This window comes from Streptococcus sp. DFI.7.26 (assembly GCF_022240605.1).
GTDB lineage: Bacteria > Bacillota > Bacilli > Lactobacillales > Streptococcaceae > Streptococcus > Streptococcus xiaochunlingii.
In genome coordinates, this window is record NZ_JAKOGN010000001.1 from 346,029 (window position 1) to 402,714 (window position 56,686).

The window sequence follows — 56,686 nt, forward strand, 5'->3', positions numbered from 1 at the left end:
GAGATTAACCTCATCAAGGAGAACAAGCCCAAGTACAATATCATGCTCAAGGATGATAAGTCTTATCCCTTCATCAAGATTACCAATGAGCGCTATCCGCGTCTGATTATCACGCGCCAGGTCAAAAAGGATGGTGGTCTCTATTTCGGTCCCTATCCAGACGTAGGGGCAGCCAATGAGATTAAGCGACTTTTGGATCGGATTTTTCCTTTTCGAAAGTGTACCAATCCGCCTTCTAAGGTCTGCTTTTACTACCATCTAGGGCAGTGTATGGCCCACACGGTCTGCCATAAGGATGAGGCCTATTTCAAGGGCATGGCTCAGGAGGTTTCTGATTTCCTCAAGGGGCAGGATGACAAGATTATCGATGAGCTCAAGGTCAAGATGACTACGGCAGCGCAAAACATGGAATTTGAGCGGGCGGCCGAGTATCGGGATCTGATCCAGGCCATCGGAACCCTGCGGACCAAACAGCGGGTCATGGCCAAGGATTTGCAGAACCGGGATGTCTTTGGCTACTATGTGGACAAGGGCTGGATGTGTGTGCAGGTCTTCTTTGTCCGTCAGGGCAAGCTGATCGAGCGGGATGTCAATCTCTTCCCTTACTACAATGATCCGGACGAGGATTTCTTGACCTATGTGGGTCAATTTTACCAGGAGAAATCTCACCTGATCCCCAATGAACTCCTGATCCCTCATGATATTGATGAGGAAGCGGTCAAGGCCCTTGTGGATACCAAGGTCCTCAAGCCCCAGCGTGGGGAGAAGAAGCAGTTGGTCAATCTGGCCATCAAAAATGCACGTGTCAGTCTGGAGCAGAAGTTCAATCTCCTTGAAAAATCCATGGAAAAGACCCAAGGTGCTATTGAAAATCTTGGAAAACTCCTGCAAATCCCAACTCCTGTGCGGATTGAGTCTTTTGATAACTCCAACATCATGGGGACCAGTCCGGTCTCTGCTATGGTAGTCTTTGTCAATGGAAAGCCAAGCAAAAAAGACTATCGCAAGTACAAGATCAAGACTGTCGTCGGGCCAGATGACTATGCCAGCATGCGGGAGGTCATCCGTAGACGCTACAGCCGAGTCATGAGGGATGGCCTGACGCCACCAGATCTAATCGTCATCGATGGGGGTCAGGGGCAAGTCAATATTGCTAAGCAAGTCATCCAAGAGGAGTTAGGACTGGACATTCCTATTGCAGGACTTCAGAAGAATGACAAGCACCAAACCCATGAATTGCTCTTTGGTGATCCTCTCCAAGTCATCGAACTCTCTCGGACTTCGCAGGAATTTTTCCTCCTGCAACGGATCCAGGATGAAGTTCACCGTTTCGCTATCACCTTCCACCGCCAACTACGATCCAAGAATTCCTTCTCCTCCCAGTTGGACGGTATCGACGGTTTAGGCCCAAAACGCAAGCAGTTGCTGATGAAGCACTTCAAGTCACTGACCAAAATCAAAGAAGCTACTGTGGATGAGATTGTCACAGTCGGGATCCCACGAGCAGTGGCGGAGGCAGTGCAAGAAAAGCTCCATCAAGGAAAGCAAGCAGAAGCAAGTCCCTTGATGGAAGTGGCGGAGCCTTCCCAAGGATTTGAGTAATTGCACCATCCATTTTCATGGATGGTTTTCACTTTTTGTACTCATTTTTGTTATACTAAATGCACACAGATTTTTCAATCCATAAAGGAGTAGTTATGAACCATCGAATCGCTATTTTATCTGATATCCACGGAGATACGACAGCTCTTGAGGCAGTGATTGCGGATGCGCATGCTCAAGGAGCGACAGAATATTGGCTTTTAGGGGACATTTTGCTACCGGGGCCTGGAAGAGATGACCTTTTTGAGTTGCTGGATGCGATTCCGATCACAGCGGCTGTTCGAGGAAATTGGGACGATTGTCTCTTAGAAGCTTTAGATGGCGAGTACGGTCTTGAGGATCCGCAGGAGATCCAGCTTCTTCGTCTCACTCAGTATGTCATGGAAGGACTGGAACCTAAACGGATCGATTGGCTTCGCTCCCTTCCTTTGGTAGAGAAAAAGGAGGTCAACGGCATTCGTTTTTCACTGACCCACAACTTGCCAGAAAAGAATTATGGTGGGGACTTGCGTCCAGCTAATGCGACGGAGAACTTTGACCAACTGCTGGATGACCAGACAGATATGGCCATCTACGGTCATGTCCACAAGCAGTTGCTTCGCTATGGCAGTCAGGGCCAGCAGATTCTTAATCCAGGAACTATTGGCATGCCTTATTTTGACTGGATGCCCCTACAAAACCATAGAGCCCAATATGCGCTGATCGATGTTGAAGAAGATGGGGTGACCAACCTGCACTTTTGTAAGGTAGCTTATGACTATGAAGCAGAGCTCCAAGATGCCAAGGACAAGGGACTCCCTTTTATTGAGATGTATGAAGAATTGAGACGAGAGGATAACTATCGGGGTCATAACAATGAGCTCCTCGCAAGGTTGAATAAGCAGTATGGTTATGACCAAGACGTCAAGTACTTCTATGATTTTCTTTCCTAAATGATCAATGAAAAAACTCTGCAAGCTCTTTCATTTTGTGTTAAAATAGAGGTAATAGAATTAGAAAAGGAAGTTAACTATGAAATTCCTAGAACTCAACAAAAAACGTCATGCGATCAAGCATTTTACAGACCAGCCGGTCGATCCAAAGGATGTACGGACAGCTATTGAAATTGCGACCTTGGCTCCAAGTGCGCACAATAGCCAACCATGGAAATTCGTGGTCGTTCGTCAGAAAAATGCAGAATTGGCAAAAGTAGCTTATGGTGGGAACTATGACCAAGTCATGGAAGCACCTGTGACGATTGCTCTCTTTACGGATACCGATTTGCAACGTCGGGCTCGGAAGATTGCGCGTGTCGGTGGGGTCAAGAACTTCACAGAGGAGCAGTTGCAATACTTCATGCAGAACCTTCCTGCAGAATATGCTCGCTACAATGAACAACAGATTAGCGATTACTTGGCATTGAATGCTGGATTGGTCGCAATGAACTTGGTATTGGCCTTGACGGACCAAGGGATCAGCTCAAACATCATCCTTGGCTTTGACAAATCAAAAGTCAATGAAGTCCTGGAAATCGAAGAGCGTTTCCGTCCAGAACTCTTGATTACTGTCGGCTATGCTGCTGAGAAGGTAGAACCTAGCTACCGCTTGCCAGTAGACGAAATCATTGAAAAACGCTAATAGAAACTGAAAGAACCGGATGGTCTCGTCTCTACGATACAAGTCCGGTTTTCTAGAATCCTTTGGTAGACTGGTGGACAGTCGCTGATGGGATTTTGGAGGATTCAATTTAAATCGAAATAACGGAGGAATGCATGACAACAATTGACTTTAAAGCAGAAGTAGAAAAACGTCGCGAAGAAATGATGGCTGACCTTTTCAGCCTCTTAGAAATCAACTCAGAACGGGATGACAGCCAAGCAGATGCGACTCACCCTTATGGACCTGGACCAGTCAAAGCTCTTGAGAAATTCTTGGAAATTGCTGAGCGTGATGGCTACGAAACAACCAACGTGGATAACTATGCTGGACACTTCACCTTTGGACAAGGGGAAGAAGAGCTAGGAATCTTTGCCCACATGGACGTGGTACCTGCTGGTAGTGGCTGGAACACAGACCCTTACAAACCTGAGATTATCGATGGCAAGCTCTATGCGCGTGGTTCATCTGATGACAAGGGGCCTACAGTAGCTTGTTACTACGGTTTGAAGATTATTAAGGATCTGGGATTACCTGTATCTAAGCGCGTGCGCTTCGTAGTCGGTACAGATGAAGAGTCTGGTTGGGGCGATATGGACTACTATTTCAAACACGTCGGCCTTCCTGATCCAGACTTTGGTTTCTCTCCAGATGCGGAATTCCCAATCATCAACGGGGAAAAAGGAAACATTACCGAGTATCTCCACTTCGGTGGTCAAAACACAGGTCAAGCGCATCTTCATAGCTTCACCGGTGGCCTTCGTGAAAACATGGTACCTGAGTCAGCAACTGCAGTCGTTTCTGGGCAATTGCCAGATTTAGTGGATCTCCTTGATGCCTTTGCCAATGAACACCAACTTCGTTATGAAGTGTCTACAGTAGATGCAGACCAGTACAAGCTCACTATTATCGGGAAATCTGCCCACGGATCTACTCCAGAAGCTGGAATCAATGGAGCGACCTACTTGGCTCTCTTCTTGAACCAGTTTGACTTCGGTGGAGATGCAAAAGCATACTTGCAGGTGTCAGCTTCTCTTCTTCATGAAGACTTTGCTGGTGAGAAGCTTGGCATTGCCCATATAGATGAGAAGATGGGGGCTCTCAGCATGAATGCGGGTGTCTTCAACTTCGATGAAAACAGCTCAGATAACACCATCGCCTTGAACATTCGTTACCCTAAAGGAACAGATCCAGAAACCATCAAAGCTGGACTTGAAAAAGTAGAAGGAGTGGCATCTGTCAGCTTGTCTGCCCACGGCCACACCCCTCACTATGTTCCTATGGAAGATGAATTGGTCTCAACGCTTTTGCGTGTCTATGAAAAACAAACCGGACTGAAAGGTCATGAGCAAGTAATCGGTGGCGGAACCTTTGGTCGTCTATTAAAACGCGGGGTTGCCTTCGGTGCCATGTTCCCAGACTATGTGAACACAATGCACCAAGCCAATGAATTTGCGGATGTAGAAGATCTCTACCGTGCAGCTGCAATCTACGCAGAAGCCATCTACGAACTCATCAAATAAGACGCTACTCAGTCGGCACTTGCTGGCTGAGTTTTTGCTTAGAGGAGGAGAAATGGAGCAACTAGAGCGGATCAAAGAGGCCATCATTGCTGATCCACAAAACAAAGACTATACGGATAAAGGGATTGAGCCCTTATTTGCGGCACCAAAAACTGCTCGGATCAATATTATTGGACAAGCGCCTGGGCTCAAGACCCAAGAAGCAGGTCTCTATTGGAAGGACAAGAGTGGAGACCGTCTAAGGGAGTGGTTAGGAGTCGATGAAGAAACCTTCTATCATTCGGGTCTATTTGCGGTCATTCCCATGGATTTTTATTTCCCAGGGCATGGCAAGTCAGGGGACTTGCCACCTCGCAAGGGCTTTGCGGAAAAGTGGCACCCTCAACTCCTCAAGGAGTGTCCGGATATTGAGCTGACTCTCTTGATCGGCCAGTACGCCCAAGCCTACTATCTCCATGAGAAGGTTAGTGGCAAGGTGACAGAGCGGGTGCGTCGTTACAAGGACTACCTGCCCGACTATTTCCCTCTGGTCCATCCATCGCCTCGCAATCAGATCTGGATGGCCAAGAATCCTTGGTTTGAGGCAGAAGTGGTGCCCGCTCTCCAGGCTCGAGTCCAGCAGATTTTAGCAAAGCACACAAAATAATAGTTAGTGAGTATCATAAAAGGAGATATTCTATGGATGCATATCAAAAAGTCAAAGACAAATTGGACCAACTAGGGATTAATTTTGATGTGGTGGAACACCCGCCAGTGCTAACTACTGAGCAGGCCGACTCCTATATTGAAGGTCTAGAAGGGGTCCGGACCAAGTCCATGTTTTTGACCAACAAAAAGAAAACCCAGTACTATCTGCTCATCATGGATGACCAGAAACTCTTGGATATGGATGACTTCAAAGAGCAAGTAGGAGCTAATCGGATCCGTATGGCTTCAGTTGAATCTCTAGCAGAAAAAATGCAATTACCAGCTGGGACAGTATCCCCATTTGGCTTGTTAAACAATGAAGAGAAAGATATTCTCGTCTATTTTGATCAGGATATTGTGTCAGAAGAAATCATGACCTTCCATCCTAATACCAATGAAAAGACCATCTTTATCAAAACCCAAGACCTATTCCGCTTTTTAGAGTCCATTGACTTTAACTATGAAATACTAACCTTGCCATAGTGGCATCAAAAAGGAGAAATCATGAAAGAAATTCCATTTAATGACTTTTTAACAAAGTACCAATCAGGAGAAATTACCGTCGTCGATGTCCGTGAACAGGAGGAATATGATGCTCTTCATCTGGACGGAGTGACCTTACTTCCCTTATCAGTGTTGGCAGAACGCTATTCAGAGCTGAATAAAGTCCAAGCCTATTATGTCATCTGCAAGTCTGGTCGGCGCTCGGCCCGTGCCTGTCAATTTTTGGAAGAAGCGGGCTATGACGTGACCAACGTCCAAGGTGGCATGGATGCATTGGAATAGCTGGGATATCCTAGCTTGTGAATTCGGGTAGAACATTGAATTCTAGTGGAAATTTTTATATAATATATCTGTATTTTGTTTTATAAGGAGATTATTTTATGATCAAACAGGATTGGCTTGATTACTTTGAAGCTGTGAACGGTCGTTCAGCAACTGAAGCAGAGATCGCTCAAGCATTGGCTGCAGGTGAGTTCCAAGAAGAACAGGTAGCCCAAGAAGCTTCACAATTTGTAGGTGCTCCAGTAGCTCCAGACCAAGTAAACGCTGGATTTGTTGCTGCTCCAGCTGCACCAGAAGAAGTGACTTCTCAATTTGCTGCTGCCCCAGAAGCACCACAATTCGCTGCTGCTCCAGCAGCACCAGTGCAAGAAGCACCACAATACACTGCTGCGCCAGAAGCACCAGTACAAGAGGCACCACAATTCGCTGCTGCACCAGAAGCACCAGTGCAAGAGGCACCACAATACACTGCTGCCCCAGAAGCACCAGTACAAGAAGCACCACAGTTCAATGCTGCTCCAGAAGCACCAGTGCAAGAGGCACCACAGTTCAATGCTGCCCCAGAAGCACCAGTCTTTGGTGCTCAACCAAATAGCTTCCAACAAGCGCCTCAACAACAGCCACAACCAGGGTTTGGTCAACCAGCTCCAGGTCAAGGTTTCCAACAAGCACCTTATCCAGGGCAACCTCAACCAGGTCAAGCCTATTATGCACAACCTGCTCAACCAAATGCTTTTGGTCAAGCGATGAAAGGATTCTGGTCATGGATTGTATCTGCTTTGGCTCGCCCAACAGTAGAAAATCAACCGAAAATCTTGAACGGTATCCTTCATTATGTCTTAACAGCATTTATCCTTAGCCTCTCACTTTTCTTCGTGGCGAGTGCCTTCCCATACGCTCAAGTAGGATTTACTGCTTACTTGTTGATCGTCATTGTAACTTTCTTTACAATTTACGCCACTCAATTAACTGGTTTCTTGGTTCGTAACCTTGTCTTGCAAGATAAAGAATACACCTACAAACGTTCATTTGATGAGTTTGCTCGTTTGTCTATCTATGCCTTGCCTGCATCCCTCATTGTCTTGATCCTTTCTCTAGTGAAGTACTTTGAAGGATTTAGCTTCCTTCTATCTTTGATCTTCGTTCTCTATTTCTTGGGCTTGCTTTATACCGTTTACCAAGGTTTGAACAGAACAAAATTCAAGGCTGACAAATTCTTGTTACTCCTTGCTTCTACAGCAGTCATTCTTGTCATTTTCACAATCGTTGGCATCATTGACAGACGCATTTTAGAACAAGTATCCTTCTATATCGCTTCCTTCTTCTAATTGGATAGGGAGACTGTCATAAAATTCTTGTTCATACACATATCGGATAAAAAATATTTTAGGTTTTAGGAGAACATACCGATGAACAAAAAATGGGTAGAATTATTTGAAAAAGTGATCGGTCGCAAACCTACTCCTGAAGAATTCATTGCCGGAAGAGATTCCGGCTTTGATTTTAAGGCAATTAAATCAATTGCTGGAGTAGCTATCGACCAAGTGGCTTCAGAAGTGCCAGTGCAAGGAGAGCAGGAACCAGTAGAAGAGCCTGTAAATCCTCTTCAACAGCCATGGGAAGAGCATTTCGTTGCCCTCTATGGACGTGCACCGCTTCCAGAAGAGATCGAATCAGCTCGTAGTCAGAACTTTGAAATCGTGGAAGGACCTGCTCCGGCGATTAACTTTGATGAGACCAATCAAACAACACAGGTCTTCGCACCAGTGGAAAGCCCTTCAGAGGCCCCAGAAAGCCTGTCCCAACCAGTTGCAGTCGTAGCGGCAGCAGAAGTACCAGAGCAAGAAGAAGCTGTCAAGAAAGGCAAGAAAAAGAAAGAAAAGAAAGTCAAAAAAGAGAAAAAGGGCAAGAAAAAGAAAGTCTTCTTCTTCAGTATTTTGACTTTGTTGGTCTTGACCTTGTCTGGTCTAGGCTATTACTTCTCATCAACTACAGGCCCACAGGTGACAGTGGACAAATTAGTCACAGCCATTGAACAAAAAGATTACCGGGAAGTGGCTAGCATCCTTTCAAATGATAAGGATAAGTGGACCAAGGAAGAAGCTCAAGGCTTGCTAGACTATATGACTGCTCAGAAGATTGATGTGATTTACGAATTAGATCATATCGCCCAGTCTTCAAAAACAGGGATCGTCAAGGATAAAAATCAGAATCTACTGATTGGAATCGAGAAGGCGGATAAGAAATTCGGTATCTTCCAAGAATACCGCATCGAGACCTATCCACTTGAAGTCACAGCGACTACGAATCTGGATGATGCCAAGCTTAAGACCAGTGATAAAGAGTCGACAGTGCTCAAAAAGAACCAAACGACCAAACTTGGTAAGGTTCACTTTGCACCACGAGATATGCAACTAGACGGTAAGACCGAAGTTGGAAAGATCTCTAGTGAGGTCAAGCTAGATCCAGCTCAAGCTTCGAAGAATAAGCTGGACTTGACCTTCAATTCTGAGAAACGTCTTCTTGAAATTGAATTCCCAGAGGAAGTCAGCAATCCAACGGATATCAAGGTGGCCGTGAATGGCAAGGAAGTCGGCACAAGTACCCTATTTGAAGTCGATGTCGTAGCCCATCAAGAAATCGAGGTCCATGCAGTCTTTAGTGTCAACAATGAGAGCTATACAACTGAAAAGGCCAAGGTTACGATCGGTGAAACTCCGGATGATGATGAAGTCATCACTTTGAAGCTTTCTAAGGATGTAGCCAAACGATTAAAAGATGTAGAAACAGTTCGTAAAGCCAAGGAAGAAGAAGCCAAGAAGGCAGAAGAGAAGAAAACTGCTATCACCTCCTTCCTCCAAGACTACCGGACAGAAATCTTCTCATCTGTTTCAAGCAGATCCAACACCTACTCCAAGTACTATGACACTTCAAGTGATGCCTATAAGGAAATGGTGGAGTGGACAACAGGTGGCGGAGTCAAGAAGGCTGAAATTGACTACTATACACCAGGTGTTTTCAATGTTCTCAGCGTTACCGAAGAGAATGGAATGGTGATAGTGAAAACCCATGAAGAATATACTGTGCACTATGTGACCAGCCGAAAAGATAGCCAGAGTAGCAAGGACAAGACCTACACCCTGAAACCTGTAGGGGATACTTACGTGATTACGGCTATTGCGGTCACAGCTGGTAATTAGGAGGTTTATGATGAAATTAAGCATGACAAAATGGACTCTTGCTGGCCTGGTTCTGTTGAGCCTAGGTGCTTGTGGCCAACAGAAGGAGTCAAAGAGCTCATCTCAAAAAGAGCCTGCTTCCAGTAAGCAAGTCGCTCAGTCGTCAGCCAGCAAAGAAACCAGTGCTTCTGAAGCAACTTCATCTGACGATAACAAAAAGTCAACGAAGAAGGCAGGCGAAGTAACGGTGGACCAAGGTGTTTCCTTTAATGGCTCTTATTACAGTGTCCAAGGAAAGTCTGGAGATATCGTCATTGCTAACAAGCACTACCCCTTAGCTGCAGACTACAATCCAGGTGAGGATCCAACGGCTGTTGCGGCCTTGCACGAGTTGATCACGGCCATGCAGGCTGAAGGGTATGCTATCAGCGATCAGTACAGTGGTTTCCGTAGTTATGAGACCCAAGTAGATCTCTACCAAAGCTATGTCAATCAAGACGGTGCCGCTGCAGCAGATCGCTACTCAGCTCGTCCTGGCTATAGCGAGCACCAGACAGGTCTAGCATTTGACCTCATCGATACCAGTGGCAATCTCGTTCAAGAACAAGGCGCAAGCAAATGGTTGCTCAAGAACGCTGCCAAGTATGGCTTTATCGTCCGTTATCAAGAAGGAAAAGAAGCGAGCACGGGCTACATGCCGGAAAGCTGGCACCTTCGCTATATCGGAGAAGACGCAAAAGATGTCGCAGCATCAGGAAAAAGCTTAGAAGAATACTTCAACTTTACCGGTGGCGACTACGAATAACAAGAAAACCGCTCTTTCAGGAACCTGAAGGAGCGGTGTTTTTATGTTGGGCAGAACAAGAAAAAACCACTGCCAAGTGGAAGTGGTTTTGATGGGTTTCTTATTTGAGACCGTATTTTTTGTTGAAACGATCCACACGTCCATCTGCTTGAGTGAACTTTTGACGTCCAGTGTAGAATGGGTGTGAGTCTGATGAAATTTCAACACGGATCAATGGGTAAGTTTCACCTTCGAATTCAACAGTCTCGCTAGAGTACTTAGTTGAACCACTAAGGAACTTGTAACCAGTAGTAGTGTCCATGAAGACAACAGGGCGATATTCTGGATGGATATCTTTTTTCATTTTGCAATATTTCCTTTCTGCCATGGTCTCTTTCCGAGCCATAGATTGTTACTAAGCTAGTGTATCAAAAACAAAAGAGTTTGGCAAGGATTTTTACCAAATTTTTCGCATTTTATAAAGAAAAAAAGTGGGAGAAGCTCATCCTATTAGGCAAGCTTTTCCCACTCTGACCAACACCCCTAGTAAGGAAATGTTGGACATGCATGATTAATAGAAATCTATTTATTCTTGACCAGGTTCAGTAGTTGGCTGTTCTGGTTGTTGAGGTTGCTGTTGCTCTTGTGGTTGCCAAGCTTGTTGAGGTGCTTGTTGGAAACCTTGTTGAGGCTGTTGAGGTGCTTGTTGGAACCCTGGTTGAGGTTGTTGAGGCGCTTGTTGGAACCCTTGTCCTGGAGCAGGTTGACCAAACCCTTGTTGCGGTTGTTGCCATTGTTGTTGATTAGGTTGACCAAACCCTTGTTGAGGTGCTTGTTGGAACCCTTGTCCTGGGGCAGGTTGACCAAACCCTTGTTGCGGTTGTTGGAATCCTTGTCCTGGGGCAGGTTGACCAAACCCTTGTTGAGGTGCTTGTTGGAACCCTTGTCCTGGGGCAGGCTGACCAAATCCTTGTTGAGGTGCTTGTTGGAACCCTTGTCCTGGAGCAGGTTGACCAAATCCTTGTTGAGGCGCTTGTTGGAATCCTTGTCCTGGAGCAGGCTGACCAAACCCTTGTTGTGGTTGTTGCCATTGTTGCTGACCAGGTTGACCCGGTTGTTGTGGTGATTGGACAGATGATGCAACAGATTGGGCAAATCCTCTACTTGTTGATGCAAGTTCTTGGAATGTCCCTTTAGTGATTTTACCACCAGACATCGCAAGAAGTCCTGTGATCACAATAGCAATACTTGCAATGACTGCAATAATCAAACCAAAACCAATAGAAAAGCCATCACCGAATTCAGATGAAGCACCCAAAACTCTAAACATAGTGATGATCGTAATTAAGCTTTCAAGAATACCGATAGCAATGACACCAATGGAAAAATTCTTGTTCATTGGTGGAGCAATGTTTGGAAGACAAGCTAGAACGATGGCACCAATAGCTAGGACAACGATGACCCATCCAAATTCACCTCGAATTCCACTGAAAGAATAACTTCCAAAGGATCCACCATTAAGTGTACTCCATGGCAAAAAGGTAGAAATGGCAGTAAGAGCTGCTGCGACAATGATAAAAATACGATGTTTATGCATAAAACGTCTCCTTTTTTGTGATTATTATAGCATAAATAAGCTCAAACTGGAATGGAAATCTAAGAAATCGTTCACATTTTTCTAAATGTTATTAAAATTCATTCGTTTTTGTTTAAAATGAAAAAAAGCCAATCATCTCCACTAGAGATGACTGACCTGTGTATTTGATTCTTCATGAATATCTACTTTGCCTTAGCAACTTCTTGTAGTTCCCGATAGATTTGCTCGTTTTCTTCTAAGGAATATGAATTGGCACCACTGGCGAGTGGGTGGCCTCCACCATCGTGGCGTTTGGCAATCTCGTTGATCACCAGAGCTTTACTTCTCATACGGACGCGGTAGTGGCCATCAGCTTGCTCGACAAAAATAGCCCAGACGCTGACGTCTTCGATTCGACCAGGTGCTGAGACGATCGCAGCAGTCTCGGCATCTGTGATTTGGTAATGTTTGAGGAGCTCTTGGGTAAGGGTCACGCGACTTGCTCCATTTTCATCGATTTCGAGATTGTCATAGACATAGCCTTGAAGCTTGGCAATCTTAGAGCTCATGCTGTCCATCTGACGAGAAAGACCGGCAAAGTCAAAGTCAAAGCTACGAAGGTGGGCAACCATCTCGAAAGTCCGGCTTGTCGTCGAAGGGTAGAGGAAGCGTCCAGTATCTCCGACAATACCGGCATAGAGGAGACGGGCCGCTTCTGGACTGATCTCAAGCTGTTGTTCAAGAGCGAAGAGGGTGATGAGTTCACTCGTAGAGCTCGAGTCTGTATCTACCCAGAGGAGATCTCCGTAGGCATCGTCGTTTGGATGGTGGTCAATCTTGATCAGAAAATCGCCGCTTGTGTAGCGTTTGTCATCGATGCGAGGGGTGTTGGCAGTATCGCAGACAATGACCAGGGCACCTGCATAGTCTTCATCTGTGACAGTATCCATACTAGCCATCCAAGCAAGAGTTGGCTCATTAAAGCCGGTAGCTAAGACTCTTTTGTCTGGGAAGTTGGTCTGGATGATTTCTTTCAGGCCGACCTGGCTTCCAATCGCGTCCGGATCGGGATTCATATGACGGTGAAGGATAATGGTATCGTATTGGTTGATTTTCTCTAAAATGTCCTGTGTAATCTGCATATAGTACCTCATTTAGTTCTCATTCAATTTTAGCATAAGGCGGGCATTTGGAAAAGAAAAAGGTTGTCTAGCCTCAGGTGGACAATTTCCGAACAATGCTAGACTCCCAGTACTGGACTATGCAAAATGCGCGCGAAAGTGGTATAATGTCATAAGATTATTATTTGGAGGGAATTATGACATTAGCAAAGATTGTTTTTGCAAGTATGACAGGAAATACAGAAGAGATTGCTGATATCGTTGCAGATAAGTTTCGTGATCTTGGTGTCGAGGTAGAAGTCGACGAATGTACAACAGTAGACGCAGAGGACTTTCTTGAAGCTGATATTGCAGTCGTAGCGACCTATACCTACGGTGATGGTGAGCTTCCTGACGAAATCGTTGACTTTTATGAAGACTTAGCTGGTCTTGACTTGAACGGTAAGATCTACGGTGTCGTTGGTTCAGGTGATACCTTCTACGACGAGTTCTGTAAGGCGGTCGATGACTTTGATCGTGTCTTTGCAGCGACTGGTGCAGTTAAAGGTTCTGAGTGCGTCAAAGTGGATCTGTCAGCTGAAGACGAAGATATTGAAAAATTAGAAGCTTTTGTAGAAGAACTCGCAGCAAAAGTCGGCTAATCCATAGCTAAGAAAGGTGTTTGCATGTGGCAGGCACTTTTTTATGGCTGAAAACCTTCAATAGCTGGATAGGGCTAGTAAGATTGCCCGATTTTTGATAAAATGGGTAGCAAAAAGTGAGGAGGCCAGTATGGAATTAGAGAAGATTCGCCAAGAGATTGATAGTATTGATAAAGAATTGGTCCATTTATTGGAACACCGGATGCACTGTGTGGAAGATGTCATTCGCTACAAAGAAACCCATCAAAATCCTGTCTTGGACCGGGCTAGAGAAGATGAGGTCTTAGCCAATGTAGCAGGCTTGGTCCAGGAGCAACGCTATGAGGAAACCATCCTTGCCACTTATCGGGATTTGATGAAGCGCTCCAGAGGCTTCCAGGCTGATCAATTAGATGTGGACTAGGGTGCCTGTGATGACGATGATTAAAAGAACTTTAGTTTATACCCTAGATGCCCTCCTGATCGGAGCGGTTGTTGGGGTGATAGATACCCTCTTTGGGCGTGTCTTGATCGGGATTGGAGAAGTTCGCACGGATTACCTTCTCTATCTCTTACCCTTTCTGCCTCTAGCAGGTATCTTGATCACCTATCTCAATCGCACCTATGGTGGCAAGAGTCAAAAAGGGATGGAGCTCCTCTTTGAAGTGGGTGAGGGAAGGGAGAAAAACATTCCCAAGCGCTTGATCCCCTTGACCATCCTCTCTACCTGGATGACGCATCTCTTTGGTGGATCCGCTGGTCGAGAAGGAGTGGCGGTCCAGCTCGGTGGGACAGTGGCCCATGCTCTACGAAGAGAGGAACTTGGCCCAGACGCTTCACGGATCTATTTGGTCACTGGGATGGCTGCTGGCTTTGGTGGACTCTTTCAGACGCCCTTAGCTGCCATCTTCTTTGCCATGGAAGTCCTAGTGATAGGGAGACTAGAATGGCGTGCTCTCTATCCTGCGACCATCGCAGCCTTTGTCGCTAGTTGGACCTCTCATACCTTGGGGCTAGAGAAATTCACCCAGGTCATTTCAGATAAGCTCTCCCTATCGCCTCACGTAGTCTTGCAGTTGCTGGTCTTAGGAGTGATCTTTGGTCTGACAGGTAAGCTCTTTGCCTATCTCCTAGGTCGGTTTAAACAAAGCTTTGCCAAGGTCTTTGCCAATCCCTATGTGCGGATTGGAGTGGTCGGTCTCGGCCTCAGTATCCTCTTGTATCTGATTGGGACAGGTCGCTATACGGGACTGGGGACCAATCTGATCTCCCAAAGCTTTGAAGGAGCTGAAGGGAAGAGCTTGATCACTGGGGCAGACTGGATCCTCAAGCTCCTATTTACAGTGACGACCATTGCTACAGGCTATAAGGGAGGAGAAGTGACCCCGCTCTTTTCTATCGGGGCGAGTCTGGGTGTCTGGCTAGCTCCTTTCTTTGGACTTCCGATTTATCTAGTAGCAGCCTTAGGCTATGCGGCGGTCTTCGCAGGAGCAACGTCGACGACGATCGGCCCCATCCTGATCGGTTGTGAGGTCTTTGGTTTCCAGCATTGGCCAGCCTTTCTCTTGGTCTGTCTGGTGGCTACGCGTCTCTTTCCAGCCCTGTCTATCTATGGTGGACAAAAAGTTGCGAAAAAGTTGCAATAATCCTTTACAAAAGGACATTCTTTTGGTATTATAAACTTTGTGCGTAATGGAAGCACAAAAATACAGTTTATCCGCTGGGGGAGTAGCCCTCAAGATTGACGAAGATAGGAGAATAAAATGAATCCATTAATCCAAAGCTTGACTGAAGGTCAACTTCGTACTGATATCCCTGCATTCCGTCCTGGTGACACTGTTCGTGTACACGCGAAAGTTGTCGAAGGATCTCGTGAACGTATCCAGATCTTTGAAGGCGTTGTTATCGCTCGTAAAGGTCAAGGACACACTGAAATGTACACTGTTCGTAAAATCTCTAACGGTGTCGGTGTTGAACGTACATTCCCAGTACACACTCCACGTGTAGAAAAGATTGAAGTTGTACGTTACGGTAAAGTACGTCGTGCGAAATTGTACTACCTTCGTGCATTGCAAGGTAAAGCAGCTCGTATTAAAGAAATCCGTCGTTAAGACGAACAAGGAGGCGGGAGTGATCTCGCTTCTTTTTTTATAGGTCCCCTTAGTTCAATGGATATAACAACTCCCTCCTAAGGAGTAGTTGCTGGTTCGATTCCGGCAGGGGACAGAAGTAGAAAGAAAACACTGAAGATTCAGTGTTTTTTTGTTGGCTTATACAAGGATGGATCTTTGAGAAAGTGCTTGTATGGTATAATAGTGGAAGAAGAGAACAATTGATTTCACTTACTGAGCAAATGTGGGTTGCCTTGAGAGGGAAACTTTCAGAGGATGATGTATTGTCATTGAAATAGCTTATAAATTCGTAAACCATATGGGAATGTGGTAGCTAGACTGAAAGGAGTAGGTCATGGGGAAAATGAATCAGTCAGCCAAGATGGGAACACCAAAGAAAGCCTCCATTGGAGCCTTAGTTGTGGGGAAAAATCTCTCTGATTTTCTTGTGTACGGATCGACCATCTTCTGGATTTTCTTTCTGATGCCAGGGTTCTTCTTGCTGAGTTTTGTCTTCTTGTTTTTCACTGGTGAGTCCAATGCAAAAGGCTCAGACTTTCCAATTTTTCTCTACTATATCTTTATCATTCTCTTTTTCGCGCTGATTATGGGCTTGCTTTGGCTAGGATTCAAGTATCTGAAAGGGTTTGATAACTACCTAAGAAGTATCTTGATAAAAGATGTCAGTGATCAAGAGCTGTTGACCAAGTTGGAGATAGCAGATGAGGGTGAGCGGCTCAGAGCTTTGACCCAATGCTTAATCCATGAAAGCTACCAGCATCAAGTACGAGTAGGGAATGTCGATGTAAGGGAAGAAAAAAGCTGGGTCATGAAGAAGCAGTATCGAATGACAATCGTTACAGACTGGGGACCTTTTAAGAAGATCCCGCTCCAAGTCGTCCCAGTGGAGAAGGTGGAAAAAGCGATCCATCAGGACGATACCTTTGCAGAAATTAGCCAACCAAAATGGGAAGATTAGAAAATGATGAATTGTAGATTATTGCCTTTATGATTTCCATTTATTGTTTTTTTAAGGTTTTATTGTTACAATATCCATATAGACAAAAAGACTGGGCTTCCAGCCTTTTTAATTGTTTTTAAGAAAGGTTTTTTATGAAACGCAAATCGATTTTGTTTCTATTTTTATTTTTGCTCTCCATTGGTCTGGCCTATGAGACGCAGTCTATCACTGCTGGTTGGATGACTGGCAGTCAGTATGGGATCATTGGTGTCTCTGTCCTCTTGCTCTTATTTTATGCGATTCCTGCTGTTTGGGCTCTCTTTCATTTTGCCAAGAAGTGGAAGTTGTCCTGGATTCCGGTCCTCTTTTCTCTTTTAGGTGGGGGCTTTATCGCAGGTTGGCTGTCTAGTTTTGCCAATACCTATTTCCATGAGATGATTCAGGCAGTAGCGCCTAATAGTGATTTTTGGAACCAGTATGAGAGTGCCATCGCAGGGCCCCTCTTTGAGGAACCCTTCAAGTTGATTCCAATCTTCTTTGTTCTCTATTTATTCAATGTGCGTCGGATCAAATCCATCTTCCTTTTAGCGATTGCATCTGGTCTTGGTTTCCAGATTGTGGAGGACTTTGCTTATATCCGTCAAGATATGCCAGAAGGTTTCTCTTATGCAGTATCTGGTATCCTAGGTCGGATCATGAACGGGGTCGTATCTCACTGGGCCTACACAGCTCTTTTCATGGTGGGTCTCTACCTGATTCTTCAAGCGACAAAAGGTCGCAAGGAGTTGATGCTGACGGGTTGGTTCTATTTTATTTCTGGCTTTGGTCTTCACTTTGTCGGCAATTCACCATTTGGCCAAATCGAGACAGAACTCCCTCTCGCCATTCCATTCTTGACAGCAGTAGGACTCTTCTTGATCTACCAAGCCTACCTCACAGTCCAAAGTCTGGACCAAGGAAATTAAGAATAGAAAAATCGTATGTTTGCAACATACGATTTTTTTGGTGGTTATTTTCCAAGACAGAACTGGCTGAAGAGTTGGGTGATGAGCTCGTCTGGAGCAGCGTCTCCTGTGATCTCTCCAAGGATTTCCCAAGTACGGGTCAGGTCGACTTGAAGTAGATCTACTGGCATGCCCATAGCCAGGCCTTCGTTGACTGCTTGGAGGCTTTCAACGGCTTTCTCAATGAGAGAGATGTGGCGGGCATTGGAGAGATAAGTAGCATCTTGCTCGACAAGGCCAGCGTTTTCGAAGAAGAGGGCATTGATCCGGTCTTCGATCTGGTTGATATTCTGGTTTTTCAGAACAGAAATTTTGATATGATCAGCAGGAATCTCGCCCAACTCGATTTGTTGCGGGAGATCAACCTTGTTGAGGAGGATGATGCGGTTGCTGTCTTGAGAGATTTCAAGGAGCTGGCGATCTTGATCTGTCAAGGGTTCACTGGCATTGAGAACCAGGAGGACCAGGTCGGCTTCTTTAAGGGCTTTGCGAGAGCGCTCCACCCCGATGCGTTCGACGATGTCCTCGGTCTCGCGGATCCCAGCTGTGTCGACCAGCTTGAGAGGAACACCGTTGATGTTGACGTATTCCTCGATGACGTCACGGGTTGTCCCTTCGATATCGGTCACGATAGCTTTTTCCTCACGCAGGAGGTTGTTGAGAAGGCTGGACTTACCGACGTTTGGCCGGCCGATGATAGCAGTAGAGATCCCTTCGCGGAGGATCTTGCCTCGGCGAGCTGTCTTGAGGAGATTGGTCAAGAGGGCTTCAAACTCAGTCGTCTTCTCACGGATGATCTCGGTCGTTGCTTCCTCGACATCGTCGTACTCAGGATAGTCGATGTTGACTTCGACCTGGGCCAGAGTATTGAGGATTTCTTGGCGCGTGTTGTTGATGAGATCAGAGAGGGATCCGTCCAACTGTTTGACAGCGATGTTCATAGCTTTGTCAGTCTTAGCTCGGATAATATCCATGACCGCCTCAGCCTGGGTCAAATCGACACGACCATTGAGGAAGGCCCTCTTGGTAAATTCACCTGGCTCAGCTAATCGAGCACCTTCGCGGATCACCAATTGTAGGATTTCATTGGTCACAGCAATCCCACCGTGAGTGTTGATCTCGATGATATCTTCGCGAGTGAAGGTCTTAGGAGAGCGCATGGCTCCTACCATGACCTCATCCAGAATCTCATCCTTATCTGGATCCACGATATGGCCGTAGTTGAGGGTATGGCTAGCCACGCTGGACAAGTCTTTACCCTTGAAGATCTTTTGTGCGATTTTAAAGCTGTCTGTTCCACTCAAGCGGACGATTCCGATAGCTCCCTCACCGAGCGGAGTCGAGATCGCAGCGATAGTATCAAATTCTCTAGTAATCATGTATCTTCTCTTTTCCTGTGTATTCCCTTCTATTCTATCGTAAACTAGCAAGAGGGGCAAGATATTGCTTTTAGAAGGAGAAGTTGAAAAGGTTTTCAGTTAACTAGTGAAATCTGTCGTCCAATGTGCTATACTAAATATGAATAGAAATGGAGGTCTATGATGGTAAACCTAAAAGAACAGGTAGGGATTAAGGCGGCTGAGTTTGTTACTGACGGCATGATTGTCGGTCTTGGTACAGGGTCAACTGCTTATTATTTTGTGGCTGAATTGGGGCGTCGTATCAAGGAAGAAGGCTTGAAGATTACTGCTGTAACGACCTCAAGCGTGACCTATGAACAGGCAGAAGGCTTGGGAATTCCTCTCAAAGCCATTGACGATGTCGAAGTGGTGGACTTGACCGTAGATGGTGCGGATGAAGTAGACCCTGCTTTGAACGGGATCAAAGGTGGAGGCGGTGCCCTCTTGATGGAGAAAATCGTTGCGACCAACTCAAAAGACTGCATCTGGATTGTTGATGAGTCTAAACAAGTGGAGACGCTTGGTGCCTTTAAACTACCAGTAGAAGTGGTTCAATACGGAGCAGAGAATCTTTTCCGTCATTTTGAGAAGAAGAGTTATTCACCAGCTTATCGTGAGAAAGATGGCCAGCGCTTTGTGACCGACCAAGGCAACTTTATCATTGATTTGGATTTGAAAGTGATTCCAGATGCTGAAGCCTTAGCAGAAGAGTTGGACCGGACTGTCGGTGTTGTCGACCATGGTCTCTTCTTAGGAATGGTTTCTAAAGTCATCGTAGGGACACCAGAAGGTCCAAAAATCATTAGCAAATCACTTTAAAAAGGGCATTTTGTCCTTTTTTCTACGGATATGAAACTTATTTATAAAAAATTATATGAAAGCGTTACATTTTCAAAAATTTGTGTTATACTGTATTCAGTTTAAATTATAAAGGAGACATTCAAAATGCCAAAATATAATCGTATGCATTTAGTTGTATTGGATTCAGTAGGGATCGGAGCAGCTCCAGATGCTAATAACTTTGTCAATGCCGGTGTACCTGATGGCGCATCTGACACACTTGGACACATCTCAAAAGCAGTTGGTTTGAATGTACCAAACATGGCAAAGCTAGGTCTTGGAAATATTCCGCGTGAACAACCCTTAAAAACTGTACCTGCTGAGAGCAATCCAACTGGTTACGCAACGAAGTTAGAAGAAGTCTCTCTTGGAAAAGATACCATGACAGGTCACTGGGAAATCATGGGTCTTAATATTACAGAACCATTTGATACTTTCTGGAATGGATTCCCAGAAGAAATTATTACAAAGATTGAAGAATTCTCAGGTCGTAAGGTTATCCGCGAAGCTAACAAACCTTATTCTGGTACAGCTGTCATCGATGACTTCGGTCCACGTCAAATGGAAACAGGCGAGTTGATCATCTATACATCAGCTGACCCAGTTCTTCAAATCGCAGCTCACGAAGACATCATTCCTTTGGATGAACTCTACCGTATCTGTGAATACGCTCGTTCTATTACATTGGAACGTCCTGCTCTTCTTGGACGTATCATCGCCCGCCCTTATGTTGGAGAGCCAGGAAACTTCACACGTACGGCTAACCGTCGTGACTTGGCTGTTTCACCATTTGCGCCAACTGTTTTGGACAAATTGAATGAAGCTGGTATCAATACTTACTCAGTTGGTAAGATCAGCGATATCTTCAACGGCGCTGGTATCAACCACGATATGGGCCACAACAAATCAAACAGCCACGGGATTGACAACTTGATCAAAGCTATGAAATCAGAAGACTTCAAACATGGCTTTTCATTTACCAACTTGGTAGACTTCGATGCCCTATACGGACACCGTCGTGATCCACACGGTTACCGTGATTGCTTGCATGAGTTTGACGAGCGCTTGCCTGAAATTATCTCTGCCATGAAAGAAGATGATCTCTTGATGATCACGGCTGACCATGGAAATGACCCAACTTATGCTGGTACAGACCATACGCGTGAATACATCCCATTCTTGGCTTACAGTCCATCCTTCAAGGGTAGTGGCTTGATCCCAGTTGGACACTTTGCGGATATCTCAGCTACAGTTGCGGACAACTTCGGCGTTGAGAAAGCCATGATCGGTGAAAGCTTCTTAGATAAATTGGTCTAAGATGATGCGTTTTGCTTTACTCGTAAGAGGAATCAATGTTGGTGGCAAGAATAAGGTAGCCATGGCGGATCTGCGTCAGCAATTGACCGACCTAGGACTTGGCCAAGTGGAAACCTACATCAATAGTGGCAATATCTTCTTTACGACGGATCTTTCTCGATCTCAGTTAGTAGAGTGCCTGTCGACCTTCTTTGAGAACCATTATCCCTTTATTGAGCGTTTTTCTCTGCTGAGTCGAGAAGACTATGAAGCAGAATGTGCGAACTTGCCGAACTGGTGGACAGAAGAGATGGCTCGCAAGGATGTCCTCTTTTACACCGAGGGCTTAGATAGGGAATCCGTAGAAGAGAAGCTGCTGGCTTTAGAATTGGGAGAAGAAGTGCTCCACTTTGGCAAGGTAGCGCTTTTCTGGGGGAAATTCTCAGAAGAAAGCTATGCTAAAACGGCCTACCACAAACATCTGATGAAGATGCCTTTCTACCGCCAGATCACTATTCGCAACGCCAACACCTTTGACAAAATCGGTACATTACTTAAGAAATAATAGGAGGAACACAATGACATTATTAGCAAAAATCAATGAAACAGCAGCATTTTTGAAGGGCAAAGGAATCGAAGCTCCTGAGTTCGGTTTGATCCTTGGTTCAGGTCTTGGAGAATTGGCTGAAGAAATCGAAAATGCAGTCGTAGTAGACTACTCTGACATTCCAAACTGGGGTCAATCCACAGTAGTCGGACACGCTGGTAAATTGGTTTATGGTGATCTTGCTGGACGTAAGGTATTGGCCCTTCAAGGTCGTTTCCACTTCTACGAAGGAAACCCATTGGAAGTGGTGACTTTCCCAGTTCGTGTCATGAAAGTTTTGGGATGTGAAGGAGTGCTTGTCACCAACGCTGCAGGTGGTATTGGCTTCGGTCCTGGTACCTTGATGGCCATCACTGATCACATCAACATGACTGGTCAAAACCCATTGATTGGTGAAAACTTGGATGACTTTGGTCCACGTTTCCCTGATATGTCGAAAGCTTACACTCCAGAATACCGTGAGACTGCTCATCAAGTAGCGGACAAATTGGGTATTAAATTGGATGATGGAGTTTACATCGGTGTGACAGGTCCTACCTATGAAACTCCAGCTGAAATCCGTGCATATAAGACTCTTGGAGCAGATGCTGTCGGTATGTCAACTGTTCCAGAAGTTATCGTTGCTGCTCACTCTGGTTTGAAAGTTCTTGGTATTTCATGTATTACCAACTTTGCGGCTGGTTTCCAAGAAGAGCTCAACCACGAAGAAGTCGTAGAAGTGACAGAGCGCGTTAAGGGAGACTTCAAAGGTTTGCTAAAAGCGATTCTTGCTGAATTGTAAGATCCTTGAAAAGAATTGTGAGATCCCTTAAAACAATTCCCAATAAACGAAGACTAGTCCTAGCAGCTTGTCTGCTAGGGCTTGTTTCGGGTTTAGCTGGTATCCTGCTTCATTACCTTTTAGAGTTAGTGGAAGGATTGGCTTTTGGTCGTTCAGAGCACCAGTCTGGCTTCTTGACGGATGGAGTGGCGCCTTCACGGATTTGGCTCAGTCTGTTTCTTGTTGGTGCCAGCTCAGCCTTGGTCTGGTATCTCCTACAGCGAAAGGGAAATATTCTCTCTGTTAAGGGCCAGATGAAGGAGGAATCTTCCCATCATCGTCTTCATTTTTGGAAACAGTTGCTCCATTCCACCTGGCAAATTATTGCTGTAGGAGCTGGAGCACCAGTTGGAAAAGAAGGGGCACCACGGGAGATTGGGGCCTTGTTGGCAACTCCGCTTGGACGAGCACTAGACTTATCGTTTTAGGACCGCATCTTTCTGATTGCTTGTGGGGCTGGCGCAGGCTTGGCAGCGGTCTACCAAGTGCCCCTAACCAGTGTTTTTTTTATCTTTGAAACCTTGGGGCTGGTTTTTTCGATGAAACGCTTTGTCTTGGCCGGGATTACCACTTATGTGGCTGCTTATACGGCAGGTTGGGTCATTTCAGACAGAGCCCTCTATCAAGTGCCCGAAATAACTTGGTCACCTACAGTCTTATGGCAGATAGTTATCTTCATTGCCTTCCTGACTCCAGTCGCCTGGCTCTTTGCCCGTTTCACAAAGAAGGCCGCCAATCATCGAATCAAGGACAAACGAATTCTTATCACTTTGCCATTAGCATTTGTTTTCCTAGCTTGTCTAGCAAGCTTCCAGCCCCACCTGCTTGGAAATGGGCGGATGATGGCTCAGGAAATCCTCAATGGGGCCACATGGCAGACAATCTTTCTTCTATTAACCCTAAAAGCTCTAGTCGTTCTGCTTACCTTTTGGGCAGGTGCCTATGGAGGGACTCTGACGCCTTCCTTTGCACTGGGAATGGCAGGAGCAGCCCTCATCTCTTTGGTACTTGGTGTTGGAAATACTCCAGCTTTCTTTCTCCTAGGTTCGGTTTGCTTTTTGACAGTGACCTTAAAAGCTCCCTTATCTGCAACTGGCTTGGTCCTTGGGTTTACGGGACAAGGGTTAACAGCTCTACCCTATCTCTTGCTGACAGCTTTTCTAACTGTTGGTTTGTCCAAAGGATTGGATCGTCTGATGGGGAGAAAAATAAAGGAGTCTCCAGTAGATAAGATTCAGTAGTTTTTATGTAGGGGATTTACCCTACAAGCTAGATGAAACCTATCTTCTTATGGTATAATTTAAGTAAGCATATAAAGGAACCAGGGTTGTTGGGGCTGGAATAAACCCCACTTTTGATGCCTGGCCTCTATGATGAATTCGGAAAGCTAGAGTTTGTGTTGCGATTTGAACATGAGCAGAAAGCTTTCTAAAAAATACACACAGAAAGGTAGAGCATGTGTTCTGATTTGAACACGAGCGGAAAGCTTTTCAAAACACTCAATAAAAAAAGAAAGGATGGGTTAACCGTATTCTCTGAACTGAATACGGGCGGAGAACTGTGTAAAAAAGATAAACTGTCTAGCATCTGCGATGCGTCGTCAGTTTCCTATTTTTACTTTGTTCTCTGTCGCCCTTTATATCTTAATTATGTCTATCCATATTGCTGCTAAGCAAGGTGAAATTGCTGATAAAATTCTCCTTCCTGGAGATCCTCTTCGTGCGAAATTTATCGCGGAGAATTTCCTTGAGGATGCTGTTTGTTTCAACGAAGTTCGGAACATGTTTGGTTACACTGGTACCTACAAGGGTCATCGTGTATCTGTTATGGGTACTGGGATGGGGATGCCATCGATCTCTATCTATGCGCGTGAGTTGATCGTAGACTACGGTGTGAAGAAATTGATACGTGTGGGTACAGCTGGTTCTTTGAATGGCGATGTCCACGTCCGTGAATTGGTCTTGGCGCAAGCTGCCGCAACCAACTCAAACATCATCCGTAACGACTGGCCACAATACGATTTCCCACAAATCGCAAGCTTTGATTTGCTAGATAAGGCCTACCACATTGCCAAAGACCTTGGCATGACCACTCACGTTGGTAATGTCTTGTCTTCTGATGTCTTCTATTCAAACTACTTTGAAAAGAACTTGGAGCTTGGTAAATGGGGCGTGAAAGCTGTGGAAATGGAAGCAGCGGCTCTTTACTATCTTGCTGCCCAACACCATGTGGATGCCCTTGCTATCATGACTATTTCAGACAGTTTGGTCAATCCAGATGAGGATACGACTGCAGAAGAACGTCAAAATACTTTCACAGACATGATGAAAGTTGGTCTTGAAACCTTGATCGCAGACTAATGACAGAATACCTTCATGATGAGTGGCTCTACGACCTTCAGACCTACCAGTATAGTCGGGCCCTTCGTTCTGCTAAGAAGCAGAAGAGCTTGCCAGAGCTGGTCTTGACCTTATTGCAGTTAATGACCGAGCGTCGAGAGCTCAATATCCAACCAATCATGAATCAAAAGTTGAGAACCGAGTTGCTAGAAGTGACTGGTTTTCAGCTTTTTTGGCATGAGGACCCAGAAGAGGAACAGTTGGCGAACTATCTGTATGACTTAGAAGCCAAGCTTCGCAACGAGCAGATTATCGACTTCATTCGGGCGGTGAGTCCTGCTATCTATCGGATCTTTATGCGCTTGATTGAGATGCAAATCCCAGATATTGCAGACTATATCCACAACTCCAAGGAGTCCAGCTATGACCATTGGAAGTTTGACAAGATCCGGGCCTCTGAAAATCCAGCCTTGCAACAATTCCATAGCGAGAGTGCAGTCAATTCGTCTAGTTTGACAGAGTTGATCTTACTCTTGGACTTGACAGATTCCATCAAGGATGCGGCCAAGCAACTGCGGGAGTTGGAGAAATCTGTCCGCAATCCTCTGGCCCACTTGATCAAACCCTTTGATGAGGAAGAATTGCACCGGACGACTGGTTTCTCCTCCCAGCATTTTATGGAGCTCTTGGTGAGCTTGGCCCAGGAGACGGGGATTGTTTACCAGCGAGAACCTTTTTACTTCGACCAGGCCAATGCTGTTATCGAGGCTCTCTTGTAAGGAGGAAGACATGGATAAACTAGAAGAATTGCAAGACATCATAGATCAGAGTCAACGGATCGTCTTTTTCGGTGGGGCAGGTGTCTCTACAGAGTCCAATATTCCAGACTTTAGAAGCTCGGACGGCGTCTATAGCGTCACATTAGGGCGCCATTTTACGGCAGAGCAACTGGTCTCTCATACCATGTTTGAGCGCTATCCAGAGGACTTTTTCGACTTCTATAAGAAATACTTGCTCTATCCAGATGCCAAGCCCAATGCAGCCCATCGCTATCTGGCTTGGCTGGAAGAAACTGGCAAGCTCAAGGCAGTAGTGACGCAAAATATTGACAGTCTCCATGAGATGGCGGGGTCTAAAAAAGTCTTGAAACTCCATGGTAGTGCCGACCGTAATTACTGTACGGGTTGCCAGCGTTTTTATGATTTAGAGTCCTTTCTAGCTTTGGAAGGGCCTGTTCCACACTGTCTCGATTGTGATAAGGTGGTCAAGCCGGATGTGACCCTTTATGAGGAACCCCTCGATATGGAGGTCTTTAGCCAAGCAGCCAAAGCCATCCAAGAAGCTGATCTACTGATTATCGGAGGGACCTCCCTCGTCGTCTACCCAGCAGCCAGCTTGATCCAGTATTTCCAAGGGAAGAAGCTGGTCGTCATCAATAAAACCAGTATTCCACAGGACAAGCAAGCAGACCTGGTCATCGAAGGGAAGATTGGCCAAGTATTTTCGAAATTAAGACAATAAAAGAACACCTGAGAGAAGTGGAAATCCACTTGTTTCAGGTGTTTTTATTGTGCTTGTGTAGCTAGTTAGTTCTTATTTATCAAATTGGACTTCCTCAAGTAAGTATTCGATAAATTTTTCACCCATTTTAGAGAGGCTAGCTTTCTCGTGTTGGATGTAGACCAGCTCGATTGGGTCATCGATATCTAGCGGGATGGAAACGATATTGTCTCCATTGAGGTTGCTGTTAAGGATACCGGTCGCAATGGTGTAGCCGTCCAGACCAATCAAGAGATTGAAGAGGGTGGCACGGTCACTGACGACGATAGACTTCTTGTGATGCTCTTGGGAGAGGATCTCTTCTGAGAAGTAGAAGGAGTTGTGGGTCCCTTGGTCGTAGCTGAGATAAGGGAAGTCTTCTAGATCTTCTAATTTCACCACCTCTTTGTTAGCTAGGGGGTTGGTCTTGCTGACGAAGATATGAGGTTGGGCAGTAAAGAGATGGGTTGCCTTGAGGTGGCTATCATCCAGCATTTTGGAGAGGACATCCCGGTTGTACCCATTGAGGAAGAGGACACCGATCTCACTACGGAAGTTCTTGACGTCATCGATGATTTCCCAGGTTCTGGTCTCCCGTAGGAAGAGCTCGTATTTCTCCATGTCGCTTTTCTTGAGGAGAGAGACGAAGGCTTCGACTACGAAGGCATAGTGCTGAGAGGACACGCTAAAGAGCTCCCGATTGGCTACTGGATTTTTATAGCGTTCTTCTAGGAGTTGGGTCTGCTCGACGACTTGACGGGCATAAGAAAGGAACTCCATCCCATCCTTAGTCAGAGTGATACCCTTGGGATTACGGATGAAGATATCAATCCCCATTTCTTTTTCCAAATCCCGCACAGCATTGGACAAACTTGGCTGGGTGATAAAGAGTTGCTTGGACGCTTCATTCATAGAGCCTGTTTCGACGATTTTGATAATGTAATGTAATTGTTGGATTCTCATGCTTATATTTTAACATACTTTTGACAGAAAATCCTAGCTAGTATCAGTCTCTAGAAGGATTTTTCCCTATAAAACAGGTTTAGAATTGAAGGATTAATTGTAGCTTGATAAAATGAGGGAAATGATGGAGGAGATGTGATGAAGAAAATCGTTTTCTGGTACAAAAAATGGAACAAGGAACTGGAGACCAAATTTTTAGCCAGTTTAGTAAAGATAAACTTTATGACCAATTTACTGATCTTTCTTGGTTTGTACGTCTTTCTAATTCTCGGGAGCTTGCCAGGAAATATCCAATCTTTGGGTTTCTGGAATGCTATTTTTGGAGTCGCAATTTACAGTGTTACAATTCTTGTTCATGCCCTAGGGGTTAGTTATTTTGTTCCCAATATCTTTGTGATTCTGTATGTTATTTCTCGCTGGTCTACGATACAGGCCCAGACCTTGGAAAAGGAACTGGTCGGTGTCTATGAAGAGAAAGAAGAAGAAAAAATTAAACGAAGAGTTAACAATCGCAAGTACTTTGTGATCCTTTGGATAGGAGTCTTTGGCTGTATCCTGGAATCCTTCGTCATCTATCTGGTAAAGGATCTGACTAGTTATGATTGGACCCATCAGCTCATCAATGAGCAGAAGCATACCATGATTTGGTCGGAGGCTCTCCCGACGATTCTTACTTTGGCATTGATTTCCTTCCTAGCGCTTGTCATTTATTCTTATAGGGATGCCAATTCCTTATCTCCACTTTTAAATATCTTTTGTATTAGTGGGATATTGATGGGATTGGTATTGTTAGCGGTATTTGACATCCAGTTGCAAGTCATCGGTTGTCACACGGTCTTCTTGTTGGTTTATTCTATTAGCCTCCTGAGAACTAGGATGAAGGAGTGGGAGGGCGAGTCTGATCCCAATAGGGCCTATGACAATCCAATTCTCCAGCGCTTTCACCTGATTCTCCACCAATCCAAACACTGGCCTTGGCTGGCAGTCGTCTTTTCCCTTCCCTTGTTAGCGGTATTGGTCATGGTCCTCATGCTCTTTGGTCAACGTCCTGATAGCTTGGTCAAGGCCTGGACCAATACGGCAGATTGGACCTTCTCAGAAAAGATCCCTCCTCAGAATCTCATCATGGATGAGCACTATCTCTGTACAGTTGCGGCTGGTGGCCATGAAAAAGTTGTCAAGCCCCAACGTATGGGTGTCCGGCACGGTCATCCTGTTGTGGTGAATCGCCAGCTCTGTATTGCCAATGCCTTTGAGCAGGTCTTAGAAGAAAAGACGCCACGTTTCCATCGATTCCTGCGTCGTAATTATGACCGCTATGGCTATCCCTTCGCCAAACATATCAAGAAGAAATGGGCCATGGATATCATTTACTATCTGATGAAGCCCCTGGAATGGCTCTTCTTGTTGGTTCTCTACTTGGTCGATCGCAAGCCTGAAAATCGCATTGCTTTACAGTATATCCCACCGGTACCAGAAGGGTTTTCTCCTGAGACAGATGGGAAATGAGCGGAGCCATCGGGCTTCTACTTGACAAGCGACAAGGAGAGCGATATAATGAGACAAATTTAACCTTTAAGGGGTCCAGAGAGGCCTGCAAGGAAAGACAGAAAAAGATCAGCGGACCGAGTCTAGCTGATCATTTGTAGGACCTTGCTTTTGTGAGGTCTTTTTTGCTGGAAGAAAGAAGAGGAAACCAATGGTCAGTGACAGCTGTAAAAAACGGTTTGGAAAAATCATGATGGAAGACATGGAGTTAATCGCTCAAGAAGAGATTGCGCCACGGATTTTTTCAATGGTCTTGAAGGGGGAAATGGTGGAGCAGATGCTACCGGGGCAGTTTCTCCATATCCGTGTACCGGATGACTCTAAGCTCCTCCGTCGTCCTATTTCTATCTCTGAAATAGATCCAGACAGCCAGACCTGTCGCCTCATCTATCGGGTAGAAGGGGGAGGGACAGCCATCTTTTCTCAGCTGCCCGTCGGTAGCTTCCTCAGTGTCATGGGTCCTCAAGGAAATGGCTTTGACCTTAAGGGCCTTGGTCAAGGGGCGCGTGCCTTGGTTATAGGCGGAGGGATTGGAGTACCTCCTTTGGTCCAAGTGGCTAAACAGCTACATGAACAGGGAGTAGAAGTCCATTCTGTCCTTGGATTTGCCAATAAAGAAGCGGTTATCCTGGAAGAAGAGTTGAAGCAGTACGGCCAAGTCACCATTACAACAGACGATGGTTCTTATGGTATCAAAGGTTATGTCTCTACGGTCATTGATCAGATGGACCAGGAGTTTGACGCTATCTATTCTTGTGGAGCACCTGGCATGCTCAAATATGTCAATACCAAATTCCATGACCATCCCCGCGCCTACATTTCTATGGAATCGCGTATGGCTTGTGGGATGGGTGCTTGCTATGCCTGTGTGGTGCATCTAGAAAATGAGAGCCAAGCGGCCAACAAGCGCGTGTGTGAAGACGGACCGGTCTTTGAAACCGGTACGATTGTGATGTAGGAGGACCTTATGACAGCAAATCGACTAGCCGTATCCTTACCTGGTTTAGACTTGAAAAACCCCATTATTCCGGCTTCCGGCTGTTTTGGCTTTGGTCAGGAATATGCCAAATACTATGACTTAGACCTGCTTGGATCCATTATGATCAAGGCGACAACTGCTGAGGCTCGCTTCGGAAATCCCGCGCCACGTGTTGCTGAGACGCCTGCAGGCATGCTCAATGCCATTGGTCTCCAAAATCCAGGCGTAGACGTGGTCCTAGCAGAGAAACTTCCTTGGTTGGCCCAGCATTATCCAGATCTACCGATTATCGCCAATGTAGCAGGCTTCTCCAATGAAGAGTATGCAACGGTATCTGGCAAGATCTCGCAAGCGCCAAATGTCAAGGCCATCGAGCTCAATATCTCTTGTCCCAACGTAGACCATGGCAATAATGGTCTCTTAATCGGACAAGTTCCTGAGTTGGCCTATGATGCAGTAAAAGCAGCGGTAGAAGCTTCCTCCGTTCCTGTTTACGTTAAGTTGACCCCTAGTGTATCCGATATTACTCAAGTCGCCAAGGCTGCAGAAGATGCGGGAGCGAGTGGCTTGACCATGATCAACACGCTGGTCGGGATGCGCTTTGATCTCAAGACAGGCAAGCCAATCATTGCCAATGGCACAGGCGGTATGTCAGGACCAGCTATCTTCCCAGTAGCCTTGAAACTCATCCGCCAAGTAGCCCAATCGACCAAACTTCCGATTATTGGGATGGGCGGTGTAGATTCAGCAGAAGCAGCCCTAGAGATGTTTATTGCTGGTGCTTCTGCAATTGGAGTCGGAACTGCTAACTTTACAGATCCATACGCATGTCCTACCATTATCCAAGACTTACCAAAGGTCATGGATCAGTATGGAATAACTAGCTTAGAAGATTTACGTCGGCATGTCCGAGAAAATCTATTATAAGGATTATCAAGAAAATAAAAAATGCCTGCTGGCTACAACCCCAACAGGCTACTGAGTAAGTTACAACTAAAACAACCCTTACTCAGCATAGAAAATATTTTACAGGAAAATCGGTAATATGTCAAGTTTTTTGTTATGATCAAGGACTCATACTAGTCTAATCCGAAAAGACAGACTGAATCCGAACGTTTTTCGATTATTTCTTGACTTTTCTTTCATATCGTACTACAATGTAGAAAAACCTTTAAAGTAGTCCTGAGAGGCTCCTAAGGTCTAGACGATGAATCAGGGTAGATACTACCTAATTTTCGTGTAACCTTGCCTCAGGCAAGGTTTTTTTGTGGAAAAAATGTCAGCCATAAAAAGGAGAAACCCATGCGTGAAGAACGTCCCATCATCGCCCTTGATTTTCCAGCTTTTGAAGATGTCAAAAACTTTCTAGAACATTTCCCAGAAGATGAAAAACTGTTTGTAAAAATCGGAATGGAATTTTTCTATGCGGTCGGCCCAGAAATTGTTCACTATCTGAAAGGTCGTGGCCATAGCATTTTTTTGGATTTAAAATTGCACGACATCCCAAATACGGTTAAGTCAGCCATGTCTGTCCTAGGCACCTTTGGTGTGGATATGGTGACAGTTCATGCAGCAGGTGGTGTAGAGATGATGCGCGAAGCCAAAAAAGCACTTGGACCAGGAGCTAAGTTGGTAGCGGTGACTCAATTGACTTCTACCAGTGAAGAAGACATGCGTGATTGCCAAAACATCCAAACCACTGTCCAAGAATCAGTAGTTAATTATGCCCGTAAGGCGCAAGAAGCAGGCTTGGATGGCGTTGTCTGCTCAGCCCATGAAGTAGATTTGATCAAGAAAGCTACATCAGAAGAGTTTGTTTGTGTGACCCCAGGGATCCGTCCTGCAGGAGCAGAAATTGGTGACCAAAAACGGGTCATGACCCCACAAGAAGCTCATAAAATTGGCTCTGACTACATTGTTGTTGGACGTCCAATTATCCAAGCTGAAAATCCATGGGACGCTTACCATGAGATTAAGAGACAATGGAACTCGTAAGAGCTACTAAAAGTGAAACTTTAACGAGTTCACTAGATCTCAGAAGAGAAAATGATCGTTTCTCTTCTGAGATCGTCGGAATAATTAAGTCCGATAGGGCCTTCCCTGAACTATTCACTAACCTGTACAGTCGTTTAAAAACAAACCATTGATTTAATTCGTATTCGATTAAAATCGTAAAAAGGAGTTATCATGTCATTAGCTAAAGATATTGCCAGCCATCTTCTAAAAATTGAAGCCGTTTATTTGAAACCGGAAGAGCCTTTTACGTGGGCGTCTGGGATCAAGTCCCCTATTTATACGGATAACCGCGTGACCCTCGCTTATCCAGAAACTCGTACTTTGATTGAGAATGGCTTCGTGGACAAAATCAAGGAAGCCTTCCCAGAAGTTGAAGTGATTGCAGGTACAGCAACTGCGGGGATTCCTCATGGTGCTATTATTGCGGACAAGATGAATTTGCCATTTGCCTACATCCGTAGCAAACCAAAAGACCACGGTGCTGGTAATCAAATTGAAGGCCGTGTACCACAAGGTCAAAAGATGGTCGTAGTGGAAGATTTGATTTCTACTGGTGGATCTGTCTTGGATGCTGTCGCAGCTGCGAAACGTGAAGGAGCAGATGTCCTTGGTGTGGTGGCTATCTTTACCTACCAGCTAGAGAAGGCAGATAAGAAATTTGCGGAAGCTGGCGTTCAACTTGAAACCTTGTCTAACTACACAGAATTGATCCATTTGGCTGAAGAACAAGGTTATATCACTTCTGAAGGTTTGGAACTGTTACGCCGTTTCAAGGAAAATCAAGAAACTTGGCAAGACTAAAGTATAATGGAAGAGGGCCAACGTTTGGCTCTCCTTTTGTTTTTATAAAAGGAAGAAAAAATGATGCTGCTTGAAAGACGCACTCGTCTGAGTCTAGAAGAAAAGAAGCAGTGTGAACAGCTTGTGAGAGCCTGTCACCAAAATGACCATACCTATCGCCTGCCCTATTTGGACAATCTCTATAATGATGATCCTACGATGCCAGCATTTATCCTTGCATTGGTGGAGGGGCAGCTGGTTGGATTTTTGTCCATCTATGCGGATGAACCCAAGGAAGCAGAGGTTCAGCTCTTTGTGACTCCTTCTTTTCGTAGACAAGGTATTGCCCGTTCCTTATGGGAAGACTTTATGGACTTGGCCAAGGACTATCAGCTAGAAGAACGACTATATGTGTCAGAGGTTCGGTTTTTGGATCAAAACACGGACTTACTTAACCATTTTCATTTAGTGGAGGCAGAGGAGGAAGACCACGAACTTTGGTTGGAGGCCCCATGTCAGGTCACCGACCATGAGAAGAGAGAAGGGATGATGGTATTGGAAGCTGTGGAGTCCATGCTCCAAGAGATTGCTCATTTTCAATCCAAGGCTTTTGAGACAGATCTTGACTATGCCCTCAAGTATGCGACCGAGTCTCTCGAGGGCCAGGATACCCGTCTCTTTGTCTTACTTGACCAAGAGCAAGTCCTTGCTTCTGTTACGGTGGATCTATCTCAGGGAACGACCTATTTCTTTGGACTAGCCGTTGACCCGGATCATCTCCGCAAAGGGTATGCGCGCTATCTCTTGCGAAGTGTGATGAATCAGATGGCTGCAGAAATGGAGCAGCAATTTCAGATTGTCGTTGAAAAAGAGAATCAAGCAGCCCTCAGCCTTTATCTAGGCCTGGGCTTCACCATCCAAACTGAAGTCCTCTATTTGATGGAGAGCCGATAGAATCCAGCGAAATCCCTATTTTTTTGCTATAATGGAGCTATGTTAGTAAAAAGTAAAAAAGTCTTATTTGGCTTTCTCCATCTGGTCATGTTGTTCCTGATGGTGCACTGGTTTATCATTAGTGCCGTATACCTAAAAGATATTTCGGGATGGGGACTTGTAGTTGGGGGACTTGTCTTCCTCCTAGCTTATGTTGGTCGCTCCTATCTCAAAAGAGCCTTTTCCTGGTTGATGAAACATAAGACAGGATTTATGCTGGGAGCAATTCTGGTTCAGATTGTTTTTATGCTATCTGCAGAATTGTTGATTCGTCGGGATGCTGCTGTGGTCTATACGGGAGCCTTTAGCCTTCTAAAAGAGTCCTCTATTTCAAGCTACCTGAGTCGGAATCCCAATAACCTTCCCTTGTTCTTGTACGAACGCTTTTTCTACCAAATCTTTGGTGGAGCAGGACTCTGGGTCATGCAAGTTCTCAACATGGTTTTTGTGAATGCAGGAGCTATCCTCTTGTATCGTTTAGGACTAAAACATTATGACCAAAAAGTGGCAGATTGGGTGTATACCCTCTATGTGGCCTTAATCTGTTATTCCCCTTATTTTTACTCCATGTACACTGATATTCCGCCTCTTCCTCTCATCGCCTTGCAATTAGGGCTAGCCTTGGATCTCTTAAAAGGGGGCGACAGTGGTGCACAATGGAAAACCTCCTTGTTATTTGGACTATTATCAGGTCTGACTATGCTTATTCGTCCGACGACCATTATTGTCGTGATAGCCTTTTGGATGGTTCTTTTCTTTAAAGGGCAGTGGAAGGTCTTTGGTAAAGTCTTTGCTTTAACCCTTTTATCAACTGGTCTGGTCTATGGAGCCCTTAATACAGCTGTCAAACACCAAACAGCTGTTCCTATTCTCGAAGGGGAAGGTCTGGCCAAGGGTCCTCTCTTGTTTATTAACCTGGGCTTGACGGATATTGGTCATAACCAAGCAGATATGAAAGAGGGGCTCTTGAAATATGTCGACGAAGATAAGCGAGACGAGTACAATAATGGGATGTTCAAGAACGAATATATCATGAAAGAAATCAAACGGCGCTTGAAGGAATATGGCCCGATTGGACTCCTGGGACATCTTTATACCAAGCAATCCTTGACGGTGGCAGAAGGGACACTTGGTTGGCTCTATCGGGATGTGGAGTATGAGAAGACTCCCGTTATCAATCCTCTTTACGAGCGCTACACTAAGGATTTCCCCTTTGCTAAGTGGGTTCGGACCTACTTCTTGAGTACGGATCGTCCTCAATACAAATATTATGAGTTCCTTAAACAAGTCATTTGGATCATCATGGCAGCTGGGCTGGTCTTTGTCTATCTGAAGAAAAGAGAAGAGGATGATATCCACTTCTTGTCATTAGCTGTATTTGGTGGACTCCTCTTTTTGACCATCTTTGAAGGTGGAAAAACTCGCTACCTCATTCAATTTTTACCACAAATTCTCTTACTAGCTTCAATTGGTCTAGCGGATCGCCCAAAGAAATGGCTTCTCGCTAGCAAAGGCTCTTCAGAAACCCATATGTAAGGAGATGGCATGCAGCATTCAAGTTGGCACCAATTGCTTAAGGAGCAGCTTCCAGAGGGCTACTTTAAGCAAATTAATCAATTTTTAGACCAGGTCTATGCATCAGGGACCATCTATCCGCCTCGTGAAAAGGTATTTCAGGCCTTAAAGACAACGAATCTGGAAGAGGTTAAGGTCGTGATTCTGGGTCAGGATCCCTATCACGGTCCTGGTCAAGCACAGGGACTTAGCTTTTCTGTACCGGATGACATCCCAGCACCTCCATCCTTGCAAAACATCTTAAAGGAGTTGTTGGAAGATGTGGGGGTTAAAACTTCCCATGATTTGACGCCTTGGGCGGAGCAAGGGGTTCTCTTACTCAATGCCTGTCTGACAGTGCCTGCTGGGCAAGCAAATGGGCATGCTGGCCTGATTTGGGAAGAGTTTACGGATGCAGTTATTCGCCTAGTCAGTCAAGAGGAGGAGCATGTCGTCTTTATTCTGTGGGGAGCCTATGCTCGGAAGAAGAAGTCTTTGATTGATGCAAGCAAACACTTGATTATTGAAAGTGCTCATCCCAGTCCCTTATCGGCCTATCGCGGTTTCTTTGGCTCCCGTCCTTTTTCAAGGACCAACGCTTATTTAACGGAGATGGGTCGCGAGCCGATTGACTGGTTGCGAAGTTAGGAAAATAGAAAGAAGAAATAATGCCACAGTTAGCTACAATTTGCTATATCGATAATGGAGAAGCATTTTTGATGCTTCATCGCAATAAAAAGCCCAATGATGTCCATGAAGGCAAATGGATTGGTGTTGGTGGAAAATTAGAACGCGGGGAAACTCCTCAAGAATGTGCTGCTAGAGAAATTCTTGAAGAAACGGGTCTAGTTGCTAAGCCAGTTCTAAAAGGAATTATCACCTTCCCTGAATTTACACCTGACCTGGACTGGTACACCTATGTCTTCAAGGTGACCGAATTTGAAGGGGAGCTCATCGAGTGTAACGAAGGGACACTGGAGTGGGTGCCTTATGATCAAGTCTTAAGTAAGCCAACTTGGGAGGGGGACCACACTTTTGTCGAGTGGCTCTTGGAGGAAAAACCCTTCTTTTCAGCTATGTTCCGCTATGATGGGGATCGCTTGCTAGAGACCCATGTTGATTTCTATGAATAAAGGAGTAGAAGATGTTAGTCATTAAAAATGGTCGGGTAATGGACCCAAAAACTGGTTTGGACCAAGTATGTGATCTTTTGGTAGATCAGGGGAAAATTGTGGAAATAGGTCCATCTCTTTCTTATGAAGGAGCCCAAGTCATCGATGCGAGTGGCAAGGTGGTAGCGCCAGGTTTGGTGGACATTCACGTTCACTTCCGTGAACCAGGTCAGACCCACAAGGAAGATATTCAAACAGGAGCACTGGCGGCTGCAGCAGGTGGTTTTACCACAGTCGTCATGATGGCCAATACCACTCCAACAATCTCAGATGTCGAGACCTTAAAAGAAGTCTTAGATTCTGCTGCTAAGGAAGCCATTCATGTTAAAACCGTAGCGACGGTTACCAAGAACTTTGATGGCCAACATCTCACCGACTTTGAAGGCTTGCTACAGGCTGGAGCTGTCGGTTTCTCAGATGATGGGATCCCGTTGCAAAGTACCAAGGTAGTCCGTCAGGCCTTGGAAGAAGCCAAACGTCTGGGGACCTTCATTAGTCTCCACGAAGAAGATCCAGAGTTGAATGGCATTCTGGGACTCAATGAGCACATTGCTCGGGAGCACTTCAAGGTTTGCGGAGCCACTGGTGTGGCAGAATACTCTATGGCAGCGCGGGATGCTATGATTGCTCATGCGACAGGTGGCCACCTCCACATCCAACACCTCTCTAAAGCAGAGAGTGTCAAGGTTGTCGAGTTTGCCCAAGCGATCGGTGCTCCTGTTACAGCAGAAGTAGCTCCTCAGCATTTTTCTAAGACTGAAGACCTCTTGCTGTCTAAGGGAAGCAATGCCAAGATGAATCCGCCTCTTCGTCTGGAAGAAGACCGTCGTGCAGTCATCGAAGGCTTGAAGTCAGGAGTCATTACCGTAATCGCAACGGACCACGCGCCTCATCATGCGGATGAAAAGAACGTAGCCGATATCACCAAGGCTCCTTCCGGCATGACAGGATTAGAGACTTCTCTATCGCTTGGTTTGACCTATTTGGTCCATGCAGGAGAGCTCAGCTTGATGGAACTCTTAGAAAAAATGACCTATAATCCTGCTAAATTATATAACTTTGAAGCGGGTTATTTGGAAGTCGGTGGACCAGCAGATATTGTGATCTTTGATCCGGATGCTGACCGTTTAGTGTCTGATCATTTTGCTTCTAAGGCAGCTAATTCACCGTTTGTTGGTGAATCCCTCAAGGGACAGGTGGCCTATACTATCTGCCAGGGTAAGATTGTCTACCAAGCCTAAACCTGACTTAAAAATAAGAAAGTCAAATTGAAAGCTGGACGAATGAGGAGTATATGAATAGTAGAAAAATACTAGAGATGATCTTGTATTGTTTGGTCACTTTTCTGGTCTGCTTTTTTCTGGTCAATTGGCTCCTTCCTTCGGCAGAACCAGTGATGACCAAACCGTCAACAAGTGCCAAAAAGAAGGTAGTCACCTATGTAGCGATTGGGGATTCCTTGACCAAAGGTGTAGGAGATAGCACCAATCAAGGAGGTTTTGTCCCTCTGCTCGCTCAGAGTTTGACCAATGAATCAGGTCTTGAATTCAAAGCGATCAACTATGGTGTTTCTGGTAACACGAGCGGTCAAATTTTGTCACGTATGCAGGAGAAAAAGGAGATTCGAAAGGACCTGAAGAAGGCTCAGTTACTGACCATTACTGTCGGGGGCAATGACCTGCGAAAGGCCATTCTTGAGGATACCAGTAACTTAGATCTGGACCGCTTCGAAAAAGCATCGAAGACCTATGAGAAAAATCTCAAACAGATTATCGAATTGGCCCGCAAGGACAACCCTGATCTGCCTATTTACGTGGTGGGGATCTATAATCCCTTGTATCTCAATTTCCCCGATCTAACGGAATTGCAGACCCTTGTCGATCAGTGGAACCAAAGAACGGAGGAGACCCTCTCTGCCTATCAAGGCGTCTACTTTGTTCCGATCAATGACCTCCTTTATAAGGGCATTGATGGTAAGAGTGGGGTGACAGAATCCGAATTAGGAAAAGAAACTGTAACCAATGATGCCTTGTATGATGAGGATAGTTTCCATCCCAATAATACTGGTTATGAGATCATGAAAGAAGCCGTACTGGAGAAAATACATGCAACTGAGAAAAAATGGTTCGAGTGAAAAGAAGGTTAAGCCACCAACCACAGGACCTCATTTTAAGGAGAGACGGGAGAAAACGCCGATCAACATCTGGAAATGGCTCTTTCTAGGCTTGGTCAGTTTCTTGTTGGCAACAAGTCTAGTCGTATGGACTCGTTTCTCAACGGTACGAGAGGATGTCCGGCAACTACAGACTCCTAGCCAAGGAGGAGATGTCAAGATCGGCAGTATGACCACAACTAGGGCTCAACTAAATGAAACCATCAAGGTCATGCTTAAAAGTTATCATTTGAGTGATTATCAACTGTATGCAGACAACCAACAGATGTTACTAGAGGGAAAGATGGACTTTTTAGGAAAGGAGTACCCGCTCTATATCTATTTCCAGCCAAGTAAGCTAGAGGATGGGAGTATCCTCTTGACCCTCAAGGATTTTTCGGTTGGGACCTTGAAACTTCCTAAGAAGACCGTGATGCAGGTGCTATCTACAAACAAGGATCTACCTGACTTTGTAAAAATTGATAGCAAAGAAGCGACGATCAAGATCGAGCTTGCTAAGATTAAAAATGAGATGGATTTCTATGTCAAGGCCAATACCATTGATCTATACAATGATCAAATCATCTTTGATCTCTACAGGAAAAAATAAGAAGATCAGGCGAAAGTAAAAAAGCGACTTTCGCCTTTATTTTATTTCTATTCAAAAAATTCAGAATATTGTAGAAAATTCTTGACATTCAATTTTCCCTATGCTAAAATACTAAACAAGACATCAATCAAAGGAGAAAGTCAAACATGAAAACAGCTAAGTTTATTCAATTTGCTTTGTTGTTGAGGTACTCGGGCTAGTGCAAAAGCATTAGTCCTGTTTGGCATACCAAGCGGGAGTAACAAAACATCTCGCTTAGGTAACTGGCGAGATGTTTTTATTTTATTCACTATGTTTAGAAAAGAGGAGACCCTATGCGTAAAGTTGAATTTTTAGATACCAGTCTTCGGGACGGTGAACAGACTCCAGGAGTCAATTTCTCCATTAAAGAAAAGATTGCCATTGCCAAGCAATTGGAAAAATGGGGCATTTCTGCTATTGAAGCAGGTTTTCCTGCAGCTAGTCCGGATTCCTTCACAGCTGTGCAGGAGATTGCAAAGGTCTTGACCAAGACAGCCGTGACAGGTTTGGCTCGCTCCGTTAAATCCGATATCGATGCTTGCTATGAAGCCTTGAAAGATGCCAAGTATCCGCAAGTTCACGTCTTTATCGCAACGAGTCCCATTCACCGGGAGTTTAAACTCAACAAGACCAAGGAAGAAATTCTTGAAGCGATCAAGGAACACGTTTCTTATGCGCGTTCTAAGTTTGAAGTTGTTGAATTCTCGCCCGAAGATGCGACACGGACGGAGTTGGATTTCCTCTTGCAAGTTGTCCAGACTGCAGTCGATGCTGGCGCTAGCTACATCAATATTCCTGATACAGTCGGTTTCACGACACCAGCAGAGTACGGAGCTATTTTCAAATACTTGATTGACCATGTCAAGACTGATCGTGAGATTATTTATTCCCCTCATTGCCATGATGATCTGGGAATGGCAGTGGCAAATAGCCTCGCCGCTGTCAAGAATGGAGCTGGTCGGGTCGAAGGAACCATCAATGGCATAGGGGAACGGGCCGGCAATGCGGCACTTGAAGAAGTAGCGGTCGCCCTTAATATTCGCGAAGACTATTTCCAAGTGGAGAGTCCGATTGTCCTTAATGAAACCATCAACACCTCTGAGTTGGTTTCTCGTTACTCTGGGATTCCAATTCCTAAAAACAAGGCAGTGGTTGGCGGCAATGCCTTCTCACACGAGTCTGGGATTCACCAAGATGGAGTCCTTAAAAATCCGCTTACCTATGAAATCATCACGCCTGAGTTGGTGGGGGTTAAGAGCAACAGTCTTCCACTTGGTAAATTGTCAGGGCGCCATGCCTTTGTCGAAAAACTGCATGAGTTGGGACTGGAATTCACAGAAGAAGACATCCAGCCATTGTTTGCTAAGTTCAAATCTCTGGCAGACAAGAAACACGAGATCACTGATGCCGATATCCGCGCCCTTGTTGCCGGTACAGCAGTGGAAAATCCAGAAGGCTTCCACTTTGATGATCTTCGCCTTACAACCAATGAAGATGAAAGCATCACCGCAGCAGTCAGTCTGAAAAATGAAAATGGTGAAATTCTTGAATACCTTGCCAAAGGTCAAGGTTCAGTGGAAGCAATCTTTAATGCTATTGATCAATTCTTCCATCAAGAAGTTCGTCTGACTTCCTACACTATTGATGCGGTGACAGATGGGATTGATGCCCAAGCGCGTGTACTGGTCACTGTTGAAAACGAAGCGACGGATACCATCTTTAATGCTTCTGGTTTAGACTTTGACGTATTGAAGGCGTCAGCGATTGCCTATATCAATGCCAATACCTTGGTGCAAAAAGAGAATGCTGGAGAGATCGGTCACATTGTATCCTATCGTGATCTACCAGATGCCTAAAGGAGAACACTATGACGAAGAAGATTGTCGCCCTAGCTGGAGACGGGATTGGACCAGAGATCATGGAGGCTGGCCTGTCCGTGCTGAAAGCAGTGGCAGAAAAAACAAATTTTGACTATTCAGTCCAAGCTCATCCATTTGGGGGAGCAGGGATTGATGCAGCTGGTCATCCTCTACCAGCTTCTACTCTAGAAGCTACAAAGGAAGCTGATGCCATTCTCTTAGCGGCTATCGGAAGTCCTCAGTATGACCAAGCACCGATTCGTCCGGAGCAAGGCTTGTTAGCTCTTCGTAAGGAGCTCAACCTTTATGCCAACATTCGTCCGGTCAAGATTTACGACTCCCTCAAGCACCTCTCTCCTTTGAAGGAGGAGCGCATCCATGGTGTGGATTTCGTAGTGGTTCGCGAGCTCACTGGCGGGATCTACTTTGGAGAGCATATCTTAGAAGACAATCAAGCACGGGATATCAACGACTACTCAGTTGAAGAAGTAGAGCGAATCGTGCGGAAGGCTTTTGAGATTGCACGGGGACGTCGCAAGAAAGTCACTAGCATTGATAAACAAAATGTCCTCGCAACCTCCAAGCTTTGGAGAAGAGTAGCTGATCGAGTGGCTCAAGACTTCCCGGATGTGACCTTGGAGCACCAGTTGGTAGACTCAGCAGCCATGCTCATGATTACCAATCCTTCTCGCTTTGATGTCATCGTGACGGAAAACCTCTTTGGTGATATCCTCTCAGACGAGTCGAGTGTCTTGTCTGGCACTCTTGGGGTTATGCCATCGGCTAGCCATTCAGAGTCAGGTCCGAGCATGTATGAGCCTATTCATGGATCGGCTCCAGATATTGCGGGTCAAGGCGTGGCGAATCCAGTCTCGATGATCCTCTCTGTTGCCATGATGATGCGTGAAAGTTTTGATCGAGAAGAAGATGCTAGCCGCATTGAAAAAGCAGTTGAAGCGACTCTTGCTGCAGGAATCTTTACGAGAGACCTAGGAGGCAGTGCTTCGACAAAAGAAATGACAGAAGAGATTATAAAACGATTATGAGTGTAAAAGGAATGATTACTGGCTTGATCCTTCTATGGAATCTCTTCGTAGGGATTCTCTACGGAGTTGATAAGGAAAAGGCCAAAAGAAATGCCTGGCGGATACCAGAAAAGACCTTGCTCTTTTATGCTTTTGCAGTTGGAGGGCTTGGAGCCTGGATAGGAGGGCTACTCTTTCATCACAAGACACAGAAATGGTATTTTAAGGTCACCTGGCTCTTAGGAACCCTTCTCACACTTTACACACTCTACGCTTTATGGAGGTAAGGATGGCAGGAAAATCAATTTTTGATAAAATCTGGGAACGGCATGTAGTGACCGGTGAGGAAGGCCAGCCCCAACTCATGTATGTGGACCAACACTATATCCACGAGGTGACCAGTCCCCAGGCTTTTCAAGGGCTTAGAGACACTGGTAGACAGGTTCGGAGACCAGATTTAACCTTTGGAACCTTTGATCACAATGTCCCAACGGTTAACATTTATGATATCCGGGATGTGATTTCCAAGGCTCAAATTGATAAATTAGCTGAAAATGTCAAGGACTTTGGGATCGATCATGCAGGTCATGGTTCAGAAAAACAGGGAATTGTCCATATGGTTGGTCCTGAAACTGGCCGTACCCAGCCTGGAAAGTTCATTGTCTGTGGAGACAGCCATACGGCGACCCATGGAGCTTTCGGTGCCATTGCCTTTGGGATTGGGACCAGTGAGGTGGAGCATGTCTTTGCGACTCAGACCATCTGGCAGGTTAAACCGAAGAAACTCTTGGTCGAGTTTACTGGAAAGCCTCAGAAGGGGATTTATGCCAAGGACTATATTTTGGCCTTGATTGCTCGTTATGGCGTAGCCTGTGGGGTTGGCCATGTGGTCGAGTATAGAGGGGAAGCAATCGATAGCCTCACCATGGAAGAGCGGATGACCATCTGCAATATGTCCATTGAATTCGGCTCTAAGATGGGGATTATGAATCCAGATGAGACGACTTTTGACTATCTCCGTGGTCGTGAATGTATGCCAAAAGATTTTGAAGCTGCAGTAGCCGATTGGCAGTCCCTGGTCAGTGACAACGATGCGACATATGATAGAGTCATCACCATCGATGTATCCCAGTTAGCACCCATGGTGACCTGGGGGACCAACCCTTCTATGGGAGTCGACGTGGAAACAGCCTTCCCAGAAATTCGGGATATGAATGATGAACGGGCCTATGCCTACATGGATCTCCAACCAGGTCAAAAGGCTTCAGACATCGAGTTGGGCTATATCTTTATCGGATCTTGTACCAATGCCAGACTCAGCGATTTGCAGCTGGCTGCCCGTTTCGTAGAAGGGAAGAAAATTGCCCCTAATTTAACCGCCATCGTAGTTCCAGGTTCCCGTCCTGTCAAACGAGCAGCGGAAAAAATGGGTTTGGATAAGATCTTTCTGGATGCTGGCTTTGAATGGCGTGATCCAGGATGCTCTATGTGTCTCGGGATGAATCCAGACAAGGTGCCGGATGGCGTCCACTGTGCCTCTACTAGCAACCGAAACTTTGAAGACCGCCAAGGATTTGGGGCTAAGACCCATCTCTGTAGCCCCGCAATGGCCGCTGCAGCAGCAATAGCCGGTCGCTTTGTCGATGTGCGCCAAATGCCAGAAGTTGAGTAAAAGGAGGAATCATGGAGAAATTTACCATTTATACGGGAACTACGGTTCCTTTGATGAACGATAATATCGATACCGACCAAATCCTCCCCAAGCAATTTTTAAAGCTGATTGATAAAAAAGGCTTTGGTAAATACCTCATGTACGCTTGGCGCTACTTGGATGATCAATACACCGAGGATCCAGAATTTATCTTTAACAAACCAGAATACAGCAAGGCAACCATCTTGATTACTGGCGACAATTTTGGGGCTGGTTCTTCTCGGGAGCACGCAGCCTGGGCTTTAGCTGATTATGGCTTTAAAGTCGTTATCGCCGGCTCTTTTGGAGATATCCATTACAATAATGAACTCAATAATGGGATGCTACCAATAGTCCAGCCTTTAGAGGTTCGTCAAAAGCTGGCAAGCTTGAAGCCGACAGATGAGGTAACGGTGGATTTGGAAGAGCAGAAGATCATCTCGCCTGTTGGAGAATTTAGCTTTGAGATCGATGGGGATTGGAAGAACAAATTACTCAACGGTCTAGATGATATTGGGATTACCCTCCAATACGAGGACTTGATTGCTGCTTATGAGAAGAATCGGCCCGCCTATTGGCAATAAAAATTGTATAGTTAATTAAGAATTTTCAGAAAATATATTGAAGCTTTTTTGGAATTTTGATAGAATAGAAAAAAAGAAATAGAAGAGGACGAAATTTATGACAAAACACATTCAATGGGACGGAACACTTTCACAAGAAGGATTTGACATTCTTAAAGGCGAGGGTGGTTGTATCGTCTGCCCTACCAAAGTCGGCTACATCATCATGACCAGCGACAAGGCTGGCTTGGAACGCAAGTTTGAAGCCAAAGAACGTAACCGCAACAAACCAGGTGTCGTTCTTTGCGGAAGTATGGATGAACTTCGTGCCCTTGCGCAATTGAATCCTGAAATCGAAGCCTTCTACCAAAAACATTGGGATGAAGATATCTTGCTTGGTTGTATCCTTCCTTGGCGTGAAGATGCCTATGCAAAATTACAAGCCTTCGGAGATGGACGTGAGGAACTCATGACAGATGTGCGTGGAACCAGCTGTTTTGTCATTAAATTTGGTAAAGCTGGTGAGCAAATCGCCAAAGAAATGTGGGAAAAAGAAGGCAAGATGGTTTACGCATCATCTGCTAACCCATCTGGTAAAGGAAACCGAGGGAAGGTCGAAGGAATCGGTGAGCGAATCGAAGGTGCTGTGGACTTGGTCATCGAAGCCGATGATTATGTAGCCTCTATCCAACCAGACAAGAGCATTGAAACGCGTTATGAACAAGGTGTGATGGTTTCGATGGTCGATGCGGAAGGTAAGCTGATCCCAGAACAAGGAGCAGGTAGCCGTTCTGTCAATACTTGTCCAGTTGTGATTCGTAAGGGATTGGATATCGATAAGATCATGATGCACTTATCTGATCATTTCAACTCTTGGAACTACCGCCAAGGGGAATACTATTAAAAGATAAATGTATAAAAAAAAGAGAGTGGGACAGAAATCGGTAATTCGTTAGAATTCGATTTCGTCGTCCCACCTCCGCACAGTTGAGTAGGGCTGTAATAGCTGATGAAATCAGCGTAGTAGAGCCTACTCAACCACTGCGTCTTGCTCGACAATCCAAAGACAATTGAAAGGCTAGGACTTTTGTCCCAGCCTCTTTTTGCAGTTTTTTTTATAGTTTACCAATAGAATAGCTGACTTCCAATCTTAATAAGTCACGACATTAATCTCACCCTTGTCGTACTCAGCGATAAAGATGTCATCGAAATTTTCAAATCCTTTTTTATTCAGTTCGGCCATAAGCCATTCTTCAGTTTTACCGATGGTCTCTAAGATTTCTACTTGGACTACACCATCTGTAATGATTGGGTATTTGGGATTTTCATCTCCCATTCGAACGACAATGAGTTGACCATTTTGCTCGATGACGGCTCTTTTGACTTCTTTTAGTTGGAAAACGCCTTGAGAGCGCAATTTAAGAGCGACGTCAGAAGCAGAAAGACCTTTTGAGCGACAGGCTTCTGGATCTAATTTTCCGTTTTTAATGATAATGGTTGGTTTTCCATCAATCAGATGTTTGATAAAGTAAACATTGGCATTAAGCCATTTGAGTGACAGAATCAAAATCGTCCAGATGATGAGGATGATGGCATATTGAAGGAAGGTAATCGAACTATTGTAGATAACCCCACCAATAATACCCCCAAGCACAAAGTTCTGTATTTGGTCTACTGCAGAACTTGGTGCTAGATTTCCTTTACCTGTTACATTGATAACAAAAACTAGGGAAACAAGCCCTAAAGCCAACTTAATTGCAATTGTGATAAAAAAGTCCATTATTTTTCTACCTCCACCAGTTCTACACCTGTTTTATATAAGTCCATTTTTTCAAGTAAATAGCTATCCGGGTCTGTTCCGCTAATAGCGCGATAGAATTGCTTGTCTACCTTGATAATAGCTCCATCGGTTGTCGCTGAAGTATTGACGTAGACATTTTCTTTATCAACTCCTAACTCTTTTGAAACGACTTCGATAAAGTGCAAAGAGCTACGGAATTGATTGTCGTTGGACTGATTGCTTTGGAAATTTGAAATACCAATCAAAACAACGGCCACTAATAATAAGATAGAAATGATTGATAATTCACGGAACTTACTTCCGCGTTTATCCTTAAATGCCTTAAAGGCAAAAAAAGCCGTTACCAACACTAAGAGAATGGAAATGATTACCATGACCCAATTTTGTTGGCTAATCTGACTCAATACATAATCATATGAATAGAATTTCATAAAAATCCCTCACTTTTTTTTTATTCAAGGTATTATAAATTATTTCAATCCATATTTCAATGATTAAAAGTGAATTTCTCATTTTTTTAGTGTGTATATTGTACATTAAATGTTGAAGAATGGCAGTAGAAGTTTTCTATCTAATCGAAATTTGGTACACTAGAGCTATGAAGATGGAAGATACAAATAATAAAGCGATCATTTTAGGGGCTACAGGAGGGATTGGCCGGCAGCTAGCGAAAGAACTGGCAAGAAGGCTGGATTATCTGGTCTTAGTGGGTCGAGATGCTGATAAACTCTCCCAAGTCCAAAAAGAACTAACTGGGAGAAAGGCGCAACTGTCAATCCTAACATTAGATATGCTAGATCAAGTGGCTCTAGAAGCTTTTGTAGAGAACCTAGATGCAGATCTTCTCGTCAATTGTGCGGGATTAGCCTATTTTTCCCGTGGGAGTGACCTTGATTCAGCCAGTGAGCAAGATCTCTGGCAAATCAATTACCATGCTCCTGTCCACCTAATCAAGAAGGTAGTGCAGAAACATCAGAAGATTCAGCTGGTCCAGCTGTCTTCTCTGGCTGCCCTTTATCCTCATCCCTATCTAGCAGCCTACAGTTCCAGCAAGGCTGCCTTGCAGACCTACACTCTTGCTCTCCAGGAGGAACTAAGTCAATTAGATTCTCCGGTCCAGCTAGGTCTCTATATTCTTGGACCAGTCCAAACAGGCATTTTTTCTCCTAAACTAAAAGAAGCATTGGGAGGAAGTCGCTTGCAGATGAAGCCTGAGAAAGTCGCTCAGCAGTTGATTCGATTCATAGAAAGAGATACTTCCTATGCTGTTATCGGCCTTCGCTATCGCTTGCTCGTTTTGCTAGGTCGTCTGCTTCCTCAAAGATGGATCATTCGTCTCCTTGCAAGGTATTTACGAAAGGGACTTAATAGATGAAATTTATATTTATATTTTTAGGCCTTGCTTATCTTCTCTTATTTCTCATCCGTTGGTTGCTGTCCTTCATTTATTATAAAAAAGGCCAGTCTCATATTGCAGACTTCCCAGAAGAGCTTTTTACAGTGGTCCAACCCATCCTTTCTGGGGATCCTCGTTTAGCGAATGATTTGCAGGCCAATCTCCAGCAAACAGAAGCAGTGGAATTCTACTGGTTGATTGACCAGTCTGATACAGAAACCCAGCGAGTAGCAGATCAGATTTGCCAAGATGCTTCCTTTGCCCAACGCATTCGAATCTTTCTCATCGAAGACGTCCCTCAGGGGATTAATCCCAAGAGTTACAAGATTGAGCAGGTTGTAGAGGAGCTGACACGGCCTTATCTAATTGTTTTGGACGATGATAGTGTGATTGATTTTTCTAAAATGGGTGAGCTGACTGCCTATCTGGGTCAAGAGGTCATTCTGACAGGTATTCCCTATAATCAAGAAAGAAGTAATTTCTGGTCCAAGCTGGTTGCGGCATTCGTTAATGGCAATTCCTTTATTACCTATTTTACCATGGCAGAAGTTAAGGCGAATCACTCCATCAACGGGATGTTTTATATCCTACCGGTAGAACTTGCAAAAGATCAGGGGCTCTTCACAGCGATTAAGGACTATCTATGTGATGATTTAGCTGTGGCCGATTTTTTAAGGAGTAAAGGAGTATCCATTATCCAAACGCGGGTTACCTGTAATGTTCGAACCACTATAAAAAACGCTAAGCAATACCTGCTCCAGATGAAGCGGTGGCTTCTCTTTAGCTCTATCTATCTCAAAGAACACATGGACTGGAAGCTGTTTAGCCTCATAGGTTTACCGAGTTTTCTACCTCTTCCAGGTTTGATCTTAAGTCTGTTTTTAGGTTGGCCTTATCTTCTTCTAGCCTTAAGCTTACTGGTATTTAAGGCAGTTTGGATGCTCCTCTATCGACAAAGCATTCTAACCAATCGCTTATACTTGGATGAAGTCACCTACGAAGTGCTGAATGATCTCCTGCTTCCTTGGCTGTTTGTCTATGTTCTAATGACACCTCCTGTGATTCATTGGCGGGGGCGGAAGATTCGAGTGACGGATGGAAAGATTCGTTATGAGTAAGATGAAGTCCTATCTGGACCGTTTGTCTGCCTTGTCACCTAATCAGACCATGCTAGACTCTGATCGCTTGGTTCTCTTTCTTAGTGGGAGCAGTGATATTACTTGTGCCGGGCTGACAGCTGGACAACTAGACCTCCTCCATGCGATTTGTCCATCCGGCTATACAGTGGTAGCCAGTAATTTTCCCTTCAATCAAGATTTTGAACATATAAAGTCTCCACAAGTATCCCTCTTGTCAGCTTCTGCATCCAATATCATCTACTATTGGCATACGATTTTGAACCTTCGTTTCCAAAAGTTGTTACAGGAGCACTTGTCTCCCTTGTTGGAAGCGCAGGAAGTGGTTCTTGTTTGTAAGAGTTCAGGGGTCAATATGCTGACCCAGTGGCTCAGAAGTTTAGGGAATCAGGTCACCCTTCCAAGATTGCGCGTGATAGCGCTTGGCCCGGTTTCCCATCTTCTCTTAAATCAAAAAGAACTAGAGCTACTGGTCATCAAAGGAAAGAAAGATCCTTATTCACGTATTCTGGATCGCCACTCAGCGGATATTCAAGTGGATACGGATCATTATAGCTATGAGTATAGAGAAGATGTGAAAGGAATCATCTATGACTGGATTAGAAAAAGTGATAAAAATCGATGTGATTTGCGTCCCCTTTAGTGGCCATTTGTTTCCAACATTGACACTGGTGAAACCCTTGCTGGAGGATCCGCGTTTTAAGATCCGTGTTATTACAGGTTTTCAGAAAAAGGCATTGGTTGAGCAGATTGGTTTTGACTGTCTTGCCTTATTTCCTGATCGTCCGACAGTGATGGAAGATATAGCCAATACAGCCAAGCAAGCAAACCTATTAATCATGTACCAACAATTAAGGGCCAATAGCAGACTGATACCTGAAGTTTTTGACGAAATAACTCGAATTTGGAACTCTGAGGGGATACCAGACTTGATCATTGCAGATTTTGTAGCCGCTCCTGCTGGAGTTTTAGCAGATCGTTTGGGCATTCCCTGGATTACGACCATTCCAAGTCCAGTAGCGATTGAAAGTCGAACGACAACGCCTGCTTATCTAGGTGGCTGGAAACCGCACCAGGGAACCTTCTACAAGTGGAGAGATGCGCTGGGTAGGCAAGTCATCCGTCTGGCAAAGAAAGTTGGACTTGCGCTGGTTAAGAAGAATCTCGATAGCCTAGAGAATTTCAAATTGTACCGTGAAGATGGGACAGAAGCCATCTATTCTCCCTATTCAATCTTGACTCTGGGCATGAAAGAGTTGGAGTTTCGAGATGATTTTCCATCCCAGCTTAAATGGGTTGGTTATCGCTGTCTATCTTTTGATCGGCTTCCTCAAGAACATAAGCAGCATTTTACGAGTTCTAAAAAGCGGGTCCTCGTCACTTGTGGCACTCATTTAAAATGGGAAAAAGAACGGATGGTGGAGTTGGCAAAGCTTTTGAGCCAAGAACATCCTGACTATGTCTTTTACGTAACCTTAGGCGACCCTAGTGGTTTGGAGCATCCACCAAGGATGTTGTCGGAAAATCTTCTGGTCTTTGATTACCTCCCTTATTCAGATGTTCTGGATCAAATGGACTTTGCCATTCATCATGCAGGTGCAGGGATCCTGATGGGCTGTATCGAGCAGGGCATTCCAAGTCTAATTTTGCCCCAGGACTATGACCAGTTTGATAATGCAGTTCGGGCTGAGTTATTCCAAATAGGATTGGTCTCTCGTAAAAAGACAGATTCCGAAGTTTTGCGCTTATTTAATGAATTGGTTTCTCGGGAAGATTGGTCGCACCTAAAGGCCCTGGCTCAACAAAGCAAAGCCTACCAACCAACAAAGATTCTTTATCAAGAAATAGAGAAACTCTTGAAAGTGAGGTTATAGAAGAAGTGGAGGGGGAGACTCCTGTTTGCTTTCTTCCAAATACCTTCTATTATTGAATATAAAAAAACTAGAGTTTTGACTCTAGTCTTTTTGTTTTTGATGGGTGATGTTTTTACCCCAGGTGATGATGTTTTCATTCTTGTTGAGGATGCGTTTGATATTGTCCTTGTGACGGATGATAATCAAGGTGGCCAAAGCGAGGACTATAAGAGTGAAAATCAGGTCATAGCTTGGGAGGATCCAGCCAGTCAATGGGAGGAAGAGCACTCCTAAACTAGCCAAAATAGCAACCGTTACACTTGAAAAAGAAATCATGCTGGTTAAATAGAGGCAAACAAAGAAATAGATGGCTAAGAGGATGAGGAAAACGGGAGAGAATCCAATGAGAACCCCAGCACTGGTCGCGACTGCCTTGCCTCCTTTAAAGTTAGCAAAAATAGGGAAGGTGTGGCCAAGGACGGCGAGAAGACCAAAGACCATTGGAGAAATCCCTGTAACCCCAAAAATAGTCGGCAATAAAACAGCCAAGGTTCCTTTGAGGAAATCAACCGCAAAGACAACCAGACCAGCCTTCGTCCCTAGGATTCGGAAGGTATTGGTGGTCCCTGTATTTCCAGAACCGTGTTCACGTAGATTGATGTTAAAGAAGGCTTTTCCTATCCACAAACCAGAAGGGATAGAACCTAATAAATATGCTAATACGAGTAAAAGAATTGTTTTCATCATAGTTTCATTATATCAAAAATGCTTTGAATGAAAAAGAAAATATCTAGCTGATTTGTCACATCGGATAGTTGGTTTGAATCAATCGCACTTAAATAGCCTAGTTAAAGGGGGAGAAGAAAGAAAAATTTTGCAAAATTTCCTAAAAAACTGTAATATAGAAAAGATGAACAAACAGGAGGTTCCTTGTGTCTAAAAAGGAAATCAACATTAATAATTACAATGACGATGCCATTCAGGTACTAGAAGGGTTGGATGCGGTCCGTAAACGTCCAGGGATGTATATCGGATCGACAGATGGAAATGGACTTCACCATTTGGTCTGGGAAATTGTCGACAATGCGGTCGATGAAGCCCTATCTGGTTTTGGTTCTCAAATTGACGTTACCATCAACAAAGACGGGTCCCTATCTGTAGTAGACCAAGGTCGGGGCATGCCGACAGGGATGCATGCTATGGGCAAACCAACCGTTGAGGTCATCTTTACCGTCCTCCATGCTGGAGGGAAGTTTGGTCAAGGTGGCTATAAGACTTCTGGTGGTCTCCACGGGGTAGGATCTTCGGTCGTCAATGCCCTCTCCAGCTGGCTTGAGGTAGAGATTACCCGTGATGGAGCAGTCTACAAGCAACGCTTTGAAGATGGTGGGAAGCCTGTTACCACTCTTGAGAAGATTGGGTCGGCTCCTAAGTCTAAGACGGGAACTAAGGTTACCTTCATGCCGGATCCAACCATCTTCTCAACGACCGATTTCAAGTTTAATACCATTGCGGAGCGGATCAAAGAGTCAGCCTTCTTGCTCAAGGATGTAACACTGACGCTGACAGACCTTCGCAAAGAAGAAGACAACCATGTGGCCTTCCATTACGAGAATGGTGTTCAGGATTTCGTTGAGTACTTGAACGAAGATAAGGAAACCTTGACGCCCGTTCTCTACTTTAATGGGGAATCAGAAGGCTTCCAAGTAGAAGTTGCTCTCCAATACAATGATGGCTACTCTGATAATATCTTGTCCTTCGTCAACAATGTCCGCACCAAGGATGGGGGAACCCACGAGACAGGACTGAAGACAGCCATTACCAAGGCTATGAACGACTATGCAAGAAAGACGGGTCTTCTCAAAGAAAAAGACAAGAACCTAGAAGGATCCGACTACCGGGAAGGTCTTTCTGCAGTACTTTCGATTTTGGTGCCAGAAGCTCATTTGCAGTTTGAAGGGCAGACTAAGGACAAACTAGGAAGTCCACTTGCTCGACCAGTTGTTGACGGGATTGTCGCTGACAAGTTGACCTTCTTCCTCATGGAAAATGGGGAGTTGGCTTCCAATCTGATCCGCAAGGCCATTAAGGCCCGGGATGCGCGTGAAGCTGCTCGGAAGGCGCGGGATGAGAGTCGAAATGGCAAGAAGAACAAGAAGGACAAGGGACTCTTGTCTGGTAAATTGACCCCAGCCCAGTCCAAGAATCCTGCCAAGAACGAACTATATTTAGTCGAAGGGGATTCAGCCGGTGGATCTGCTAAGCAAGGTCGGGACCGCAAGTTCCAGGCTATCCTTCCGCTTCGAGGGAAGGTTCTCAATACTGAGAAGGCCAATATGAGCGATATCCTCAAAAACGAGGAAATCAACACTATGATCTACACCATCGGTGCTGGAGTCGGGGCTGACTTTACAATTGAAGATGCCAACTATGACAAGATTATCATCATGACCGATGCGGATACGGATGGGGCCCACATTCAGACCCTTCTCCTAACTTTCTTCTATCGCTATATGCGACCTTTGGTCGAAGCAGGACGTGTCTATATCGCCATGCCTCCTCTTTACAAGATGTCTAAAGGCAAAGGAAAGAAAGAAGAAGTGGCTTATGCCTGGACAGACAATGAATTGGAAGACCTACGCCGGACTTTTGGCCGTGGAGCAACCCTTCAACGGTACAAAGGGTTGGGTGAGATGAATGCGGACCAGCTTTGGGAAACCACCATGAACCCAGAAACCCGCACCTTGATTCGTGTCACGATTGATGACTTGGCGCGTGCAGAACGCCGTGTCTCGGTCCTCATGGGTGATAAAGCGGCCCCACGTCGTCAATGGATCGAAGATAACGTTAAATTTACGCTAGAGGAAGCGACAGTGTTTTAGTATAGTATAGGAAATATTATGGTGAGACAGAATTATTTTGAGTTTATTAAAAGTATGCGCTTTGATGCTAAGAAAGAAATAGATATAGTAAAAAAAATACTGCAAGAAGATTTCTATATAAAAAATTATAAGACTAATCTTCAGGGATTTTTTTCTAATGGATATAAGAAGTATTATCCAGTGGAGAAGAAAGGACAGCATGCTACATTTGAAGAAAAATTTACAGTCATTTATCAACATTTTACCAGTGTTGATCGCCTTTATACTGTTTTTGAATTTATTTCAGATTTATATTCAGAAATAATAAATAAAGATAAATTTGCAAGAAACTATGTGACGTCTAAGGAACTTGAAAAAATAGATGATTATGTAGGTTATATTCCTGAAACTGATGATGAAAGGGAAATCTGGGCAGAAGTTAGAAGTTATACTTCTCTAATGGATCAATACGAAAAATTATGTGAAAGATTAGAGTATTCTTTAGATAAAACAAATCATGAATTGATTACTTTAGATAATGGTAATAGAATCATTGTTGAAAAGAATGTTTATGCTTCGGAAGTTTCTCAGATTTTATCTGAATCGAATATGCAAGATGCGATAAAGGTTTTAGAATATAATCATTTTTCAAATAAGGGAAATATCCAGCGTAAGAAAGAGATACTTCTTTCTTTAGCAGGCTATTTGGAGCCTTATCTCGAGGAGTTTAAACGACCTAAAGGACTATCTGATGAATCAAAGGTCATTTATAATGAATTAAAAGAAGTATTACGACTAAATAAGGATAGAACAAAAATTATTGCTTTTGATATGCTCTCTGAGATGTATAACAAAGGAGGGCTTAGACATAACAACGATAAGCAATATCATCTCAATATGAATGATGAGGAATTGGAAAAATGGTATGATAAAATTTATACTTCAACCTTGTTTGTGATTCTCGGTCTGGAAATGGGAAAAAATTTATCTAAGTTAAATGAATTAAAAAAGAAATGACTTCATTCCACACGAATGATCACCTTCCAAGTCCTAAAACAAGAAATCCCACCTGAAGAATATCTTGTCTAGTGGGAAATAAACCAAAACACACATGTGTGTTTTGAGTTATTAGAGTAGAATACGAATATTTAGCTTCTGGATTATTTTAGAGCAAAAACTTAAAAACACATCATTGAAAGAGGCAAGTAGCAAGGAAGCTTACGACAAACTCAGCAAACTTTTCAAAAATTATGCTGGGCTAACGATTATGGGCTACGAAAAATAGACAGAAGTTATTAATCATTTGCTCAAGGAGCTAAAAGATACTGACTACCAAACTGCCCTTTCAACTCTGCATTTGACAACTCATGTAGAAACCTTGACAAAGGCACAGGCTCAGTTTGAAAAAGCCTATAAGAAGCGCTTGGCTGAGCAAAAAGGCAAGGCACCTAGTCAAAACAAGGAAGTCCGTGTGAAACTGCAAGAAATCTATGGCTTCCTTGTGGATTTTACTGCAATCAACGCCTATTTATCCAGATAAGAAGCAGCATGCCGATCTCCGTGACCATCTCAACGTTATCCGTAGTCGCTATAAAAAACGCAAACCAAGCAAAAAATTACCCAAACACAACCAGAAGAAGCCAAGTGGGTTGTTCTGGTTAATTTATGCCAGTCAAAATAAACCTTAGAAAGTGAATATAGGATATAAAGATGAATGAATTAGTGATTGGATTATTTGCGGCTCTGTTAGGTGCAATTGTGTCAATCTTTACCTTATATACAAATTATAGAAGTTCTTTAGATGGCATTTCAGGCTGGCGCTCAAAGCTTTTTGATGCAGCTTCTACTAAAGAAATTACGCTTAAAGAAGTTCAGGTGTTAAGGACAGCTCTACGCTATGAACCAACTAAGGAAGTTCAAAAAAACACTTTTGATTGGATATCTAATATCATGATTTACTATTGTGATTATATTTCGTTAAAGTATTTTAAACATCATGAAACAAGTCTCTTGTATCAAGAACAGGAAATCATCAGGATTTTTATCAGATGTCTGTTGAAGAACCATTGGGAATACAATGCTTCTATGCTATCATCGTTGAAATTTTTGAAGGTTTATTACAATACTTCAAAACAACCAGAATTTATTCGTGAAACTTATGAAAAAGCAGTGGCAATATACAGAACCATAGAGAATGACGATGAAGAATACGATCTGATTGAAAAAATCAATAATAAGATGATGGGAAGTGTATGAAATGAAACTTGAACTAGATGTTAAAATTAATAAAAATAGTGAAGATAAGATAAATGAATTTTCTGTTGAAAATTTTTTAAAAAAACATGTAACATCCTGTCAAACTAATCAAGTGGAGGAAGACAAGGCAAATATTATGCCAAAAATTTCAGGTTGGGCCATATTGGTCATGATTGTTATTGTAGGAGTTAATTTTGCAAGCAATCAAAGCTGGTATCTCAAGCCGATTGGACGTCAAACAAATGTATTAGCTGTTTTGTTAGTAGTCTTACTTATTATTAAAAAGCTTTTTAAAAAGAAGAAACAAAAACAAAGATAGCTGTCAAAGTCATGAAAAATATAGTCATGGAATTTGTCAAAAAATTTGATAACGAAAAAGTTCCAGCAGACAGTCCTCTTTATAGACATGTCCTCTACAGAATCGAGAGTTTCCACTAAAAAGGTAGGTGTTTCCATGAGAACTGAACCCAAAATGCTTGATTTAATTTTACAAACCGCAAATGTGCAACAAGTCGAGGTTGTCGCCATGTCTGGTTCACGGACAAATGCAAAGGCTCCAAAAGATGAGTTTCAAGATTATGATGTGGTCTATATAGTCGATAATTTAGACTATTTGCTTTCGGATTTATCTTGGCTGGACCAGTTTGGTAAACGCATCATTGAGCAAGAAGTTACTCTAGGACATCGGCGTCTGTATCTCATGCTCTTTGAAGACGGCAACCGTATCGATTTGACCCTCTGTCCCAAGGAGTATATCCAAGAGTGGGTGGATAGCGAGGCTGGTTTCAAAGTCTTAAAAGACGACAAAGGTTTGTTTGACTCTTACATTCCTCGTCCGAAGCGCTATTGGACCTGTCCGCCTACCGAAGAGGAATTTGTAGCATCCTGCAATGAATTTTGGTGGGTTTCGGCATATGTTGTCAAGGCCATTCGAAGAAATCAGCTCATCTATGCAACTGACCACCTCTATGGAATTTGCCAGCAAGAACTCCTCAAGGTCTTAGCTTGGCAGGTGACAAGCGATAGAG

At 44.4% G+C, this 56,686-nt stretch carries 58 protein-coding genes, 1 tRNA gene and 2 pseudogenes (2 of these 61 only partly in view); 53 read left to right on the forward strand and 8 right to left on the reverse strand.

The annotated features are described in order from the left end of the window. The 10 genes from uvrC to ldcB all read left to right on the forward strand — a co-directional run. Nucleotides 1-1,602 carry the 3' portion of an excinuclease ABC subunit UvrC gene (uvrC, locus tag L0M85_RS01745; protein ID WP_238656310.1) on the forward strand. It extends 231 nt beyond the left edge of the window, so 1,602 of the gene's 1,833 nt are visible here — the last part of the coding sequence; the start codon falls outside the window, past its left edge; it ends in the stop codon at nt 1,600-1,602. Between the two features lie 95 nt (nt 1,603-1,697). Beyond that, nucleotides 1,698-2,534, forward strand: a complete 837-nt coding sequence (locus L0M85_RS01750; protein ID WP_238656311.1) for a metallophosphoesterase family protein — start codon at nt 1,698-1,700, stop codon at nt 2,532-2,534. A gap of 79 nt (nt 2,535-2,613) precedes the next feature. Then, nucleotides 2,614-3,219, forward strand: coding sequence for a nitroreductase family protein (locus L0M85_RS01755; RefSeq protein ID WP_238656312.1), 606 nt, complete (start codon nt 2,614-2,616; stop codon nt 3,217-3,219). Nucleotides 3,220-3,353: 134 nt separating this feature from the next. Beyond that, complete coding sequence (gene pepV / locus L0M85_RS01760; RefSeq protein WP_238656313.1) at nt 3,354-4,760, forward strand: dipeptidase PepV; 1,407 nt, start codon at nt 3,354-3,356, stop codon at nt 4,758-4,760. 52 nt (nt 4,761-4,812) lie between these two features. Next, nucleotides 4,813-5,406 (forward strand): uracil-DNA glycosylase family protein, encoded by a 594-nt coding sequence (locus L0M85_RS01765; protein WP_238656314.1) that lies wholly within the window; start codon nt 4,813-4,815, stop codon nt 5,404-5,406. A gap of 32 nt (nt 5,407-5,438) precedes the next feature. Further along, a complete protein-coding gene (locus L0M85_RS01770; protein WP_238656315.1) occupies nt 5,439-5,930 on the forward strand; it encodes a prolyl-tRNA synthetase associated domain-containing protein in 492 nt (163 codons plus the stop codon). Nucleotides 5,931-5,951: 21 nt separating this feature from the next. Beyond that, nucleotides 5,952-6,233, forward strand: coding sequence for a rhodanese-like domain-containing protein (locus L0M85_RS01775; protein ID WP_238656316.1), 282 nt, complete (start codon nt 5,952-5,954; stop codon nt 6,231-6,233). A gap of 98 nt (nt 6,234-6,331) precedes the next feature. Then, the gene (locus L0M85_RS01780) at nt 6,332-7,561 is read left to right on the forward strand and encodes a DUF6574 domain-containing protein (protein ID WP_238656317.1); all 1,230 of its coding nucleotides are present in this window, start codon (nt 6,332-6,334) and stop codon (nt 7,559-7,561) included. Between the two features lie 81 nt (nt 7,562-7,642). Then, nucleotides 7,643-9,433: a hypothetical protein gene (locus L0M85_RS01785; RefSeq protein ID WP_238656318.1), complete on the forward strand. Its 1,791-nt coding sequence runs from the start codon at nt 7,643-7,645 to the stop codon at nt 9,431-9,433. A gap of 10 nt (nt 9,434-9,443) precedes the next feature. Further along, entirely contained in the window at nt 9,444-10,217 is a 774-nt protein-coding gene (ldcB, locus tag L0M85_RS01790; protein WP_238656421.1) for an LD-carboxypeptidase LdcB/DacB, read from the forward strand. 100 nt (nt 10,218-10,317) lie between these two features. Here the strand turns inward: ldcB and L0M85_RS01795 are convergent, their stop codons facing one another. The 3 genes from L0M85_RS01795 to L0M85_RS01805 form a co-directional block, all read right to left on the reverse strand. Next, the gene (locus tag L0M85_RS01795; protein ID WP_003016441.1) at nt 10,318-10,560 is read right to left on the reverse strand and encodes a type B 50S ribosomal protein L31; all 243 of its coding nucleotides are present in this window, start codon (nt 10,558-10,560) and stop codon (nt 10,318-10,320) included. Between the two features lie 222 nt (nt 10,561-10,782). Next, nucleotides 10,783-11,793, reverse strand: a complete 1,011-nt coding sequence (locus tag L0M85_RS01800) for a hypothetical protein (RefSeq protein WP_238656319.1) — start codon at nt 11,791-11,793, stop codon at nt 10,783-10,785. Between the two features lie 182 nt (nt 11,794-11,975). After that, the gene (locus L0M85_RS01805) at nt 11,976-12,914 is read right to left on the reverse strand and encodes a bifunctional oligoribonuclease/PAP phosphatase NrnA (protein ID WP_238656320.1); all 939 of its coding nucleotides are present in this window, start codon (nt 12,912-12,914) and stop codon (nt 11,976-11,978) included. 176 nt (nt 12,915-13,090) lie between these two features. Here L0M85_RS01805 and L0M85_RS01810 point away from each other — a divergent pair, with 176 nt between their 5' ends. From L0M85_RS01810 to L0M85_RS01840, 7 genes are all read left to right on the forward strand, one after another. Next, nucleotides 13,091-13,534 (forward strand): flavodoxin, encoded by a 444-nt coding sequence (locus tag L0M85_RS01810; RefSeq protein ID WP_238656321.1) that lies wholly within the window; start codon nt 13,091-13,093, stop codon nt 13,532-13,534. A 130-nt stretch (nt 13,535-13,664) separates the two neighbouring features. After that, nucleotides 13,665-13,937, forward strand: coding sequence for a chorismate mutase (locus L0M85_RS01815; protein WP_238656322.1), 273 nt, complete (start codon nt 13,665-13,667; stop codon nt 13,935-13,937). A 10-nt stretch (nt 13,938-13,947) separates the two neighbouring features. Then, on the forward strand, nt 13,948-15,159 hold the full coding sequence (locus tag L0M85_RS01820; protein ID WP_238656323.1) for a chloride channel protein: 1,212 nt from the start codon (nt 13,948-13,950) through the stop codon (nt 15,157-15,159). Nucleotides 15,160-15,276: 117 nt separating this feature from the next. Then, nucleotides 15,277-15,624 (forward strand): 50S ribosomal protein L19, encoded by a 348-nt coding sequence (rplS, locus tag L0M85_RS01825; protein WP_003003254.1) that lies wholly within the window; start codon nt 15,277-15,279, stop codon nt 15,622-15,624. 43 nt (nt 15,625-15,667) lie between these two features. After that, nucleotides 15,668-15,739 (forward strand) — tRNA-Arg (locus L0M85_RS01830). A gap of 240 nt (nt 15,740-15,979) precedes the next feature. Next, nucleotides 15,980-16,603, forward strand: coding sequence for a hypothetical protein (locus L0M85_RS01835; protein ID WP_238656324.1), 624 nt, complete (start codon nt 15,980-15,982; stop codon nt 16,601-16,603). A gap of 134 nt (nt 16,604-16,737) precedes the next feature. Next, nucleotides 16,738-17,550 (forward strand): PrsW family glutamic-type intramembrane protease, encoded by an 813-nt coding sequence (locus L0M85_RS01840; protein WP_238656325.1) that lies wholly within the window; start codon nt 16,738-16,740, stop codon nt 17,548-17,550. A 44-nt stretch (nt 17,551-17,594) separates the two neighbouring features. Here L0M85_RS01840 and mnmE read toward each other — a convergent pair whose 3' ends face one another. After that, a complete protein-coding gene (gene mnmE / locus L0M85_RS01845; RefSeq protein ID WP_238656326.1) occupies nt 17,595-18,968 on the reverse strand; it encodes a tRNA uridine-5-carboxymethylaminomethyl(34) synthesis GTPase MnmE in 1,374 nt (457 codons plus the stop codon). Between the two features lie 162 nt (nt 18,969-19,130). Between mnmE and rpiA the strand changes: the two genes are divergently transcribed. The 8 genes and pseudogenes from rpiA (at nt 19,131) to L0M85_RS01885 (ending at nt 26,412) form a co-directional block, all read left to right on the forward strand. Further along, nucleotides 19,131-19,808: a ribose-5-phosphate isomerase RpiA gene (gene rpiA, locus L0M85_RS01850; RefSeq protein WP_238656422.1), complete on the forward strand. Its 678-nt coding sequence runs from the start codon at nt 19,131-19,133 to the stop codon at nt 19,806-19,808. 126 nt (nt 19,809-19,934) lie between these two features. Further along, nucleotides 19,935-21,146 (forward strand): phosphopentomutase, encoded by a 1,212-nt coding sequence (locus L0M85_RS01855; protein WP_238656327.1) that lies wholly within the window; start codon nt 19,935-19,937, stop codon nt 21,144-21,146. Nucleotide 21,147: 1 nt separating this feature from the next. Then, a complete protein-coding gene (locus L0M85_RS01860; RefSeq protein WP_238656328.1) occupies nt 21,148-21,690 on the forward strand; it encodes a DUF1697 domain-containing protein in 543 nt (180 codons plus the stop codon). Between the two features lie 13 nt (nt 21,691-21,703). Then, nucleotides 21,704-22,513 (forward strand): purine-nucleoside phosphorylase, encoded by an 810-nt coding sequence (locus tag L0M85_RS01865; RefSeq protein ID WP_061563907.1) that lies wholly within the window; start codon nt 21,704-21,706, stop codon nt 22,511-22,513. Nucleotides 22,514-22,518: 5 nt separating this feature from the next. Further along, nucleotides 22,519-23,793 (forward strand): annotated as a pseudogene (locus L0M85_RS01870) (chloride channel protein). A gap of 408 nt (nt 23,794-24,201) precedes the next feature. Then, a complete protein-coding gene (deoD, locus tag L0M85_RS01875) occupies nt 24,202-24,912 on the forward strand; it encodes a purine-nucleoside phosphorylase (protein ID WP_048716249.1) in 711 nt (236 codons plus the stop codon). Then, a complete protein-coding gene (locus tag L0M85_RS01880) occupies nt 24,912-25,670 on the forward strand; it encodes a hypothetical protein (protein ID WP_238656329.1) in 759 nt (252 codons plus the stop codon). Before deoD ends, L0M85_RS01880 begins: the two co-directional genes overlap by 1 nt. Before the next feature lie 10 nt (nt 25,671-25,680). Beyond that, nucleotides 25,681-26,412 (forward strand): NAD-dependent protein deacylase, encoded by a 732-nt coding sequence (locus L0M85_RS01885; protein WP_238656330.1) that lies wholly within the window; start codon nt 25,681-25,683, stop codon nt 26,410-26,412. A gap of 72 nt (nt 26,413-26,484) precedes the next feature. Here the strand turns inward: L0M85_RS01885 and L0M85_RS01890 are convergent, their stop codons facing one another. Then, nucleotides 26,485-27,393 carry a LysR family transcriptional regulator gene (locus tag L0M85_RS01890; protein WP_048689847.1) on the reverse strand — a complete coding sequence of 303 codons (909 nt, stop codon included), beginning with the start codon at nt 27,391-27,393 and terminating at the stop codon, nt 26,485-26,487. Nucleotides 27,394-27,531: 138 nt separating this feature from the next. Here L0M85_RS01890 and L0M85_RS01895 point away from each other — a divergent pair, with 138 nt between their 5' ends. From L0M85_RS01895 to L0M85_RS01980, 18 genes are all read left to right on the forward strand, one after another. Next, nucleotides 27,532-28,902: a DUF6688 family protein gene (locus L0M85_RS01895; RefSeq protein ID WP_238656331.1), complete on the forward strand. Its 1,371-nt coding sequence runs from the start codon at nt 27,532-27,534 to the stop codon at nt 28,900-28,902. A gap of 190 nt (nt 28,903-29,092) precedes the next feature. Beyond that, nucleotides 29,093-29,899, forward strand: a complete 807-nt coding sequence (locus tag L0M85_RS01900) for a dihydroorotate dehydrogenase electron transfer subunit (RefSeq protein WP_125329466.1) — start codon at nt 29,093-29,095, stop codon at nt 29,897-29,899. A gap of 9 nt (nt 29,900-29,908) precedes the next feature. After that, entirely contained in the window at nt 29,909-30,847 is a 939-nt protein-coding gene (locus L0M85_RS01905; protein ID WP_125329465.1) for a dihydroorotate dehydrogenase, read from the forward strand. A gap of 375 nt (nt 30,848-31,222) precedes the next feature. Next, on the forward strand, nt 31,223-31,915 hold the full coding sequence (gene pyrF, locus L0M85_RS01910) for an orotidine-5'-phosphate decarboxylase (RefSeq protein ID WP_061563914.1): 693 nt from the start codon (nt 31,223-31,225) through the stop codon (nt 31,913-31,915). A gap of 192 nt (nt 31,916-32,107) precedes the next feature. Next, nucleotides 32,108-32,737 carry an orotate phosphoribosyltransferase gene (pyrE, locus tag L0M85_RS01915; RefSeq protein WP_061563915.1) on the forward strand — a complete coding sequence of 210 codons (630 nt, stop codon included), beginning with the start codon at nt 32,108-32,110 and terminating at the stop codon, nt 32,735-32,737. Between the two features lie 60 nt (nt 32,738-32,797). Beyond that, nucleotides 32,798-33,670, forward strand: coding sequence for a GNAT family N-acetyltransferase (locus L0M85_RS01920; protein ID WP_238656332.1), 873 nt, complete (start codon nt 32,798-32,800; stop codon nt 33,668-33,670). Nucleotides 33,671-33,709: 39 nt separating this feature from the next. Further along, nucleotides 33,710-35,245 carry a glycosyltransferase family 39 protein gene (locus L0M85_RS01925; protein WP_238656333.1) on the forward strand — a complete coding sequence of 512 codons (1,536 nt, stop codon included), beginning with the start codon at nt 33,710-33,712 and terminating at the stop codon, nt 35,243-35,245. A gap of 9 nt (nt 35,246-35,254) precedes the next feature. Further along, nucleotides 35,255-35,911: a uracil-DNA glycosylase gene (locus L0M85_RS01930; RefSeq protein WP_195610985.1), complete on the forward strand. Its 657-nt coding sequence runs from the start codon at nt 35,255-35,257 to the stop codon at nt 35,909-35,911. 20 nt (nt 35,912-35,931) lie between these two features. Further along, nucleotides 35,932-36,396, forward strand: a complete 465-nt coding sequence (locus L0M85_RS01935) for an 8-oxo-dGTP diphosphatase (RefSeq protein ID WP_195610984.1) — start codon at nt 35,932-35,934, stop codon at nt 36,394-36,396. Nucleotides 36,397-36,407: 11 nt separating this feature from the next. After that, nucleotides 36,408-37,676, forward strand: a complete 1,269-nt coding sequence (locus L0M85_RS01940; protein ID WP_238656334.1) for a dihydroorotase — start codon at nt 36,408-36,410, stop codon at nt 37,674-37,676. Nucleotides 37,677-37,729: 53 nt separating this feature from the next. Further along, nucleotides 37,730-38,569 (forward strand): SGNH/GDSL hydrolase family protein, encoded by an 840-nt coding sequence (locus L0M85_RS01945; RefSeq protein WP_238656335.1) that lies wholly within the window; start codon nt 37,730-37,732, stop codon nt 38,567-38,569. Further along, complete coding sequence (locus tag L0M85_RS01950) at nt 38,541-39,197, forward strand: YpmS family protein (protein ID WP_238656336.1); 657 nt, start codon at nt 38,541-38,543, stop codon at nt 39,195-39,197. The genes L0M85_RS01945 and L0M85_RS01950 overlap by 29 nt, the downstream gene beginning before the upstream one ends. A gap of 314 nt (nt 39,198-39,511) precedes the next feature. Further along, nucleotides 39,512-41,074, forward strand: a complete 1,563-nt coding sequence (locus tag L0M85_RS01955; RefSeq protein WP_238656337.1) for a 2-isopropylmalate synthase — start codon at nt 39,512-39,514, stop codon at nt 41,072-41,074. A gap of 11 nt (nt 41,075-41,085) precedes the next feature. Then, on the forward strand, nt 41,086-42,123 hold the full coding sequence (leuB, locus tag L0M85_RS01960; RefSeq protein WP_238656338.1) for a 3-isopropylmalate dehydrogenase: 1,038 nt from the start codon (nt 41,086-41,088) through the stop codon (nt 42,121-42,123). Then, a complete protein-coding gene (locus L0M85_RS01965) occupies nt 42,120-42,389 on the forward strand; it encodes a DUF1294 domain-containing protein (protein ID WP_006596433.1) in 270 nt (89 codons plus the stop codon). Before leuB ends, L0M85_RS01965 begins: the two co-directional genes overlap by 4 nt. A 2-nt stretch (nt 42,390-42,391) precedes the next feature. Then, nucleotides 42,392-43,774 carry a 3-isopropylmalate dehydratase large subunit gene (leuC, locus tag L0M85_RS01970; protein WP_195324014.1) on the forward strand — a complete coding sequence of 461 codons (1,383 nt, stop codon included), beginning with the start codon at nt 42,392-42,394 and terminating at the stop codon, nt 43,772-43,774. A gap of 11 nt (nt 43,775-43,785) precedes the next feature. Further along, nucleotides 43,786-44,376: a 3-isopropylmalate dehydratase small subunit gene (gene leuD / locus L0M85_RS01975; RefSeq protein WP_006596431.1), complete on the forward strand. Its 591-nt coding sequence runs from the start codon at nt 43,786-43,788 to the stop codon at nt 44,374-44,376. Between the two features lie 97 nt (nt 44,377-44,473). Continuing rightward, the gene (locus tag L0M85_RS01980) at nt 44,474-45,259 is read left to right on the forward strand and encodes a Sua5/YciO/YrdC/YwlC family protein (RefSeq protein ID WP_238656339.1); all 786 of its coding nucleotides are present in this window, start codon (nt 44,474-44,476) and stop codon (nt 45,257-45,259) included. Nucleotides 45,260-45,505: 246 nt separating this feature from the next. Here L0M85_RS01980 and L0M85_RS01985 read toward each other — a convergent pair whose 3' ends face one another. Together L0M85_RS01985 and L0M85_RS01990 are read right to left on the reverse strand one after the other, a co-directional pair. Continuing rightward, nucleotides 45,506-46,138 carry a DUF421 domain-containing protein gene (locus tag L0M85_RS01985; RefSeq protein WP_238656423.1) on the reverse strand — a complete coding sequence of 211 codons (633 nt, stop codon included), beginning with the start codon at nt 46,136-46,138 and terminating at the stop codon, nt 45,506-45,508. After that, nucleotides 46,135-46,587 (reverse strand): DUF3290 family protein, encoded by a 453-nt coding sequence (locus L0M85_RS01990; RefSeq protein ID WP_238656340.1) that lies wholly within the window; start codon nt 46,585-46,587, stop codon nt 46,135-46,137. Before L0M85_RS01990 ends, L0M85_RS01985 begins: the two co-directional genes overlap by 4 nt. A 167-nt stretch (nt 46,588-46,754) precedes the next feature. On the opposite strand from L0M85_RS01990, the gene L0M85_RS01995 reads away from it, so the two are divergent. The 4 genes from L0M85_RS01995 to L0M85_RS02010 are packed head-to-tail and all read left to right on the forward strand — an operon-like array spanning nt 46,755 to nt 50,562. Next, complete coding sequence (locus tag L0M85_RS01995; protein WP_238656424.1) at nt 46,755-47,531, forward strand: SDR family NAD(P)-dependent oxidoreductase; 777 nt, start codon at nt 46,755-46,757, stop codon at nt 47,529-47,531. Beyond that, nucleotides 47,528-48,670, forward strand: a complete 1,143-nt coding sequence (locus tag L0M85_RS02000; RefSeq protein ID WP_238656341.1) for a glycosyltransferase — start codon at nt 47,528-47,530, stop codon at nt 48,668-48,670. The genes L0M85_RS01995 and L0M85_RS02000 overlap by 4 nt, the downstream gene beginning before the upstream one ends. Continuing rightward, complete coding sequence (locus L0M85_RS02005) at nt 48,663-49,331, forward strand: hypothetical protein (RefSeq protein WP_238656342.1); 669 nt, start codon at nt 48,663-48,665, stop codon at nt 49,329-49,331. The genes L0M85_RS02000 and L0M85_RS02005 overlap by 8 nt, the downstream gene beginning before the upstream one ends. After that, entirely contained in the window at nt 49,279-50,562 is a 1,284-nt protein-coding gene (locus L0M85_RS02010; protein WP_238656343.1) for a glycosyltransferase, read from the forward strand. The genes L0M85_RS02005 and L0M85_RS02010 overlap by 53 nt, the downstream gene beginning before the upstream one ends. Before the next feature lie 81 nt (nt 50,563-50,643). Here L0M85_RS02010 and plsY read toward each other — a convergent pair whose 3' ends face one another. Then, nucleotides 50,644-51,285, reverse strand: coding sequence for a glycerol-3-phosphate 1-O-acyltransferase PlsY (plsY, locus tag L0M85_RS02015; RefSeq protein WP_238656344.1), 642 nt, complete (start codon nt 51,283-51,285; stop codon nt 50,644-50,646). A 188-nt stretch (nt 51,286-51,473) separates the two neighbouring features. Here plsY and parE point away from each other — a divergent pair, with 188 nt between their 5' ends. The 6 genes and pseudogenes from parE to L0M85_RS02045 form a co-directional block, all read left to right on the forward strand. Further along, complete coding sequence (parE, locus tag L0M85_RS02020) at nt 51,474-53,423, forward strand: DNA topoisomerase IV subunit B (RefSeq protein WP_238656345.1); 1,950 nt, start codon at nt 51,474-51,476, stop codon at nt 53,421-53,423. Between the two features lie 18 nt (nt 53,424-53,441). Next, a complete protein-coding gene (locus L0M85_RS02025) occupies nt 53,442-54,419 on the forward strand; it encodes a hypothetical protein (protein ID WP_238656346.1) in 978 nt (325 codons plus the stop codon). Between the two features lie 175 nt (nt 54,420-54,594). Then, nucleotides 54,595-55,090: pseudogene (locus L0M85_RS02030) on the forward strand (DUF6261 family protein); the annotation flags it as partial. A gap of 22 nt (nt 55,091-55,112) precedes the next feature. Further along, the gene (locus tag L0M85_RS02035) at nt 55,113-55,658 is read left to right on the forward strand and encodes a hypothetical protein (protein WP_238656347.1); all 546 of its coding nucleotides are present in this window, start codon (nt 55,113-55,115) and stop codon (nt 55,656-55,658) included. 1 nt (nt 55,659) lies between these two features. Next, a complete protein-coding gene (locus L0M85_RS02040) occupies nt 55,660-55,977 on the forward strand; it encodes a hypothetical protein (RefSeq protein ID WP_238656348.1) in 318 nt (105 codons plus the stop codon). 135 nt (nt 55,978-56,112) lie between these two features. Further along, a protein-coding gene (locus L0M85_RS02045; protein WP_238656349.1) for an aminoglycoside 6-adenylyltransferase crosses the window boundary here: on the forward strand, nt 56,113-56,686 show its 5' portion. Its footprint extends 239 nt past the window's final position; the window shows 574 of its 813 coding nt (coding positions 1-574); its start codon is at nt 56,113-56,115; its stop codon lies off the right edge, out of view.

What these genes read in the sequence shown, in the direction of transcription:
- L0M85_RS01750 (WP_238656311.1), top strand. Translation starts at nt 1,698, where the DNA reads ATGAACCATCGAATCGCTATTTTATCTGATATCCACGGAGATACGACA.
- L0M85_RS01755 (WP_238656312.1), top strand. Translation starts at nt 2,614, where the DNA reads ATGAAATTCCTAGAACTCAACAAAAAACGTCATGCGATCAAGCATTTT.
- pepV (WP_238656313.1), top strand. Translation starts at nt 3,354, where the DNA reads ATGACAACAATTGACTTTAAAGCAGAAGTAGAAAAACGTCGCGAAGAA.
- L0M85_RS01765 (WP_238656314.1), top strand. Translation starts at nt 4,813, where the DNA reads ATGGAGCAACTAGAGCGGATCAAAGAGGCCATCATTGCTGATCCACAA.
- L0M85_RS01770 (WP_238656315.1), top strand. Translation starts at nt 5,439, where the DNA reads ATGGATGCATATCAAAAAGTCAAAGACAAATTGGACCAACTAGGGATT.
- L0M85_RS01775 (WP_238656316.1), top strand. Translation starts at nt 5,952, where the DNA reads ATGAAAGAAATTCCATTTAATGACTTTTTAACAAAGTACCAATCAGGA.
- L0M85_RS01780 (WP_238656317.1), top strand. Translation starts at nt 6,332, where the DNA reads ATGATCAAACAGGATTGGCTTGATTACTTTGAAGCTGTGAACGGTCGT.
- L0M85_RS01785 (WP_238656318.1), top strand. Translation starts at nt 7,643, where the DNA reads ATGAACAAAAAATGGGTAGAATTATTTGAAAAAGTGATCGGTCGCAAA.
- ldcB (WP_238656421.1), top strand. Translation starts at nt 9,444, where the DNA reads ATGAAATTAAGCATGACAAAATGGACTCTTGCTGGCCTGGTTCTGTTG.
- L0M85_RS01795 (WP_003016441.1), bottom strand. Translation starts at nt 10,560, where the DNA reads ATGAAAAAAGATATCCATCCAGAATATCGCCCTGTTGTCTTCATGGAC.
- L0M85_RS01800 (WP_238656319.1), bottom strand. Translation starts at nt 11,793, where the DNA reads ATGCATAAACATCGTATTTTTATCATTGTCGCAGCAGCTCTTACTGCC.
- L0M85_RS01805 (WP_238656320.1), bottom strand. Translation starts at nt 12,914, where the DNA reads ATGCAGATTACACAGGACATTTTAGAGAAAATCAACCAATACGATACC.
- L0M85_RS01810 (WP_238656321.1), top strand. Translation starts at nt 13,091, where the DNA reads ATGACATTAGCAAAGATTGTTTTTGCAAGTATGACAGGAAATACAGAA.
- L0M85_RS01815 (WP_238656322.1), top strand. Translation starts at nt 13,665, where the DNA reads ATGGAATTAGAGAAGATTCGCCAAGAGATTGATAGTATTGATAAAGAA.
- L0M85_RS01820 (WP_238656323.1), top strand. Translation starts at nt 13,948, where the DNA reads ATGACGATGATTAAAAGAACTTTAGTTTATACCCTAGATGCCCTCCTG.
- rplS (WP_003003254.1), top strand. Translation starts at nt 15,277, where the DNA reads ATGAATCCATTAATCCAAAGCTTGACTGAAGGTCAACTTCGTACTGAT.
- L0M85_RS01835 (WP_238656324.1), top strand. Translation starts at nt 15,980, where the DNA reads ATGGGGAAAATGAATCAGTCAGCCAAGATGGGAACACCAAAGAAAGCC.
- L0M85_RS01840 (WP_238656325.1), top strand. Translation starts at nt 16,738, where the DNA reads ATGAAACGCAAATCGATTTTGTTTCTATTTTTATTTTTGCTCTCCATT.
- mnmE (WP_238656326.1), bottom strand. Translation starts at nt 18,968, where the DNA reads ATGATTACTAGAGAATTTGATACTATCGCTGCGATCTCGACTCCGCTC.
- rpiA (WP_238656422.1), top strand. Translation starts at nt 19,131, where the DNA reads ATGGTAAACCTAAAAGAACAGGTAGGGATTAAGGCGGCTGAGTTTGTT.
- L0M85_RS01855 (WP_238656327.1), top strand. Translation starts at nt 19,935, where the DNA reads ATGCCAAAATATAATCGTATGCATTTAGTTGTATTGGATTCAGTAGGG.
- L0M85_RS01860 (WP_238656328.1), top strand. Translation starts at nt 21,148, where the DNA reads ATGATGCGTTTTGCTTTACTCGTAAGAGGAATCAATGTTGGTGGCAAG.
- L0M85_RS01865 (WP_061563907.1), top strand. Translation starts at nt 21,704, where the DNA reads ATGACATTATTAGCAAAAATCAATGAAACAGCAGCATTTTTGAAGGGC.
- deoD (WP_048716249.1), top strand. Translation starts at nt 24,202, where the DNA reads ATGTCTATCCATATTGCTGCTAAGCAAGGTGAAATTGCTGATAAAATT.
- L0M85_RS01880 (WP_238656329.1), top strand. Translation starts at nt 24,912, where the DNA reads ATGACAGAATACCTTCATGATGAGTGGCTCTACGACCTTCAGACCTAC.
- L0M85_RS01885 (WP_238656330.1), top strand. Translation starts at nt 25,681, where the DNA reads ATGGATAAACTAGAAGAATTGCAAGACATCATAGATCAGAGTCAACGG.
- L0M85_RS01890 (WP_048689847.1), bottom strand. Translation starts at nt 27,393, where the DNA reads ATGAGAATCCAACAATTACATTACATTATCAAAATCGTCGAAACAGGC.
- L0M85_RS01895 (WP_238656331.1), top strand. Translation starts at nt 27,532, where the DNA reads ATGAAGAAAATCGTTTTCTGGTACAAAAAATGGAACAAGGAACTGGAG.
- L0M85_RS01900 (WP_125329466.1), top strand. Translation starts at nt 29,093, where the DNA reads ATGGTCAGTGACAGCTGTAAAAAACGGTTTGGAAAAATCATGATGGAA.
- L0M85_RS01905 (WP_125329465.1), top strand. Translation starts at nt 29,909, where the DNA reads ATGACAGCAAATCGACTAGCCGTATCCTTACCTGGTTTAGACTTGAAA.
- pyrF (WP_061563914.1), top strand. Translation starts at nt 31,223, where the DNA reads ATGCGTGAAGAACGTCCCATCATCGCCCTTGATTTTCCAGCTTTTGAA.
- pyrE (WP_061563915.1), top strand. Translation starts at nt 32,108, where the DNA reads ATGTCATTAGCTAAAGATATTGCCAGCCATCTTCTAAAAATTGAAGCC.
- L0M85_RS01920 (WP_238656332.1), top strand. Translation starts at nt 32,798, where the DNA reads ATGATGCTGCTTGAAAGACGCACTCGTCTGAGTCTAGAAGAAAAGAAG.
- L0M85_RS01925 (WP_238656333.1), top strand. Translation starts at nt 33,710, where the DNA reads ATGTTAGTAAAAAGTAAAAAAGTCTTATTTGGCTTTCTCCATCTGGTC.
- L0M85_RS01930 (WP_195610985.1), top strand. Translation starts at nt 35,255, where the DNA reads ATGCAGCATTCAAGTTGGCACCAATTGCTTAAGGAGCAGCTTCCAGAG.
- L0M85_RS01935 (WP_195610984.1), top strand. Translation starts at nt 35,932, where the DNA reads ATGCCACAGTTAGCTACAATTTGCTATATCGATAATGGAGAAGCATTT.
- L0M85_RS01940 (WP_238656334.1), top strand. Translation starts at nt 36,408, where the DNA reads ATGTTAGTCATTAAAAATGGTCGGGTAATGGACCCAAAAACTGGTTTG.
- L0M85_RS01945 (WP_238656335.1), top strand. Translation starts at nt 37,730, where the DNA reads ATGAATAGTAGAAAAATACTAGAGATGATCTTGTATTGTTTGGTCACT.
- L0M85_RS01950 (WP_238656336.1), top strand. Translation starts at nt 38,541, where the DNA reads ATGCAACTGAGAAAAAATGGTTCGAGTGAAAAGAAGGTTAAGCCACCA.
- L0M85_RS01955 (WP_238656337.1), top strand. Translation starts at nt 39,512, where the DNA reads ATGCGTAAAGTTGAATTTTTAGATACCAGTCTTCGGGACGGTGAACAG.
- leuB (WP_238656338.1), top strand. Translation starts at nt 41,086, where the DNA reads ATGACGAAGAAGATTGTCGCCCTAGCTGGAGACGGGATTGGACCAGAG.
- L0M85_RS01965 (WP_006596433.1), top strand. Translation starts at nt 42,120, where the DNA reads ATGAGTGTAAAAGGAATGATTACTGGCTTGATCCTTCTATGGAATCTC.
- leuC (WP_195324014.1), top strand. Translation starts at nt 42,392, where the DNA reads ATGGCAGGAAAATCAATTTTTGATAAAATCTGGGAACGGCATGTAGTG.
- leuD (WP_006596431.1), top strand. Translation starts at nt 43,786, where the DNA reads ATGGAGAAATTTACCATTTATACGGGAACTACGGTTCCTTTGATGAAC.
- L0M85_RS01980 (WP_238656339.1), top strand. Translation starts at nt 44,474, where the DNA reads ATGACAAAACACATTCAATGGGACGGAACACTTTCACAAGAAGGATTT.
- L0M85_RS01990 (WP_238656340.1), bottom strand. Translation starts at nt 46,587, where the DNA reads ATGAAATTCTATTCATATGATTATGTATTGAGTCAGATTAGCCAACAA.
- L0M85_RS01995 (WP_238656424.1), top strand. Translation starts at nt 46,755, where the DNA reads ATGAAGATGGAAGATACAAATAATAAAGCGATCATTTTAGGGGCTACA.
- L0M85_RS02000 (WP_238656341.1), top strand. Translation starts at nt 47,528, where the DNA reads ATGAAATTTATATTTATATTTTTAGGCCTTGCTTATCTTCTCTTATTT.
- L0M85_RS02005 (WP_238656342.1), top strand. Translation starts at nt 48,663, where the DNA reads ATGAGTAAGATGAAGTCCTATCTGGACCGTTTGTCTGCCTTGTCACCT.
- L0M85_RS02010 (WP_238656343.1), top strand. Translation starts at nt 49,279, where the DNA reads ATGACTGGATTAGAAAAAGTGATAAAAATCGATGTGATTTGCGTCCCC.
- plsY (WP_238656344.1), bottom strand. Translation starts at nt 51,285, where the DNA reads ATGAAAACAATTCTTTTACTCGTATTAGCATATTTATTAGGTTCTATC.
- L0M85_RS02025 (WP_238656346.1), top strand. Translation starts at nt 53,442, where the DNA reads ATGGTGAGACAGAATTATTTTGAGTTTATTAAAAGTATGCGCTTTGAT.
- L0M85_RS02035 (WP_238656347.1), top strand. Translation starts at nt 55,113, where the DNA reads ATGAATGAATTAGTGATTGGATTATTTGCGGCTCTGTTAGGTGCAATT.
- L0M85_RS02040 (WP_238656348.1), top strand. Translation starts at nt 55,660, where the DNA reads ATGAAACTTGAACTAGATGTTAAAATTAATAAAAATAGTGAAGATAAG.